This is a genomic window from Desulfotomaculum sp. 1211_IL3151, assembly GCF_036763075.1.
Taxonomy (GTDB): Bacteria; Bacillota; Desulfotomaculia; order Desulfotomaculales; family Desulfotomaculaceae; genus Desulfotomaculum.
This window is the reverse complement of record NZ_JBAIYV010000027.1, coordinates 1-57,671: the sequence shown is the minus strand read 5'-3', so window position 1 is coordinate 57,671 and position 57,671 is coordinate 1. Positions and strand designations below refer to the sequence as shown.

Genomic DNA, 57,671 nt, shown 5'->3' with positions numbered 1-57,671 from the left:
CCATGGTAAAAGGAGTCTTCCTCGGCACTGGCCGTCTCACCCAATACCCCCGGAATCATTCTGGCTAGGGTATCCACAACCACCATAGCTGGTAATTCACCGCCGGTTAGTACATAATCACCGATGGATATTTCGTCGGTTACCAATGCTTCCCGTACCCTTTCATCGATACCCTCATAGTGCCCACAGACAATAACTAAGTTTTCTTCCTTCGCCAGTTCCTTGGCATACGCCTGGCTAAAGGGCTCCCCCTGGGGACACATCATAACCACCCGGCCCACTTGTCCGCCATTCTTTTCCTTTAAAAAATCAAAGCATTCAAATAAGGGCTCCGGTCCCATGACCATGCCGGCACCACCGCCACAGGGTGTATCATCCACTGTATGATGTTTATTGCGCGAAAAATCTCGTATATTGATGGTATTAATCTGAAGAAGTTTTTTTTCCTGCGCCCGTTTAAGAATACTGTGATTAAAGGGGCTCTGAAACATCTCAGGAAAAAGTGTAAGAATATCAATTCTCATGGAACTCACCTTATTTATATTAGTCCATCCGGTAAAACAACTTCCATTTTACCACTATTCATGTCAATGCTCTTAACCACAGACTTGATGGCCGGAATTAATATTTCTTTGCCTTGGTCATTTTTTACCACATACACATCATTGGCTCTGGTTTGTAATACCTGAGTTATATTCCCTAATTCCTGATTACTCTGGTCATATACCCTCATTCCGATAATTTGAAAGATGTAATAATTGCCTTCCGGTAAGGGAATCAATTCCTCGGGGGTAATTTGCAGCAAACCACCCTTGAGTTTTTCAGCTTCTGTCATATCCGAGATTTCCACAAATTTGATAATAATGAATTGTTTATGCTCCCAGGCTCTTTCGATGGTGTAATCCTTTCTCTGATCCCGGAGCAATACAGACACTTTAGAATTTTTCACAAAGCGCTCAGGAAAATCGGTAGTGGGAATAACCCTCACTTCCCCCTTGACACCCTGAGTATTAACAATTTCTCCAACTTTAATATAATCTTGGGACATGGCCTATTCCTCCGGACTTAGAACTCGTATTTCCGCAACTTTACCATCTTGAAGTACAATTTCTGCATTCATTAATTGGTTCCAATCATCTCCCACGCGAACCTGAACAAAACTTTCTACCTTCCCCTGCAGCACTTCCATACCATTTTCTAATTTACCAACTTCTTTTATTTTATCCAAAAGCTTTAGCCTGGTATCCTTTCGCTTTTGCCTTTCCTGCTCTAGCTGAGTCAAAGGAATTTCCACCGCACCGGGGTTTTTCTTTGCTATTTCATTTAATTTCCGGGACTGAAGCTCCAATTGCTGTAATTCTAATTCTAGCTTTACTACCGTTTGTTGAAGTTCCAAAACCAAAGTCCTTTTATACTGGTCTGTGATGCGAACCTTTACCATAACAGGGCGAGTAATGGTTAACAATGAATTGACCCCCTATATGCGAGCAAAGGAGGCTTTGATAAGCCCCCTTTGTTAAACAATCTCAACTACTACTTTTTTACGCTGCTTGGTTGCCGCAGCCTTTACCACCGAACGAATGGCCCGGGCAATGCGTCCTTGTTTACCAATGACCTTCCCCATATCCTCAGGGGCTACCCGTAACTCAATAACCACAGATCTTTCCTTTTCCACCATGGTTACCTCTACCTTGTCCGGCTGATCTACCAGGGCTTTGGCAAGAATTTCTACAAGTTCTTTCACAGTTCTGGACCTCCCCTGGAAACCTTAGGCCTCATTGGACTTGGCCCGACCTGGGATAATACCGGCTTTAACGAACAGTGACTTAGCAGTATCAGAAAGCTGAGCGCCTTTCTTAAGCCAATCTTGGGCTTTTGCTTCGTCGATTTTTACGTCAGCGGGTTTCTTGACGGGATCGTAATACCCAATCTCCTCGATAAAACGGCCATCCCGTGGAGAACGGGAGTCAGCAACCACTATACGGTAAAAGGGGTTTTTCTTAGCCCCCATACGTTTTAGACGAATTTTAACAGCCATCTTGTATTTCACCTCCTTAAATAGGTTTCAATTATTTATTGTAAGAAAGGTAATTTCATTTTTCCCTTCTTGCCACCTTTAGTCATGTTGGATAATTGCTTCATCATTTTTCTGGTTTGTTCAAATTGCTTTAATAATTGGTTGATATCCTGTACCCTGGTGCCACTGCCCCGGGCAATCCGTTTTTTACGGCTGCCATCGATCTTTTCAGGATGTTGACGTTCCCAGGCGGTCATGGAGTAGATAATTGCCTCCACCTGAGCAAGTTCCTTACCATCCAATTGCTGGTCCTTAAGCTGCTTGGTTAATTTGCCCATCCCAGGAATCATACCTAAAACCTGTTCCAATGGTCCAAGCTTTTTAACCTGCTGCATCTGCTCTAAAAAATCCTCCAGGTTGAAATCTGCCTGACGAATCTTTTTATTTAATTTAGCGGCTTGTTCCGCATCAAAATTTGCCTGGGCCTTTTCAATGAGAGTTAATACATCTCCCATCCCCAGAATACGGTCGGCCATACGGTCTGGATGAAAAGGCTCTAAGGCATCTAATTTTTCTCCCATACCAGCAAATTTAATGGGGGTACCTGTTACTTTGCGAACTGAAAGTGCAGCCCCGCCCCTGGCATCACCGTCCAGCTTGGTCATGATGATGCCGTCTAAACCAAGTTTTTCGTTAAAACTGCCAGCTACATTGACGGCTTCCTGCCCGGTCATGGCATCCACAACCAGCATGATTTCATGGGGCTTTACCGAGGATTTAATATTGGCCAGCTCATCCATTAATTCCTCATTAATGTGCAGACGCCCGGCTGTATCGATAATGACTAAATCCCTGCCTGTACTGTTGGCCTGTTCCACCGCAGATTGAGCTATTTTAACAGGATTTTCTTGGCCCATGGAGAATACAGGAATATTTAACTGATCTCCCAATACCTGAAGCTGTTTAATCGCCGCAGGGCGGTAAATATCCCCGGCAACCAGCAGTGGACGACGTCCCTGCTTGCTTAAAAGTTTTGCCAATTTACCCGCTGTAGTGGTTTTACCAGCACCTTGTAAGCCCACCAACATAATAATGGTAGGTGCCTTGGGAGATATATTAATTTTAGCCTGGGTACCACCCAGGAGTTCCGTTAATTCATCTTTAACGATCTTAATAACCTGTTGGGCCGGACTAAGACTATCCAAAACATCCTGACCAATGGCTCTTTCCTTTACCTGGGCAACAAATTCTTTGACAACCTTAAAGTTAACATCTGCCTCCAGAAGAGCCATCCTTACTTCACGCATGGCCTGGTTTACATCATCTTCGGTAAGGCGCCCTTTACCCTTTAACGATTTGAAGATTTCATCCAGACGTTCACCTAAACCTTTAAACACTCAGACGCCTCCTTTACATTAAAGCTCTTGACGGTTATTTAGTATTTCTTGTAATATGCTTTTAGATTTATGCAACCCTTTAATATCCTGACCGGATTCAAATCGATTAATTAAATTTATTGCTTCTGCCAAGGACTGGTCCTCTTGACTGAATTTTTTAACCAGGCTAAGTTTTTCTTCATAATTGGTCAAAGTTTGCTCGGCCCTTTTTAACGTATCGTGAACAGCCTGCCTTGTTACATCAAATTGCTCGGCAATTTCTCCCAGGGATAAATCATCACCATAGTACAATTCAATGAAGTTCTGCTGTCTTTCTGTTAATAAACTACCATAAAAATCATAGAGTAGATTTATCTTATGAAACTTCTTCAAAGCTTAGTCCCCCTTTCACCAAGTGAGTATAAAGGACTTTTACTTTACAGGTATATTTTACTGAAGTGAACCAGCCCTGTCAAGGGAAAAGATTTGACTGCCCCAGTAATTATATAAAGTTGGTATTTGTTAGAGTGGAAAACATAGTTTATTATTAACTAATGGCTAACAACGAATGACGATTAAAGGAGGAGGTGTTCGTCTTGTCCCATCACCACTGCTCCGGTGGTTGTACTACGCAAATTAGCCTTGAAGAAGCCTTAACCATGGGCCGGGATAAGGTTAAAGAATTGCACACCCACTATTTAAATGCCAGCCTGGTGACCCTGTTAAGCCTGATTAACTTTGATACCCCCTTTGTCTCAGCCCAGGGTGTATCCGTATTTGATGAACAAGGTCGGGAGTACTTGGATTTTTTAGGTGCCTATGGTGCCTTAAATCTGGGACATAATCATCCTGAGATTTTAGCGGCCTTGCAACAGGTTCAAACCAGACCAAATTTACTTCAATCCTCTATTAGTGCCGTTTCAGCCGCGCTGGCCCATAATTTATCCCACCTGGCACCTGGCAGCCTACAGCGTAGCTTTTTCTGCAATAGTGGCGCTGAAGCAGTAGAAGGTGCTTTAAAATTAGCTAGAATCGCCACCGGCCGAACTAAGTTTATCTATTGTCATAATTCCTTTCATGGCAAAAGCTTTGGTGCCTTATCGGTAACTGGCAGAGAAAAATACCAGATTCCTTTCCGACCCCTTCTTTCCCCTGCGGAAGGAGTTCCCTTTGGTGATTTAGAGGCATTGCAGGCTAAATTAAAACAGGAGGATGTTGCTGCCTTTATTGTGGAACCAATTCAGGGTGAAGGAGGCATCATTGAACCACCTAAGGGTTATTTAGCCAGTGCTAAGAAGCTGTGCAGCCGCTATGGGTCCCTTTTCATTGCCGATGAAGTTCAAACAGGTATTGGCCGCACTGGCACCTTTTTCGCCTGCACAGCAGAGGATGTGGAACCAGACATTCTATGCTTGGCCAAGTCCCTTGGCGGTGGTGTAATGCCCATGGGTGCCTATTTAACCACAGATAAGATTTGGCGCCAGGCTTACGGAACGATGGAAAAAGCCCTGCTCCATACCTCTACCTTTGGGGGTAATACAGTCGCTTGTGCTGCGGCACTGAAAACGATTGAATTAATTCTCAACCAAAACCTGTGCCAGGAAACCAAGGAAAAGGGGTCATATCTGATTAGCCAATTAAACAACCTCAAGAAAAAATACCCCTTGTTAAAGGATGTTCGCGGTAGAGGTTTAATGGTTGGTTTGGAATTTCAACAACCAGAAAAAAACGCCGGCAAATTCTCACTGAAATTTACCATGAACGTTGTTAATAAATTAGCCCAAGAATATATGGGCAGCCTAGTGGCCGGGGAATTATTTAATAAACACAGGATTATCACTGCCTACACCCTAAACAATCCCAATGTCATTCGTATAGAACCACCTTTAGTCGTAACCTATGAGCAGCTTGATCGTCTGCTTGCTGCCTTAGAAAGTGTTTTAGCAAACCACACAGGCTTTTTAAGCATGGTCGGATCTGGCACCAAAAGTATCATTAGCAGAATGAGCAAAATTAAATAACCGCCAACCTAGCAACGACGTATTTAGCCATCAGCTTTTATGCATGTCTTGTTTTTAAGTCTTGAAACAAAGCATTTGTCATCCTGAGCGATAGCGAAGAATCTTAAACACTTGATTTTCAATGGTACAAGGATCTACCGCTCAGGATAATCAAGACTTATGATATCAACCAACTAATGCCCGTAATAATAGGCACAAAAACGCCCAAGGCATAAAAGGCTGACGTCTGTTTTTTGCCACAAACAGTACAAAAAGTGGTAACCTATTGTCAAAAGGCCAACTGGAGGTACTTATGATTAACCCCTTTGGTAAACCCATTGAACAGTTGGAAGAACAAGACCTCAATAAGTTAATCGAGGCAGAAACTTCCGAGGGACTTTATGTTGAGTATAAAGAAGATTTTCCCACACATCTAGCCAAAATTGTTGCCAGCTTTGCCAATACCTTTGGTGGTTGGATCATTATTGGTGCCGATGCACGTAATCCAAGGAACGTTCCAACCTCTTTTCCCGGTATTGAAATAAACAATGATCCTAAGGATCGCTTTAGAAATATCTGCCGGGATACAATTATGCCAGTTCCTTTATTTGAATCGAAGCTAATACTTAAATCCTCTAATCCTAACAGAGGTATTTTAGTTGTGCGCATTCCAGAGAGTACCTACCCACCCCACATTATCCGGGATGGTCGGATCTATCGTAGAAATATGGAAGGCTCCGACCCGGTGCGGGAAACAGACCGTCATATACTGGATCGCTTGTTTGAAAAGAGCCGACTCAACAAAACCGAAGTTAAAGCATTTATCAACCGTAAACTGCAAAAAAGCAGTGGGCAAGAGGTGTTATTTAAAGTCATGTGCTGCCCTGTCCCTCTTAATTTAAAACTTATCGAACCCTTTTTTGTACCGGAACGGATATCTCGTTTTAAAAAGATGGCCCGCAATATTTGGAAGGGCACCCTGCCCAAGAATATTCGTTTTGAACCGGAGGGCTTTGCCTTTGAGGGAGAACAACAACGTTTAGAAATTCTGCGTTCGGGTGTAGTCTTTTATTACACCCCGATACCGACTCAGGTAAAAAGCATTGACCGGGAATCAGAACCAAGACAGCTAGAGTTTTTAAATTATCAGGCTCTACAGATTGCCCTGCTCAGAACAATTAAATTAACCAGGGAGGTTTACCGCTTTAGCGGCTATATGGGGTTATTTGTCATCAAGGTGGCCATGGAAAATATTGATGGCAAAGGTTTAGACGACCCCAAATTTTTAAGTTTTTATAAAACCTTCCCCGACCCTCGCTGTAATTATACGGATGTCATTTTACCCTACGGCTTCAATCCCAGGGAGGCACGAACCATGGAAAATCCACGCCAGGTGGCCGATCGCCTGTTGGGATATATCTACCGCTGCTTCGGCTTTGAGGCACTGGATACCCATTCCCTTACCCGGTCAGGGTTGGCTCGATAGCTTTGTTTAGGATGTCTAACAGCTAATAGCAAAAAAGGAAGTGAGTGGGTTCTCACTTCCATCCTGTTTGGGGCTGGTCATTCTATTTTCCAGCTAAACGTGCTGCCCTTTCCCTAACTTCGTACATCACCCTATCTTCGTCAATGGTCAAAACAACCATATCCAGCATAACAACTTTACCATCTATTACAACGGTTCTGACATCCGATGCGTTTGCAGCATAGGCAATATTTGCCACAAGATTATGCTGTGGACACATGTGGGGTTCCTGAGTGTCTAATAATATTACGTCGCCCCTCATACCTTCCTTGATTAGACCAACCCGATCTCCCAGGCCCATACACAAGGCACCGTCAATGGTAGCCATTTGAAGAGCCCGATAGGCTGGTATTACTTCTGGATTCATGGTGCTGACCTTTTGCAGATAGGAACCAGCCCTTAATTCCTCCAGCATATCTAGGTTGTTATTACTGGCCGTACCGTCTGTACCAATCCCCACTGTTGCACCCAATTCAAGCAACCTGGCCACAGGTGCTATGCCACTGGCCAGTTTCATATTGCTCTGAGGATTATAAGCTATTCCCATGGCCTTTTGGGCTAAAATACCCATTTCCTCATCATCCAAATGAACACAATGGGCAGCCAGCACGGGAAATTTAAATAGCCCTAGGTGGTCCAGGTGTTTTACCGGTGTCCTACCATACTGCTTTTTAATGTCTGCTACCTCTGTTAAAGTTTCAGCTACATGGATGTTAATACCCAGCTTATACTTGGCAGCTAAATTCATCACTTTTTCCAAATAATCCGGCGGACAGGTATAAGGGGCATGGGGACCCAGCATGACCGTAATGCGGCCGTCTGCTTTACCGTTCCAATTCCTGGCTAACTCCTCTGCATCAAGTAAGGCTTTACCGGCAGTGGGTGTAACACCAATCATGCCGCGAGATAACATGGCTCTCATGCCTGTTTCCTCCACTGCTCTGGCCACATGATGCATACTATCGTACATGTCGCCAAAACAGGTGGTACCGGACTTTATCATTTCCAGACAAGCCAACATGGCCCCCCAGTAAATATCTTCACCGGTCATTTTTGCCTCAAAGGGCCATATCTTTTCCGACAGCCAAGTCATCAAAGGAAGATCATCGGCATAGCCTCTCAGTAAGGTCATGGAAGCGTGGGTATGACAATTAATAAAACCAGGCATCGCTACCTGCCCATCGGCTTCAATAATCTCGTCCATATCAAAGGAGCCGGATGCTGAGCCAGGTAAACCCACGTGGGTGATCCAGCCATCCTCAATTAATATTTCTCCGGTCTCAATAATGGCATCTGGACCTTCCATTGTTAGAATTGTCGCCCCGCGGATAAGTAGTCTACTCACAATTCATCTCTCCTAAAACCGCTCCCCTTAGAGGGGTGCTATCTATTTTTGAGGCTGACCATAAGAGCTACGATACATCCTGCTCAGCATCGATACATCATGTTCAGGTAAAATCACAGGTTTTCCCAGGGCCCTAGCCCAGGCATAGACCCTTGCACACTTTTCAACCACCTGACAGACTGTAAAAGCCTCTTCAACCCTTCGACCAACACCCACCAGGCCATGATTGGCCATCAACACGGCATAGCGGTTTTCTAAGGCTGCGACCACGTGTTGAGCCAATTCAGTTGTTCCCGGCAAAGCATAGTCAGCCACCTGCACAGGACCGCCAACTAACATAGCGGCATCCTCCACCACTGGTTCAATGGGTTCCCTTAAAACACTAAAGGCTGTTGCCACTTCACTGTGGGTATGTACTATCCCCGCTACATCTTCTCTATTTCGGTAAATTGCCAGGTGCAAGGGTGCCTCACTGGATGGCTTGCGGCTTCCCTCGATTACTTGCCCAGTGAGATCCAGCAGCACCATATCAGAGGGTTGCATATTAGCATAGTCCATGCCGCTGGGAGTGATCACCACTAAATCTTCTCCCCCAATGCGGCAGGAGATATTGCCCCAGGTACCGGCAACCAGCCCAGACTCCAACATTTTTTTGCCCAGCCTCGCCACTGTCTGTTTTACTTGCTCAATATCCTTCTTCATCTATCTTCCCGCCTAGGTTGCATGATTCCATTCATTAATATAAGCCTCTTGTTCCGGGGTAAGCATATCAATGGTTACGCCCAGAGATTTTAGTTTTAGATTTGCCACCCGATCATCAATTTCTTTAGGAACAACATATACTTCATTGGACAAATCCTTGGCTTTTTCTAAAACATAGCGGGCACTTAGGGCTTGCAGGGCAAAGGACATATCCATGATCTCTGCTGGGTGTCCATCACCAGCAGCCAGGTTTACCAGACGCCCTTCTGCTAATAGATATATTTTGCGACCATCCGCCATGGTAAACTCTTCAATATCTTTCCTGACAATGCGGCGTGAGGTTGCCAGAGAGATTAAATCGTGTTTATTAACCTCAACATCAAAATGGCCAGCATTACAAAGAATAGCCCCATCTTTCATCAGTTGATAGTGTTTGGCCGTAAAGATATCCTTGCAGCCAGTGACGGTAATAAAAATATCCCCCAGTTTAGCAGCTTCCATACTGTTCATGGGGTGAAAACCATCCATATAAGCCTCAATGGCCTTGACGGGATCTACCTCGGTTACGATGACCTTAGCCCCCATACCTTTGGCCCGCATGGCAATACCCTTGCCACACCAACCATAGCCTGCCACCACCACTGTTTTGCCAGCAATAATAAGGTTTGTGGTCCTCATAATACCAGACCAGACAGACTCCCCGGTGCCATATCGATTGTCAAAAAGATACTTGCAATAAGCATCATTTACCGCAATCATGGGGAATTTTAATTGGCCCTGCTTAGCCAGTGAACGCAGGCGCAATACTCCGGTGGTTGTTTCTTCACAACCGCCAATAATCCGGGCAGCAGCCTCTGTTCTCTTGGTATGAAGCAGTTGAACAACGTCACCACCATCATCAATAACAATGTCCGGCTGGTCATCAATTAAATGCAGCAGATGATCAAAGTATTCCTCTTCCGTGGCATTGTACCAGGAATACACGTTAATTCCAGCCACTGCCAGGGCAGCAGCAACATCATCCTGGGTGGATAAAGGGTTGGAACCGGCAATGGATACCTTGGCTCCACCGGCCTTTAATACCTCGGCCAAATAGGCAGTCTTGGCCTCCAGGTGAATACATACAGCCACCCGATAGCCCTTAAAGGGTTGCTCCCTTTCAAATTGGGAGCGAATTTCATTTAATACCGGCATATGTTGACTAACCCAGTCAATCTTTAACCTTCCCGAAGGAGCTAGGTTAATATCTCTTACGATGTATTCTGGCATACTAAACCTCCTGCCTTTTACATATTTTAGCTAGGTTCTCTTGGTAGGGCGGCAAAATAACACCCTTCTCGGTAATGATCGCTTGCACCAATGGGTTTGGTGTGACATCAAAGGCAGGATTCCATACCTGTACCCCATCCGGGGCCATGGGCTGCCCGCCATGATGGGTAACTTCTTTGGCATCCCTTTCCTCAATGGGAATTTCTTCACCTGAAGCAAGACTCATATCAATGGTTGACAAGGGTGCCGCCACATAAAAGGGTATCTTATGATGATTGGCCAAAACCGCCACACCGTAGGTTCCAATCTTGTTGGCCACGTCTCCATTGGCAGTAATCCTGTCAGCCCCCACCACCACACAGTCAATCATTTTTTTCGACATCAAATAGCCGGCCATATTATCCGTAATAAGGGTAACCGGAATACCTTCCTGTACCATTTCCCAGGAAGTTAGTCTGGCACCTTGCAATAATGGTCTGGTTTCATCAGCATAAACACTGACCTTTTTACCCTTTTCATGGGCAGCTCGGATTACCCCCAGGGCCGTGCCATAGCCGGCCGTTGCTAAAGCACCGGCGTTGCAATGGGTAAGTACCCTGGCTTCTTCGGGCAATAACTCCTGGCCATATGCTCCCATCCTTCGATTGCTTTCCACGTCCTCATTATAGATGGCATGGGCTTCTTCCAACATGATTTTTTTTAGTTCCAAAGTGTCCTGCTCTGGGGCAGTATTTAGCCTCATTAACATCCTATCCAGGGCCCAACGAAGATTTACCGCTGTTGGTCTGGTGGCACCTAGTTCCCCGGCAATGGCTTCCAGCTTTTCTAAAAATGTCTTTCGATCATTCGCTTCAACCTGTTGGGCACCAACCACTAACCCATAGGCCGCCGCAGCCCCAATGGCCGGTGCCCCGCGAACGGATAAACATTTAATGGCCTCTCCCACCGTACGATAATCATTGCATGTAATATACTCCATGGTGCCGGGTAATTTAGTCTGATCCAGTAACTTTAGTTGGTTATTCTGCCAAATAATTGCGTTCATGCAAATCACTCCTTCGTCAGCTTTTCCAATGCCTCCTGGCACAGACAACCCCTTTCGGCATCGATTAAGCTGATTGCTTTCATGGCAAGTTTTCTGAGGTTTCCAGCGTTTTCAGCCATTACATCCAATACTTCTTGATGGGTTAACTTAGTTGGCGAGATCCCTGCGGCATAGTTTGTTACCATCGAAATATTGGCGTAACACATTTCCTTCTCCCGAGCCAAAACAACCTCGGGCACACTGGTCATCCCCACCAGGTCGCCACCTAGAAGTTTAAACATATTTATTTCTGCAGGAGTTTCAAAGCGGGGTCCTTCAGAGGTAACATAGGTCCCATACTGGTGATACGTTAAGCTTAACTCTTCTGCTGCAGCTGATAATACCTTACGTAATTCCGGGCAGTAGGGATCTGTCATATCAATATGAACAACGCCTTGCTTGCCGCCCTCAAAAAAGGTGTTTTGACGCACTTTGGTAAAATCCAGGAACTGATCTGAAAAGACAAAATGGCCCGGTGCCATATTCCGGTTTAAAGAACCCACTGCTGCTGTGGCAAAAATACTCTTAACACCCAGTTCCTTAAGGGCAGCAATGTTAGCCCGATAGTTTACCAAATGTGGAGGTACAGAATGACCTGCTCCATGTCTATTTAAAAAAGCAACGGATTTACCTTGATAGTCCCCTACTTTCAGACCAACTTCCCCGTAGGGGGTGACTACTTTCTCATTTCTAATATTATCTAAAATATTAGGATCGTAAACCCCCGTTCCACCAATTATCGCAATCCGAACGCTCATAATGACTCTCCTTTCACTATATTCTTAATGATTAGAATGGTATATACAAACTTGAAATATTCTCCTTCCTGGATATGCTTTCCTCCAATTCTAATTGATTTTTCAAGTATGGTCAACAAATCGGCCGTCAGCCTTTGGCTAGGGGGTACTTCGTTAGGGCCGGCTATTGGCTCTTAGCCCTTCGATAAGGCCATGGGACTTGGGCTTTAAAGACCACTATGATTTTCATCTTCTGCTGGTGCCGCTGGCGGCATGAGGAACGATAACACAAGTAGAGGGGTTTTAAGCATGACCCCTCTACCTGTGGATACTATCTTATTTTAACTTGATACGGTACGTATTAAAATTATAGTCTCCCTTCCCTTCGGCTTCTTTGGCAACGCCGGTAAAGATAATCTCCTCAGCATTGATCCAAAATAAATTGTAAATCATCCCTATCTCTGAAACTAACTGTTTTTTATCTCCGTTTTTAGGGTTGATAACCCAAATATTACTCCCGTCGCCGAAAAGCAGATACCGACTATCCGGGGACCAAGCCATCTGTGCAAGGCTGTCCTTTACACTGGTCTCAGTCAAAGTGCTGCCTACTTTCAAATTACTATCAATGGCATTTACTTTCATTTTCCATTGGCTATGATCTCCATCATTCACCAGATAAGCTAAACTGCGCTTATCGGGTGATACCTCGAAGTTGGCGCCCGCGACCAATTCCTTGGGCTTGTTGGTGCTGGCTGTCACATCCTGGGCCATGACCTTTAAAGTGTTATTAGCACGATCTACAGCTACATAGAACAATGTATGATTATCAAGAAACTGGGGGCATATGGCGATGCCATCGGGCTGCTGGAAGCTCTGCTTTTCATTGCCCTGGGCATCATACAATACAATCCGACCCTTATTAATCAAGAAATAAGACACTGCAAAGGTCTGGCCATCGGGAGACCAGGAAATGGAGTTGAAGTTTGCTATTTCATCGGACTTGTGGATTAGTTTTTTCGGTGCGTCAGGTTTATTCTCCATCACGTAGGTTTGAAAAAACGTCTTCTCGTTTTCCACAAAGGCAATATTCTTGCCATCGGGTGAGTACCGCGCACTACCTTGGTGGATTTCCGAATGGCTAAGCTTTTTTACTGACCCATCGGCCAGATTCATTGTGTGCAAGAGGGTGGCCGGGGCCATTTTATCACTCGCTGGCTGTCCCATGTCCCAGGAGAACAACAGTGTCTGGCCATCGGGTGAAATATCATGGGCGTGTCCACCATGCAATTTGTCGATGCTTACTACCGATAGCTCTTGTTTAGGGGGCTTTGGTATAACCTTTATCCCATTGTCCTCCTTCTTTTCTTTTTGACCGCTGCAGCCAATTAATCCGACCACTAGGAACAGTGCCATTGTCAAAACAAATAACCTCTTCATATTTTCCTCCTTGTATCTGCTATTTTTGCGGAAGCGCTTTCCTTTCTATGCCATTGTAGCAAGAGGTTATTTCAACGGAACTACAATCATGTTTCAATGTTGTATCGTTCAAAATCGTGGCAATGTCACTGTAACTTTTGTGCCGCCGCCCTGGCGATTAGCCAATTGTATTTTGCCATGATGAGCGGTGATAATTTCTTGGGTAATCGCCAAGCCCAAACCGGTCCCCCCCACTGCCTTTGCGTTGGCTGCCCGGTAAAAACGTTCAAATACTTTATTCAGTTCCTGCGGCGGTATTCCCCTTCCTCGATCCGCTACCGTAACATAAGCACGGTTGCCATCGGCAACAACACCTACTTCCACCTTACCACCGGGAGGCGAATACTTAAGAGCATTATCCAGAAGGTTAAGTATACCCTGCAACAGTTTTTCCCGATCCCCCGACACCGTTACGTCTGGTTCAACTTTTTCCTGGAAGTAAATTTTATACTTAGCTGCCCGAGACTGCAGCTTGTCTAGGGTTTCTTTTACCATTTCGGATACATTTACTCGCTCAAAAAGGAAATCTTCTCGTCCTTCATCTATCCGAGATAACAGTAACAGCTCATTAACCAAGCGGGTAAGCCGGCTTGATTCATTATTCAAATGATCAACTGCCTTTTCCAAGTCCGGCCGGCCCTTCACTTCATCAATTAAATATTCTGAGTAACCCTTAATGGCTGTCAGTGGTGTGCGCAATTCATGGGATACGTTGGCCACAAACTGACGCTGCCGTTGCAGGTAATCCTGCAGTTGGTTGCCCATATCACTGAAACTGCGGCTTAACTGTCCCAACTCATCACTGCGTTCTAAACGTATGGGGGTAAAATCTCGCCCGGCAAAGCGGTTGGTGGCTTCTAGCAACTGCTGAATGGGTTTTACTACTTTGCGAGCAATGGAAATGCTAAGCAGGGTAATCAGCAAGGCAAAGCCAACTGCCCCAGCAGAGAGGATAGTTCTTGCAGAAGCAAGCACCTGGTTCAGAAAATCTAAAGGATAAACAAACTCCAACACACCAATTACTTGTCCCTGCAGTTCAATCGGGGAGGCAAAATAAGCCCTGTTATTTCGGATATGGTAGGCATAGTTTCCTTGTAAGGCCGGGGCGATATTCTGTACATCTGGTGTTCCAAGCATAATCTCCTCTTGCGTTACCCCGTCTACCGAAGCAGTAATCATCTGTAACTGTCGGTCATATATGCGTACCTGCCGTTTACCGGCACTGAGGTTCTTTGCCGCCTGCCCGGCAATTTCATGCAAGCCCGAAGGTCCTAACTTCTCCAACAGGAGAGTCTGCGTAATATATACGGTAGCTGAATCGCTCTGCTCAATTAATTGTTTTTCTACCACCGCCATGCCATAGTACTCGATTCCCTTCAGTATAGCTACACCCACCAAGGCTAGGCAAAACAAGGTAGCAACTAGATAGTAAAGCGTTAACCGGGTAGCGAATTTCACCTAAACACCCCCGAAGCGGTAACCAAACCCATAAACCGTAACAATATATCGCGGTTGACTGCTGTCATCTTCAATCTTTTTGCGCAGTCGCGTGATATGAATGTCCACCGCCCGACTGTCGCCGCTGTAATCATAGCCCCAGGCCAGAGACATTAAATCATCTCGGCTAAAGGTTCTGCGGCGATGGGTGGCCAGTACCTCCAGCAATTGAAACTCCCTGGGGGTTAAAGAGATTAATTCACCGCTTTTATAAACGGTTTTGTTGGCCAGGTTGATCTCTAAGCTTTCATAGGTAATACTTGTCCCGGAGTCCACCTGTTTGTTCAATCTACGGAGCAGTGCCTTAATCCGGGCTAACAGTTCCCTGGCATCAAAGGGTTTGGTGATGTAGTCATCGGCTCCAAACTCTAAACCCAATACCTTGTCCACCACTTCGTGCTTGGCAGTTAGCATGATGATGGGAATCTGATATTGATCGGTTATTTTTTTACATACCTCATGGCCACTCATGTCCGGCAGCATTAAATCCAATATAATCAGGTCCGGCTTGTGGGAACGAACCAGATCCAGAGCAGCTTGCCCATCCGGGGCCACTGTTACCTGGTAGCCCTCACGCGTGAGCACCATCTGCACTAGATCCCGAATGGCTGGTTCATCATCGACAACCAGTATTTTTTTCATTAACTCACCTCTTCTGGTTCACTAATTAAATAAAAATGCCCTACCGATGAGCGGTCGAATACTTAATGCTACCTCCGTTTTGAGAATATTTCTCCTCGTTTCTTATCTTATCCTTTATTCTTTGCAGGTTACATTTTATGATTCCATTTAAAACCCCATTTACATATGTTAATAAAAAGTGTAAAATTACACTAAAATTGAAAATGAGGGTGGTGCTTTTGAATAGAATCGAATTTATTACAATTATTGATAACAAACTTAGGCTGATCCGCAATGAGAAAGACTTCACCCAGGATAAAATGGCCGAAATTATCGGTGTATCAAAAAAGACTTTGGTCCAAATAGAAAAGGGCCGGTCTAGTTTAGGTTGGACTGGTGCGGTGGCAGTGGCTGTATTATTTAAAGATAGTGACATTATCCAAATGGCCTTAGGGGGAAACCCCCACGATTTGGTACTTTCCCTTGCTTTTAATAGCTATGAAGATAATTATGAACCTACTCTGGGCGGTAAAATTTGGTGGAAGCATACCGAGCAAAGAGGTAATTATATCGTTCAGCAAAACATCATCAGCCAACATTATCGAATTTTGGACCAGCAAGACAGACGAGTCTGTTCCTCCTTTGATCTTGCGTACATCCAAAAAAGATTAACAGAATTATGTGAAAGGGAGGGGTAAGATTGATTACCGACTTGTTTCGAAGAATCATCGGAAAGAAAGATAAATTTTTATTCAAAGGCTATCAAGAAAAGATGGTTGATTTTAACACCATCGATCATGAAACGGGCATCTATATTCATATCCCCTTCTGCCAAACCCTTTGTCCTTACTGTCCTTATAATAAGGTACTCTATGATCGGAACAAGGCTCTGGCCTACAAAGAGGCCCTACTCCAAGAACTAATGCTCTATCAAGCGTACATCAGCAATAAAAACATCACCTCCGTCTATATTGGAGGTGGTACGCCAAGCCTTTTGTTATCTGAACTCCGAGAAATTCTTGCATTCATCCGGGATAACTATCATTTTCAAGGGGATATTGGTATAGAGATTCACCCGCAGGATGCCAGTGAGGCATTATTTAGGGAACTCGAAAGGCTGGGAATTAATTTAATCAGCTTGGGTGTTCAAACTTTTAACGATCAAATACTTAAACAGTTGGGGAGAAACTATCGTTCCCACGACATTGACCAGATGCTATCCATGGTTAACCATTTCCATTTTAAATGTGTAGATGTTGATATGATGACAAATCTACCAGGGCAAACCATGGAGGATATTACATACGACTTGCAAAGGGTTTACTCTTATAAAATAGACCAACTTTCCATCTATCCTCTCATCATTTTCCCCCTAACTAACCTGGGCAAACAAATAAAGCAAAAAGGCTTACGCCGGTTTACTGAAATTCAGGAAGGTAAAATACTCAACCTCATCGATACCATCTCGCAAGAGCATGGTTATGAAAGGAGTTCTGTCTGGACTTACTGTAAAGATCAGCATAACCGATATACCTCGGTAACCAGAGAAAGTTTTATCGGTTTGGGGGCTGGGGCTACCTCTCTGTTCGGAGACTATTTTTATCTCAATACCTTCCATGTAGATGAATATATCCGGGCTCTCCAGCAAAAAAGAATGCCCATTAACTTGGTTAATACCATGAACAAGAGAGAAAAAATGATCTTCTGGATCTTTTGGCGCTGCTACGACGGGGTTATCGATACCCAGCGGTTCCATCAGCTATTTGACGAAAATATCGAAAAGGAATTCAGACTTCTTTTGGGCCTGCTCAAATTATTTAGATTATGCAACAAACAAGGTTCTAACTATTTACTAACTGATTGGGGACGGTTTGCCTACCATTATGTAGAAAAACAGTACTCCCTTCATTATTTAAACCACTTATGGGCGGAGTCCATGCAACAACCCTGGATTGAGGAAATAAAGCTATGAGGACAGCCAAATGAAAACCAGACACTTTCTATCCCTTGCTCTCTTTGGGCTTCGTACCATTTTGTTGAAACGGCAGCAGCCGATCTTGGGAACGATCATCTTAACAGACTCCTGCAATTTACATTGCAAGCACTGTGCCGTTAACAACCTTACCGGCCAAATGCTTTCCTATCAAGCAGCGAGGAAAGAAATGATAAATTTTTATCAAGAGGGCCTTCGGATTCTCTTTTTCTGCGGCGGTGAAACGCTTCTTTGGCAGGAGGCGGGAAAAACCGTCCGGGATTTAATTAGGGAAGCAAAGGAAATGGGTTTCTACCTGGTCAATATTGTTACCAACGGGACCATCGACTTAAATATCCCCGAAGCGGATGTTATTTTTCTAAGCCTGGATGGAACACAGCAAGCTCATAATTCGATTCGGGGGGATACCTATGATCTGATTCTGCAGAATTTGCAAAAAACAAATCATTGCAATATCTGCATCTACATGGCCATTAACAAATTAAATTATCACGACATTGAAAACCTATGTAAACTAGCCAAAGAACATCCCAAAATAAATTCTATATCCTTTAACTTTCACACGCCCTATCAAGGTACCGAATTTCTAAGTTTAAGCCATGCAGAAAAACAAATCGCGGTTACTGCCATAAAAAGCATGCTGAAAGATAAGATGCCCATTTTCAATTTACCCAGTGCTCTTGATGCTTATTTAAAAAATGAATGGTCAAGGCCCTGCTACCAGTGTATCGTATCTGAAAACAAGCAAAGATACCTCTGTGGCAGATGTGTGGAAATAGCCGGCCTCTGCCGTGAGTGTGGCTATCTATTTGCAGTAGAATTTTCTCTGCTCTGTAAAGGCAAGATAAGAACCATCTTGGAGATGTTAAAAACATATCTCAAATTTGTTTAGCTCTGGTGCAGCTAAAGCTATTTTATTTTTCTGCATATATTTTACCGTTTATTTCTTAAAATAAATTAAGAAACCGCCTAAAACCTTTTGTTTTAGACGGTTTGCTTGACTATGTTTTCACATAGCCCCCTTTTATTTAGCCATTCGTATTTTTGAAAGTTTGGCAACAGGTATCGTCAACACTGTTGGCAGGTGTGTGGGAAAGACTTTGTAGGTCGGCGTTCGGTTTAATGCCGCCGCCCTGACCGTCATTTTGTACAATAATCTGTTGTGCTGAGCATATGTTTCCTTCTGAGTGATATTTGCAGTTAGAAACAGTGCATGCTACATCTGGCATAGATAATCCCTCCTTTATTATTTCAAGGATAGGATTCTCTCATTATTAATAAATTATTCCTCGTCCTTTGATTTTAATGATGATCGCATCCGGCTCACTTGCCTGTAACCTTTAGGTTGTACCCTTTAAGGGCTTTCTAAACAGGTATCGGAGCAAATTGAAAGTCATAAAGAACTCCATCTGCTGTCTTTAAAATACTCTCCCAATATGCTGCGGAAGATTTGTCATAGACACCATAGACTTTCATTCCCGCTTGCCTTGCACTGCAAACAGCGGGAAAAATATCTTCAAATACAATACAATTTTCAGGCGCAACTTTCATCCTTTCAGCCGCGTAGAGAAAAATATCCGGAAATTCCTTTCCTCGTGCTACCTCCTCGGTTGAACACAGGACATCAAAAAGATCAAGTATTCCGTTGTTTCGCAAAGCAGGGATATAAAGAACCGGAGGAAGACCTGTGGCTACAGCAAGCTTGGTGCCGCGTGCCTTTAACTTACTCAAATACTCTCCTGCATACTGCTTCATTCGTACAGTATGACTATACTTGGATAGGGCCATGTCATTCCATTCGTTAATGATCGCAGCTGGTTCCTCTGAAAGCCCGAACAACTTTATGGTATATTCAGCCGCCTCCTGAAAACTAAGGGCACAAATTTCATTGATATAATCATCCGGAACGGACAACTCTCGTTTTGCTAAAAATTCAACATCAATATCTTCCCAAACACCCATGGAATCAAGGAGAGTACCGTCAAGGTCAAATATAGCCGCTTGAAAATCAATCATTCCTTTTCTCCTATGAGGACAGATTTTTTAGCTCTCTTGCCGCAGCTTTTATGTCCTGTGCCGAAAGAATAGCGGAAACCACAGCCAAGCCATTTATTCCTGTACCAATAAATTTTGGTATGGTCGCTTTATTGATACCGCCAATCACAACAATTGGAATAGATACATCGCTGCGTATCTGTCCAAGCTCAGCCAGCGATACCAGGTGTGCATCTGTTTTTGTCTCTGTTGCAAACATGGCCCCCACGCCGAGATAATCTGCACCGTCAGCCTGTGCCTGTTTCGCTTCCTGCAACGTGGCAGCAGATACACCAAGAATCTTATTCGGTCCGATGATTCGTCGGACTGTTGCTGCGGGAAGGTCGTTCTGTCCAACATGTACACCTGCGGCATCAACAGCAAGGGCAATATCCACTCGGTCATTGATGATAAGTGGAATATTGTAGCGATCGGTTATGCCCTTTACCTTTTGGGCGATCTTAAAAAAGTTAAGGGAAGCTACGGTCTTTTCCCTGAGTTGTACCAATGTGCAGCCGCCCAGGATGGCACTTTCCACTGCTTCCGCCAACGAAGGAGCGTTCATTCGTTCGCGGTCGGTTACTAAATAGAGGGAATAGTCCACATTATGCTTCATGGTATTTCATCTTTTCTTCCAATATATTTGCGTCCATCTTGCTGACGGCATCCAGAATTCCGATATGGAAACTGCCGTTTCCAACCTGACCAGCCTTCTCATAAGCCAGTTCACCTGCAATACCCATGCAAAGCAATGCCGCAACGGTTCCTTCGAAGGCCTGATTCGGCATCGCTCCGCAAAACGAGCCAATCAAGGATGAACACATGCAGCCTGTTCCCGTCACACCGGAAAGGGCGGGATGTCCATTGTGAATATGCATGGTCCTCTCTCCATCGGAAACCGTATCCACCGCACCTGTAATTGCCACTACACAGCCCAGTCTTTGCGCCAAATTCCGGGCAATTTCCGCAGTATCTCCGCCATCCTGTTCAGAGGCATCCACTCCTTTTGTATTGGCCGAAAGCCCTGCAATAAAGCGAACCTCCGAAAGATTGCCGCGCACCACGGCAACTTTTACTTCGTTAAGAATGCGCGCGGCAGCTTCGTTGCGCAGCTTAGATGCGCCAGCTCCTACGGGATCAAATACCACAGGGATGCCATTTTGGTTGGCACTCTTTCCGGCAATCAGCATTGCCTCTATCGTTCGGCTATTGAGCGTTCCGATATTGAGTACCACGGCGGAAGCAATGGCGGCCATATCACCTGCTTCTTCAACGGCGTCAGCCATGATGGGCGATGCACCAATGGACAGCGTAATATTGGCACAGTCATTTACTGTAACATAATTGGTAATATGATGGACAAGTGGCCTTTGACTGCGCACAAGAGTAAGCAGTTGGGCCATTTCCCTTGTATTTGTCATGTTTATTTCCTCCTATAATTAACCATTTTGTTAATGTTGTGATTAGCGCAAACCATTGCGATAAAGGTCATAGAAGTGATGTGTTGGGCCATTTCCCTTGCCAATCGGCAGGGAATGTTCAATGGCAGTTGTTACATACCGCTTGGCATGTTCCATTGCTTCAGGAACGGAAAGTCCAAGAGCAAGGTTGGACGCAATAGCGGAAGAAAAGGTACAACCCGTGCCATGTGTGTTTTTCGTGTTGATGCGATGTGTTTCATAACGATAAATACGTTCACCGTCATATAAAACATCTACTGCATTGCCAACAGCATGTCCGCCTTTGACAATAATATTTTTACAGCCCATTTCATGAATCCTCTTGGCAGCGGTCTCCATGTCCCCTAGATTGCTAATTTCCATGCGTGAGATCTTTTCTGCTTCCGGAATATTGGGAGTGAGAAAATCCGCGCAGGGGATAATGACCCTGATTAACGTGTTAACTGCATCGGGGTTCATCAATGGATAGCCGTTTTTGGCATACATCACAGGATCAACCACAATATTATTCGGTTTGTAATGATGAAGCCTTTCTGCAACTGCCTCCATGCAGGACGGTGTAGAAAGCATACCGATTTTCACAGCATGTACTTCAATATCCTCGAACACGGCATCAATTTGCTTTTTGATCATATCAGGCGTAACATCCTGTATGTCGATGACACGGCTTGTATTTTCTGCTACCACCGATACGATCACGCTCATGCCAAAAACCCCATGGGCAGAAAATGTTTTGAGATCAGCCTGTATGCCAGCACCGCCGCTGCAATCCGATCCCGCAATACTTAATACGTTTTTCAAATATAAATCCTCCTTGTATAAAATTGAATAACAACCCTAAAATGAATTAGGTATCTAAACAAAAATCGGGTGCAATCCAAATTTCGGAAAGCACCCAATTACATAGTATAACGGATTTGCTTCCCTACGCTGGTCTTAACCAACAGGTTCAAAGGGTCAGGTTTTACCTTCTCAACTCCGAAGAGTCCCCCCGCAAAAAGTAGTATTATTCTTTTATCATTTATTACCTTGATTCAACCTAACGTCATAATTATTGATAATTATTGTATAATAATCAATTGAATATGTCACTCAAAACTTTCGGTTTCGTCGCCAGGCGTTTTAAAATAATTTGTTATGATTCGTCTTCCTTCGATTTTCCGTATAGGGCATCGATAAAATCCTTCGGGTTAAAGGGACGCAAATCGTCCATGCGTTCGCCAATGCCAATGAGCTTAACTGGAATGGCCATTTCTGTTACGATGGAGGTTACCACCCCACCCTTAGCTGTACCATCTAATTTGGTTAAAGCAATACCAGTTACATTCACCGCTTCGCTAAAAACTTTAACTTGACTGAGGGCATTTTGGCCCGTGGTGGCATCCAGCACCAACAGTACCTCATGGGGTGCCCCGGGCATTTCCCGTGAAGTTATTTTGTGAACCTTTCTTAATTCCTCCATCAAGTTGCTTTTATTATGCAAACGACCAGCGGTATCAATTAAAAGAATATCTGCTTTACGGGAACGGGCAGCATGCACAGCATCATAGGCCACAGCCCCTGGATCGGAACCCTCCTGATGCTTGATCAGTTCCACCCCTACTCTTTCAGCCCATATCTCAAGTTGGTCAATGGCTGCGGCCCGGAAGGTATCTCCCGCTGCCAGCATGACCTTTTTACCCTGTTCCTTGTAATTATGGGCCATTTTCCCAATGGTAGTGGTTTTGCCTACACCATTTACCCCCACCACCATGATCACCGTGGGGCCGTCCTCACTTAGCTTAATGGGGGTCATTTTCTCACCCATTAAATATTCCAATTCCTCCTGGAATATATCTTTTAAACGAGAAGCCTCCTGAACATTTCTGGCCTTGACACCTTTACGCACTCGTTCTACCAGCATCATGGCTGTATTGACCCCGACATCGGCCTGGATCAAAACCTCTTCTAACTCTTCATATAAATCTTCATCGATACCCTTACGACCAGTAACCACCTGATCAATTTTTTCAATAAAGCTATGGCGGGTTTTGCTTAAGCTTTCTTTTAGCCTGTTAAAAAAGCCCACTGTTAAACCTCCAGTTCAAACCTCAATATTTTGGCCAGAGCCTGTCCCTAATATAATGCCTGCTATCGAACCATGTCAACCTTACCCAGGTCCGTGTATTAGGCTAACTTCTTCTTTCCCTTGGCCTCATCCAAGGACATGGAAAGTAATTTAGTCACTCCCGTTTCGTCCATCGTTACGCCATAAAGAGCATCTGCTTTTTCCATTGTCCCTTTACGGTGGCTAATCACAATAAATTGAACTTCATCCGAGGTACGGCAGAGGTACTCAGCAAACCGATGTACATTGGCTTCATCCAAAGATGCTTCTATCTCATCCAGCACACAAAAGGGACTGGGTTTAAACTTTAATATTGCAAAAAGCAAAGCAATGGCTGTTAAAGCCCTCTCTCCTCCGGATAGCAAGGATAGGCTTTGGTTCTTTTTGCCAGGCGGCTGGGCAGTAATTTCGATGCCACAGGATAGAGTATCCCCTTCGGTAAGATTCATGCTGGCACCACCACCGCCGAATAATTGCTCAAATATCCGTGCAAAATTTTGATTGATTATCTTAAAGGCTGTTTCAAATTGACTGGACATCAACCGATTAAGTTCATCGATTAGCTGATCCAGGGAATTTCTGCTCTCTTCTAAATCAACTCTTTGTTCCTCCAGGAAGTTATATCTTGTTACAACTTCCTGATATTCTGTTTCGGCCCTTTCATTGACCGGACCCATCTCCGCCATACTTGATTTTAGCAGTTGTAATTCACTGCGAACCTGTTTTTTATTTGCTGCAGGCAATACCGTCATTTGAGCTGGATCATCGATAGCATGTTCCTTTAACCTTTCAGATAATAGTTCTAATTCCGTTTGAATCCGAGCCTGCTGCAGTTCAAGGGAGTGAACCTTCTGACTGGTCTGCAGCCATAATTCCTGTTTTGCACGTAGGATTTTTTCCTGTTCCTCAACCATACTAGCCGCGGTCTCCTGGCTAGCCTGGGCTAGCTTAAGATTTGCCTTGGCTTTACGATGCTCCTCTTGTAAACTCTTTTGATCCAAAGTCACTTGTGCTTGCTGTTGTGCCAATTCAGCATTTCTCTTGCATAAACCCTGGAGAAGTTCCTGGGACGCTGTAATTGTCGTCCTTCGCTCGTCCATTTCTTTTTCTAATCGCTTAATAATTTTTTGTATACCAAGCATTTCCTGGTGTAATTCGGCCTGTCTTACCTTTTCCTGATTTACCTTGCTTTCCAGCTCTGCCTTTTGGTTCCTGGCTTTGGCAAGACTCTCTTGGGTTCGGTTAATTTCCCCTTGCAGCTGTGTTAACTCCCCTTCCAAAAGGGATCGTTTTGTGCTGGCTTCCCTTTCAGACTGGGACCAATGTTCCATCTCTTGTTCGATGTTGTGCATTTGATAATGGCTTTCCTGACGGCGTTCATTGGTGCGTGACAACTCTTCCCTGGTTTTGCTTAAATCCATTGCAGCGGCTTGGACATCTAAACCCAAGATTACTAACTTCTGCTGCAAATCCTTATTGCGCTCCAGTCCTTGTTGTTGGAGTTGTTGTTGTTCTGTAAACTCCCTGGCTAAATCATTTACCTTTTGATGCAGTACCTGAACAACCTTTGCCAGCTCGTCCCTTTCCCGACGGGTATGCAGCATCCCACCCGCATTACGGACAGCTCCCCCACCGGTTAAGGATCCCCCGGGATTGAACAACTCTCCGGTAAGGGTTACAATGCGGATTCTTTGCTGCATTTGTCTGGCCACTTCGATGGCATTGCTCAGCGTATCCACCACAACCAGTCGGCCCAATAGCAGTTCAACCACCTGACGATATTTGCCTTCTGTTTTAATTAAATTCGCTGCCAAACCAATAACACCAGGCAAACCCAATGCCCTTTTCTCCCAATCGCCGGCAGGGGTAGGTCGTAAGGAATCCAGGGGTAAAAAGGTTGCCCTGCCTAAATTATGCCTCTTTAAATATTCAATGGCTTCCTTGGCCTGGCGGGAAGATTCTGTTACCAGGTTTTGCAATGCTCCCCCCAGGGCTGCTTCCATGGCAGTCTCAAACCCCTGGGGTACCTTAATCAGGTCTGCCACTGCACCACAGATACCAAGGGAACCGTCGTTTTTCTGATTGGTGGCCTTTAATAACTCCCGCACTGGTTTCATGAAACCACTATGTGAATGAAGGCTTTCTTCCAATACCTTTAAACGTGAGTGCTTGGCAACCATTTCTTCCTTAGCGGTGGCTAGTTTAGCTTGGAGCTGAGATAGCACTTCCTGCAGTCTATGTAGTTCCTCTTCTGATCCATGATGGTCCTGCTCAACCTGCTGCCTTGCCAAATTAAGCTTTTCTGTCTTCTTCCTATAATCTTCTATCAGTAGGCCAAGGGCCTGTTCCTTTTCTTGAGCATCCTCTAACACTTTTTTTAGGTGTTCTAAACGATGGGCTAATTGCCCTCTTCTGTCATTGGCCTGGCTCTGTAAATTACGTTGGTTGGCAACCTTATTTAATTGCTCGATTAAATCTGTATTAAGATTCTGAAATAACTCCTGCTTGCTCAATAGGTTTTGATCGATCTCTTCCAGCAAATAATCATAATCATTCTTTCCCTGAACATGCATACATTCTTTAATCTCTTTAATCTTTACCTTTTCTTCCGTCCATTCTTGATTTAGCCGTTGTAACAAATCGGTTGATTCCTGGACCTCTTTCTCTACCCTTTGTTGTTCAAGCTTATTGTGATTAATTTGTTCAGTTATTAGATCATTTTTGTTATTTAATCGATCAATGCTGCTAACTAAGCCAAGAAACTTCTCTTTTAGAGCATTAATCTCTATTTCTATTTTATGGAGCTCAGACTTGGCCATTTCCAGTTCCTTTTCCATGGCTGGTCTTTCATCCTTATAATCTTCTTTAAGTTTTGTCAGTTGACTTTTTAAATCCTCTGCCTTAGTAGTTAGGTCTTCCCAGTCTCTCCTATATAAAGATAAGGCCAAAGCACTGGCTTGATCGGATAAAACCTTATATTCTCTGGCCTTTGCTGCTTGTTGCGCCAGGGGCTCAAGGCGCCCTGCCAATTCGTTAATGATATCTGAAACCCTGTTTAGATCTTGCTGCGCCACAGCTAATTTTCGTAAGGCTTCTTCTTTTCGATGACGGTATTTTACGATCCCGGCAGCTTCCTCAATAATTGAGCGCCTTTCCTCGGGTCGACTGCTCAAAATCTCATCTACCTTACCTTGCCCAATAAGAGAGTAGGCCCCGCGGCCTAAACCAGTATCCATAAACAGTGCATGGATATCCTTAAGCCTGCAGGGCACCTTATTAATCAAATACTCACTTTCCCCGGAACGATATAAACGTCTTGTAACGGATACTTCCTCATAGGGCAAGGAGAACATTTTGGCAGTGTTGTCCAAGGTTAGGGTTACTTCCGCCATACCAATGGGCTTTCTCTTGTAACTGCCGGCAAAAATAACATCCTCCATGCGGCCGCCCCTTAGTGAAGAGACCCGTTGTTCACCAAGACACCAGCTGATGGCATCGGAGATATTACTTTTGCCACTGCCGTTAGGGCCCACAACCACGGATAAACCTCGGTCAAACTCCAATTTAACACGGTCACCAAAGGACTTAAAGCCCTGAATATCCAATCTTTTTAAACCCAATACGCCTGCCCCCTGTTACCGCTTCTTTATCGGGTGGGTCCAACTAATTTAGCACTCGATTTCTTAATATCATCAATATTTTTAAAAGCATCCCTGGCTGCCCGTTGTTCAGCCTCTTTTTTGGAATGGCCCCTGCCCTTACCAATAACTGCGCCCCGGTAAATAACACCTGCTGTAAAGGTTTTATCGTGATCCGGGCCAGTTTCATCCATAATGGTATAGGTTAGAGGTTCCGGGGATGATTGTTGTAAAATCTCTTGTAGTTCCGTTTTATAATCCCGATCTAACCTTCCCGCCACAACATCATCAATGATCGGACTGAGTTGATTCAAAACAAAGTCCCTGGAGATGTCCAACCCCTGATCCAAGTAGATAGCACCTAGTAACGCCTCAAAGGCATCGGCCAGGATGGATGGCCGCTCCCTGCCGCCGGAACGCTCTTCACCACGCCCCATGCGCAGGCAACGGCCCAGATCCAATCCCCGGGCTACTTTAGCCAGCGAAGGTTCGCAGACCGAAGCAGCCCTCATTTTAGTAAGTTCGCCTTCCGTTCTATCGGGGAATAGTTTATATAAATGCTCACTAATAATTAGTTCTAAAACTGCATCCCCCAAAAATTCTAATCTTTGGTTATGGCATAGCCCATGTCCCCTGCTTTCATGAACACAAGAACTATGGGTCAGTGCTTGTATTAGTAAAGTGGGATTATGCCATTTAAACCCCAATCGTGTTTTCAGGCGATTGGTTTGCTCGTCCTGTTTAGACAATATGAATCACCAACGATCTAAAGATTAAACTTTTTAAAGACCAAGGTAACGTTATGACCCCCGAACCCAAAGGAATTGGAAATTGCAACATCAACATTCATTTCCTTTGCCTTGTTAGGAGCAAAATCCAGGTCAAAGGCAGGGTCAATATTATCTAAGTTAATGGTGGGGGGGACTAGACTATTTTTAACAGCCAATATCGAGGCAATCCCCTCAATGGCCCCAGCAGCTCCCAGCATATGCCCAGTCATCGATTTGGTAGAACTAACCACCAAGTTATAGGCATGTTCACCAAAAACTTTTTTAATCGCTCCCACTTCCGCCACATCCCCCACGGGAGTGGAGGTGCCATGGGCGTTAATGTACTGAACATCCTCCGGTTTTAATCCGGCATCTTCTAGGGCCATGCGCATAGCGGATGATGCACCAGATCCTTCCGGATCCGAAGCAGTAATGTGGTAAGCGTCACAGGAACTGCCATAGCCGACTATTTCAGCATAAATATGGGCACCCCTCTTTTGGGCATGTTCCAGGGTTTCTACTACCAGCATGGCAGCACCTTCCCCCATGACAAAGCCATCCCTGTCGACATCAAAGGGTCTGCTGGCCCGTTCTGGTTCTTCATTGTTGGTAGACATGGCCTTAGCGGCACAGAAACCTGCCACCGCCAGTGGCGTAATGGGTGCTTCCGTTCCTCCGGTAATAACAACCTCCGCATTACCCCTCTGAATCAGCTTAAAGGCATCTCCAATGGCATTACCACTGGAAGCACAAGCTGTCACGGTTGTAATGTTCGTTCCTTTAAGGCCAAATTTTATAGCGATCTGACCGGCTGCCATGTTAGCAATCATCATTGGGATTAAGAAAGGACTGATCCTGCTGGGACCTCGATTGATCAAAACCTTGCATTGCTCCTCAAAGGTTTCCATCCCACCAATACCTGACCCAATAATTACACCGGTACGATCTTTATCCAACTCATTTAGATCAAGACCCGCATCCTCAATGGCCATTGCCGCAGAAACCACTGCATACTGAGAAAACTTGTCCATCCGACGGGCTTCTTTTTTATCTAAATACTGGGAATAATCAAAGTCCTTTACCTCACCGGCAATTTGGGTAGCGTAGTCGGTCGGGTCGAATCTAGTGATTTTAGCAATTCCAGAAACCCCTGCTGTTAGAGCATTCCAGAATTTATCTAATCCGGTGCCTACAGGAGAGATTACTCCCATCCCTGTTACAACAACCCGTTTTAACAAAATAACTTCCTCCTTACATTCTTCTATGAAAAGAATAGGTACTTTATTCTTCAAGCCATTAGCTTTTAGCCTTTAGCTTTTAGCTATCTCGAAAAATGGCCATGGGCCACCTCCTGAGCTAGCGAAGGATCTTCAAACATTGAAAGACTATCTTTAAGATCCTTCGCTAGCTCAGGATGACATTAAATTTTCATTATTTGATGCTGCCGTTAAAGGCATGAAAGTCTTTTAGCTAAGGGCTAATAGCTAAAAGCTAATGGCTAATTGGGTAGTGGAAAAAAGCCCCGGTTTTTCTACCGGGACTTTTACCATATTACTGGCGGTCCTGGATAAATTTCACGGCATCTCCTACAGTGCGAATCTTTTCTGCCTCTTCATCAGGAATTTCCAGACCAAATTCTTCTTCTAAGGCCATGACTAATTCAACAATATCAAGAGAATCAGCACCCAGATCATCCACAAAAGAAGCTTCCATTGTTACATCAGCTTCCTCAACACCCAGTTGATCTACAATAATTGCTTTAATCTTATCAAACACAACTTCACCCCCCTCCGGGAATTAAATCTTGATCACTTAATTTATGAATATCGGGCAAATAGCCGCGATAGTTAGATTGAAATTCCTCCATCAACCCCAATGACTTGCCCTGTTATATAGCTGCAAAAATCGCTGGCCAAGAAGGCAACGATGCTAGCTACATCTTCCGGTTTTCCCAGACGGTTTAAGGCAACGGCTGAGGTTAACTTTTCTTTGGCATCCGGGGTTAAATGCTCTGTCATTTCGGTCATAATAAAGCCCGGTGCCACAGCATTTACCGTAATATTGCGCGGGCCAAGTTCTTTCGCCATTGATTTAGTAAGGCCGATTAAACCTGCCTTGGCCGCAGCATAGTTGGCTTGGCCTGCATTGCCATACCGCCCAACCACTGAAGAAATGTTAATAATGCGACCAGAGCGGGCCTTCACCATCGGTCTGGCCACAGCCTTAATGGTATTATAGGCAGATTTAAGGTTCACAGATAATACGGTGTCCCAATCCTCTTCCTTCATTCTCAGAATTAAATTATCCCTGGTAACTCCGGCATTATTCACCAGAATATCTATTTTACCAAACTCAGTTAGAGCTGCACTGACCATCTCTTGCACTTGTTGTGTATCCGCTACATCAGCCTGATAAACCAATGCCCGACGTCCTAACTGGCGTATGGCAGCAGCGGTTTCTTCCGCAGCCTCCACCCGTCCAGCGTAATTTACAACGATATCTGCCTGGGCTCCGGCCAGAGCCAAAGCAATGGCTTTACCAATACCCCGGGATGCCCCGGTGACAATGGCAACTTTACCGTTCAGAAACATTTTAGCCAACCTCCTTGAACAGTGCAAGGACTTTTTCCAAGCTTGCCAAATCTTCTAAGTTACTGGTGCTTATTCCCTTGTTAATTTTCTTAACCAAACCGCATAATACCTTACCAGGCCCTAATTCAACCACAGCACGAACACCCTCTGTTGCCATCCTTTGGACACTGTCTTCCCAAAGCACAGCTCCGGATATCTGCTTAATCAAAGAATCCTTAACCTCTGCTGCTGTCCTCACATAGTCAGCACTGACATTGGCTATAACTGGTATTTTAGGATCAAGAATTGAAACCTGGGCCAGTACTTCCGCCAAGCTCTCACCGGCCGGAGTCATTAAACTGGAATGAAAGGGACCACTGACTGCCAGCTCCATGGCTCTTTTGGCCCCGGCTCCCCGGCACAGTTCCATTGCCAACTTCAAAGCGGTCTTTTCCCCGGCAATGACTATTTGCCCCGGACAGTTAAAATTCACTGGCTCAACCACTCCGTTGGCTGATGCCTCCTGACAACAGGCAATAACCTTTTCCCTGGCCAAATTTAGAATTGCTGCCATACCACCGAAGCCAACCGGCGCAGCCTCTTGCATAAACTTCCCTCTCTGCCGTACAACCTTGATGGCATCTGAAAACTCTAGGGAACCGGCTGCCACCAGAGCAGAGTATTCACCCAGACTATGACCTGCCACCACGGTGGGCAACAACCCCGATTCCTGCTGTAAAACCCTCAGTGCCGCTACACTCATGGCCAGTAATGCAGGCTGTGTATTTACCGTGCTGTTAAGGTCTTCCACCGGCCCCTCAAAGCATAATTTGGTTACGTTAAAGCCAAGTGCATCGTCCGCCTCTTCAAGGGTTTGACGAACCACCGGAAAATTGTCATACAAATCCCTGCCCATACCCACATATTGGGAACCCTGGCCAGGGAATACAAATGCTGTGTTAGACAATTTCTAAAACTCCCCTCTGGCTAAGCGCCCTATTACTTGCTCAGCACCACCAATTATGTCCTGAATGATATCCGCCGCCGGCTCAATTTTCTTGACCATGGCACAAATTTGCCCGGCCATTACGGACCCCTGCTGAATATCCCCTTCTACCATAGCCATTCTTAGCCGGCCGGCACCCAACTTTTCCAGCTCATCCGGAGAAGCACCCTGACGTTCTCTTTCTTCAAAGTGCCTGGTTAACTTATTACGAACAACCCGCACAGGGTGGCCAGTGGTACGGCCGGTTACAACTGTTTCACGGTCTTTAGCCTTGATAATAACCCCTTTAACATTATCATGGACGGTACATTCCGAAGCACACATAAATCGGGTCCCCATTTGGATACCCTGGGCACCCAGAGCTAAGGCAGCCACCAAGCCTCTACCGTCAAAGAAGCCTCCGGCTGCAATAACCGGGATATCTACTGCATCCACCACCTGGGGTACCAGGGGCATGGTATGCAATTCCCCAATATGTCCCCCGGACTCTCCGCCCTCAGCAATGAGAGCATCCACACCCGCCCTGGCCATACGTTGGCCTAGGGCCACAGAAGCAACAACGGGTATCACTTTGGTGCCAATTCCCTTTAAGGCGGGCACATATTTGCCCGGATTGCCAGCTCCGGTGGTAACCACAGGAACCCTTTCCTGGATGATTAGCTGCATGTTTTGTTCTGTAAAGGGAGACATTAGCATAATATTTACCCCAAAGGGTTTGTTTGTTAACCTTTTAGCCTTACTAATCTGTTCCTCAAGCCATTCAGTTGGTGCATGTCCTGACCCAATGATGCCCAACCCACCAGCTTCAGAAACAGCTGCAGCCAATTCTGCGGTGGAGACCCAAGCCATACCGCCTTGCAAAATGGGGTACTCAACTCCTAATAAAGTACATAGCTTGGTATTTATCCTCATGTACTATCCCTGCCTTTCGCCCCACTTCAATACAACTCCACCAGAAGTTAAACCAGCCCCAAAGGCCACCATAACGATGTTGTCCCCTGCTTTTATGCGGCCAGTTTCCACGGCCTCTGCCAAAGCAATGGGAATAGAAGCGGAAGAGGTATTCCCGTAGCGGTCTAAATTTACAACAACTTTATCCATGGATAAACCCAATCTTTTAGCGGCATGTTCAATGATCCGATTGTTGGCCTGGTGAGGAATTAAGAGGTCAATATCACTTAACTCTAAATTCGCCGCTTTGACCAGATTTAATGATTCTTCTTCCATAACCCTGACTGCATAGCGAAAGACTTCTTTGCCATTCATATGCACATAATGAAGCTTTTTCTCCAAAGTCAAGGGATCAGCAGGCATCTTCGAACCACCTGCCGGTATATAGAGATGTTGCCAGCCAGATCCCTCAGCACTTAACTTAGTGGCCAACACGCCTTCGCCTGCATGAACCTGACCAACCACCACAGCACCGGCCCCATCACCAAACAGGACGCAGGTATTGCGATCCTCCCAGTTAACAACCTTGGATAGGTTCTCTGACCCAATAACAAGAATATGCTTCATTGCTCCGGTGGCTATAAATTGTGTGGCGATGGTTAGACCATAGACAAAGCCAGTACAACCTGCTTCTAAATCAAAGGCACCAGCCCTGGTCGCACCTAGTTCCTGCTGCACCAGGCAGGCCCCTGCCGGTATAATCATATCCTTCGAACAGGTGGTTAAGATAATCAGATCCAATTCCTCTGGTCCTATGCCGGCATTCTCCAGTGCCTTACGGGAGGCCCGCAGGGCTAAATCCGATGTGGACATTTCTGGTTCAGCAATTCTACGTTCCTTGACCCCAGAACGTGACTTTATCCATTCGTCGGTGGTATCGACCATTTTTTCTAATTCTTTATTGGTAAGTATCCGTTCAGGCAGATAACTCCCTACCCCTAGAATACCAGCCTGAATTAGGTGGTTGGGCATACTATTCCTCTACCCCCTTGTCATTTTCCAGACTCTTTCTAATGGCCGGAACCAGTCCCTGTTCAACTGTCTCCTTAGCCACTCTTAAGGCGTTCTTAATCGCCCTGGCCTTCGAACTGCCATGACAAATCACCGAAACCCCGTTAACACCCAGTAGGGGTGCACCGCCATATTCAGCATAATCCATGCGACGCTTAAACCCGCCCATCATATGCATGATACGTTCCGTTCCGATAACATCTTCCAGTCTACCCAATTCTTGTTTAAACATCCCCAATATACTCATGGCCAGCCCTTCAGCTGACTTTAAAATAACGTTTCCCACAAAACCATCACAAACTGCTACATCACTGCTGCCAAGGAAAAGCTCTCTTCCCTCGACATTGCCAACAAAATTAATATTCGTTTCCTTTAACAGCTCATAGGTCGCTAAAGTCAATTCATTGCCTTTGGTTTCTTCAGAACCAATATTCACCAAGCCCACCTTGGGTACAGGTAACCCTAAGACCTTTTCCGCGTAGAGAGAACCCATAATAGCAAACTGTTTAAGATGCTGGGGACGACAGTCCACATTGGCCCCGGCATCCAAAAGCACCAATGCACCCTTGGCAGTTGGCAGCAATGTACTAATGGCAGGGCGATCTACACCGGCAATACGACCCAAAATAAGTAAGGAGGAAGCCATTTGCGCTCCGGTATTGCCCGCTGATACGATGGCATCAGCGGCACCTTCCTTAACCAGTTTGGTTGCCACCACAATGGATGAGTTCTTTTTTTTACGGATGGCACTAACCGGATGTTCGTGCATACCCACTGCTTCTGGTGCATGAACGATGGAAATGAGATTATCTACAAAATTTCCAGATAATTCCCTTTCAATTTTTTCCTGATCCCCCACTAAAATGATCTCAATTCCTAATTCCTGGGCTGCGTCCCTGGCACCTCGAACGATTTCCATCGGTGCATGATCGCCACCCATCGCATCTAACGCAATCTTAATCACTGGTTCTCCTCCTCTTCCAGGACAAAAACTATAAAAATCCCTTCCAAGACCACTGTTTCTCCTACCTGGGAGATAACCCTGACCGTCGTTCTATTCCCTTTTTGGCTGCCGATTTCTGCTCGACAAACCACTAAATCCCCTGACTTAACTTGGTGTTTAAATCTTACCCTGATATCACCGGTTAAGACAATCTCTGCATCAATGATGGCAACGGCCAAAGAGTTTGCCTGGGCAAATAAATGATGTCCCCTTGCCACCTGATTTTTTCGCAGGGTCATTTCCGGTGTTATCTTTAAAAGTGATACGCCAAAACTACCTACTTTAATATCCAGCAGATCACCAACTAATTCGTCACTTCCCAGGGAACGAACCGAATTGTTAGTTTGTAGTGCGGTTTTCATCCGTTCTCTTAACTCAGGAATATTTAATTCAGACCGGTCCAGCCTGATGGTCTGAATACTTACACCAAACATACCTGCCAGTTCTTCGTCCTTAAGCAGGGGATTGTTTTGTAGATACCTGGTCAAGTTTTTTTGCCGAAAAACTTTACCGCTGCCTCTTTTGGTCATAAAACCACCACAATATAATTAGTACCTGGTCCTAATTATAACCATATACTAGGTCAATTGCAAACCATTTCTCCTTGTTTTTTCCTTATAATGTAAATTTTTTCTTTATAATAATAAAGAAAAAACCCCTTCTCCCATGGAGAAAGGGTTCATTTTCACATTATTTATTGGCAGCAATAACTTCACGGTTCTTGTAGTAACCACATTCAGGGCAAAGATGATGTGGCTGGATCAAGGCACGGCACTGCGGGCATGCTACCAAGCTGGGGGCTTCTAACTTCATATTCATAGCCCGGCGCTGTCTTCCCCGGTGCTTAGCAAGTTTCCTATGTGGAACACCCATTTTATTACACCCCCTTCAAGGAATTAAAAATTATTGTTGTAATTTTTTAAGTACAGCCAACCTTGGATCGATGGCTTTGCTTTCGCAGTCACACTGCTTTATATTTAGGTTACACCCACAGCCCTGGCATAAACCAGCACAGTCAGGTGAACAAACCACTCGCATGGGTATCTCCATTAATAGTGACTTAATTACCTCAGGCTCAATATCAAGGTCTTCTCCATCAAACTCAATCATTTCATCGTCTGGGTCATTTAAATCCTTTGTTCTGCCATAGATTTCATCGATCGTCGTATGTAAATTTAATTGAAAAGGTTCTAAACAACTCACACAATTGGTGGAAACTAAGGCCCTGGCCTCTCCCTTAAGCAAAAAGTTATTGTTCCTATTCATAATCTCACCAGAGACTTCTACTGGATCGATAAAGGTAAACTTCTGCCCACTTACCGTGATTTCATCAAGCTTCTTTTTAAATTCAAAGTTAATTCCTTCGCCAGCAGCATTCCTAATTTTTAGGATATTTATCTTCACTTGTTCACAAGTCACCTCGATTAACAAAATTCATTATATAAAGCGGCTAATTATTTGTCAAGGAAAATTACTGTATAATGGCAAACTGTCTGAAGCAAGTGGTCTAAAGTTAAGTATTTCCATTTATATATATGCTAAGGACTTTAATCAAAGGTACGGGGTGATATGGTTTGTCCTTAAAAAACCGCGGTCCTTTTTCTTTATTAAACAAACAAGAATACAAATCCCTGGTCTGGGTGGGTTTAGCCCTCTGTTTTGTATTGGGTATGATTATCCAACCCAAAATTGTCTATGAAGGTTCAGTAAATGGCCTTAAAACATGGTTTAATATTGTCCTTCCGTCCCTGCTTCCCTTTTTTATAGCTTCGGAAATCCTCATGAAGTTAGGTCTTGTGCGCTTTATGGGGGTACTGCTGGAACCCGTTATGCGTCCCCTGTTTAACGTGCCCGGTGCCGGTGCCTTTGTCATAGTTATTGGTTTTACCAGTGGTTATCCGATTGGCAGTATGGTCACTGCCAACCTGCGGCAACAGGGACTGTGTACCAGAATAGAAGCCGAACGATTAATGAGCTTCACAAACAATTCCAGTCCTCTGTTTATGCTTACTGCCGTATCAGTGGGTATGTTTGGGCGCCCTGAATTGGGCGTTGTTATTGCGGGCTCCCATTACCTGGCAAATTTAGTATTAGGGCTGTTACTTCGTTTTCATGGTCGTGAAGATCGTAGTTTTGAGCAAAGCTTCCCTTCCTCCCGAAACATAAAACATGCCATTAGGGCCTTCCTGCATGATGCCTCCCAGGGTCGCCCACCCCTGGGTCAGCTTCTGGGAGAAGCAGTTGCCTCCTCCGTAAATAAACTATTAAACATCGGTGGGTTTATTATCTTGTTTGCAGTGATTATTCGATTGCTGGATTACGTAGGCGTCATAAAATTGCTGGCAGCAGTCCTGGGGGTACTATTAATCCCTCTGGGCTTCTCACCTGAAATATTTCAAGCCTTGGCCAGTGGCATGTTTGAAATGACCATTGGCACAAAACTAGCATCCGAGGCCAATGCAACCGAATTACAAAGACTGATGGCAGTGGCAATGGTTTTAGGTTGGAGTGGCCTTTCTATTCATGCCCAGGTTGCTTCTATGATCGCCAAGACGGATATACGCATGGGGATTTTTGTGTTCACTCGAATTGCCCATGCAGCATTAGCAACCTTTTTTACTTGGCTGCTCTATAAACCACTAGGGATCACCACGGTCTTTACCGTACCAGTTTTCCAACCCATCTATCAACATTTTTCCTACTCTCCCTTTCTTATTTTGACCGGATTACTTTTAATCATGCTTTCTGCTACTTTTGCTTTAATCCTGGTTGGTTTATTTATTCATATCGTGTTCAGTTTTTATAAAAAACTAACAAGATAGTTGCGGAATTTCACTTTCTTAAAGAGGTATTGGGATTTGTTCTGTGGAAACAATAATTTAATATCTGTAAATTATTAGCCGTGAACTGGCTCTTAGCCTTTAGCTCTTAGTATTTAGTTCTTTGCTTAGACTAATGTCCAACAGCTAATAGCTAATAGCGACTGTCTATTCACATGCAAGGGTGGTGAAGTAAATGGCAGAATTAACCCCATTATTGGCCATTCATTCAGTAGCCATAATCGGGGCTTCCAAAAAGACCGGCAAAGTTGGCAATGTTTTGGTAAGGAATGTTATTAATAGTGGTTTTACTGGGGAAATATTTCCGGTTAACCCAACGGAAAAGGAGATTGAGGGTCTTGTTTGTTACCAAGGGATCCGTGATATTCCCAAGCCCATTGATCTAGCCGTTGTTTGCGTTCCTGCACCAAACTGTCCAGATGTAATGGAGGAATGTGGTAAAAAAGGCATTAAGCTTGCCGTGGTTATTTCTTCTTACTTTAGTGAAATCGGCCCAGAGGGACTTAAACTGGAAAAAAGACTTACTCATATTTGCAATAAATACGGTATACGAATGTTTGGTCCTAACTGCGAGGGGATTTTGGATACTCTCATACCGATCAATGCCTCTATCTCCCCATCATTCCCCATGCAAGGTGATATTGGTTTCATATCCCAAAGTGGTGCCATCTTGCTATCCATTATGGACTGGTCCAAAACAGTAGGTTTAGGCTTTAGCCGGGTTTTTAGTCTGGGTAATAAGGCCGATTTATGTGAAACGGGTTTAATTCATTACTTAGCGGATGATCCTTCAACGAAAGTAATCCTTTGTTATCTTGAAGATGTTCGAAAGGGCGAGGAATTTTTAGAGGCAGCCAGTCAGGCAAGCCAAAAAAAGCCGGTTATTGTACTTAAATTCGGTGCCAGTCAGGCCGGTGCCCTGGCAGCTTCCTCTCACACAGGGGTGGTGGGCAGTGACCTAGCCTATGAGACTGCTTTTACCCAGGCAGGTATTTTACGGGCCCGAACAATGACCGAGCTATTTGATTTAGCCAAAAGTTTTTCCTACCAGCCATTACCAAAGGGTGATCGGGTGGCAATCATCACCAATGCAGGTGGACCAGGTATTGTGGCTTCAGACACGGTAGAAAATTTCGGTTTGTCTATGGCACGCTTTGAAAAAGAGACCTTAGACTCCCTGAGAGAAAACCTACCTCTTGAGGCTAATATTTACAACCCTGTGGATATTGTTTTTGATGCCAAAGCGGACCGTTATGGCTTTGCCTTAGAAGCCGTGCTAAAAGATCCGAATGTAGACAGTGTGGTTATTATCGTTTGTCCTACGGCAGCGGCAGATCCTGAAAATATTGCCAGAACGATTATTGGCCTACGTGATCGCTACCCGGACAAACCTATTTTTGCTATTTATATGGGAGGTCTTGCTCTGGCTGAAGGGGCCAAAATGTTGACTAGAGCCAAAATTCCTAGTTTTACCTTCCCAGAACCAGCCATTTCTAGCATTTCAGGTATGGCAAAATATACTCGCCGGGCAGATAAACAGACTGAAGGTGAAGAGATCTCCTTTACCGATATAGACTCCAACCGAGTAAAGGCCATTTTTTATGATGTAATTCGTGATCGACGCAGTGTGCTCCTAGGCAGCGAAGCTGCAGCCGTAGCAACAGCCTATGGAATTTCCGCAGTACCCGTTAAATTAGCAATAACACCCGAGGAGGCCGTAGCAATAGCGGAGACCATGGGCTACCCGGTGATTCTAAAGGTGGCTTCACCAAAGATTTTGCACAAAACGGATGTGAGAGGCGTAAGCGGCGGCCTAAATAATGCCACGGAAGTTCACAACGCATTCCTTGATGTTATCGAAAATGTCCAACGTTATCTGCCGAATGTTATTCCCTATGGCATTGAGGTTAATAAAATGATGCCTAAGGGTACGGAGCTGATTGTTGGCATGACCCGGGATGTCCAGTTTGGCCCCTTAATTGCCTTTGGCTTAGGAGGGGTTTACGTAAATCTCTTAAAGGATGTCTCCTTTCGATTAGCAAAGGGCATCACCTTGGCGGAAATTGCCGCTATGATTTCAGAAACAAAGGCTTCCACCCTATTGCGGGGCTTCCGGGGCGAAAAACCGGCAGACATCATGAGTCTCATTGATATGATTGCACGGGCAGCAAAATTAATCTCAGATTTTGAAGAAATTAGTGAACTGGAAATCAACCCACTTTTTTCTTATCCTAACGGTTATGCCGCCCTCGATATTAAAATCACCATTGAATTGTAACAGTAATATATAAAACAACAGGAGGTGTTACCTGTGAAAAGCCTCTATATTATGGGTTCTGTGGGCAGTGGTAAAACTGCTATGGCAGTGGGACTTGCATTAAAATTTAAGCAAGAGGGATTAAAAGTAGCCTATTTTAAACCCGTTGGCAGTACTACTTTAACTTCCAAGGCCGATGAAGATGCCATCTTGATGAAAGAATTATTAAACATGCCTGAACCCCTGGAAATAATCTCACCTATAATAGCCAGTCCCCTATATCTATCCCGAGGTAATCGATCTACCGAAATGCTACGGGCGATTAAAGAGGCCTTTACTAAGGTATCCACAAACACAGACATCGTTATTATTGACAGTGCCATCTACCCTTACGCCCTAAGCACCATTGGTTTGGATTCACCCTCTTTGGCGGTTGAACTAAATGCCTCAGCCATCTACCTAATCAACGCCAAAAATGATTATACCTTGGATGAATCCGTTTTCCACAATCGATATATACAAAGTCATGGTGTAAATCTTTTAGGCAATATATTTACCCATGTACCTATACCAATTCAAGCAAAAATTGAAGGGGTCTATAAGCCTTTACTGGCTGACATAGGCTTTTCCACTTTGGGTATTATTCCTAAACAAAGGGTACTATCTTCGCCATCCGTGGCCCAGGTACATGAACTATTAGGCGGGGAATTATTAACCGGGGAAGACAATCTTGATCTCCTAACCGAGGATATTATCGTGGGGGCAATGACCATTGAAAGTGCTCTGGTCCATTTACGCCGCGGCAACAACAAAATCTTCCTTATCGGCGGTGACCGCGCAGATATGGCTTTGGCAGCCCTGGAAACAAGCACGTCGGTAATCGTCCTTACCGGAGGCCTCTACCCCGATGTAAAGGTAATTAACCGTGCCATGGAAAAAGGTGTTCCTGTATTATTGGTTCACTATGACACCTATACTGCTATTGAACGCCTGAGTGAACTGGCTGGCCGCATTACACCTAAAAATCAAAACTGCATTCGCAAGGCCATTGAAAACGTAGAACGTTACTGTGATTGGCAAGGAATACTCAGAGAGTGCAAATAAAAAAGGATGGCGTATGCCATCCTTTTTAGCTGTCAGCTTTAATTTACTTTCTCAACTCATCCCTGCCCTGTTGAATCTCCTCCAGCATCTTACCCAGCTTATTCTCCATGGATTGGAGAAGTTCATCGGCATATCCCCTGGCACCATGCCGAATTTGGGCAGCAACCTCTTCGGCCTTTTTAATCGTTTCTTGGCCTAGTAGTTCTGCCTTTTTTACAATTTCATGGTCTTCTGCCTTTTGTTCGATTTCCCTGGAAACATCTTCCAGCATGCGTTGAGCTTCTTTTTTAGACTCAGACAGCACCTTGTCTCTTTCTTTGACAAGCCACTTTGCCTGGCGAACTTCTTCAGGAAGCGAGGTGCGAATACGATCAAGGTAGTCTAAAACCTTATTTTCATCTACCATGACACGTCTAGTCATCGGCACCTTGGGGCTCTCCTCAATGAGTTCTTCCAGCTCATTCAGGATATTAAAGAGCTCCACAGTTTATCCCTCCTTGGTTATTTACCATAGCCGTATTTCTCTTTTATTTTTTGAGCAACCAGCTCCGGAACCATGCCACTCAAGCAACCACTAAAGGAGGCAACTTCCTTCACCGTTGTGGAACTAACGAAAGAATACTCGGCTTTGGTCATTAGGTAAATAGTTTCTATCTTTGGTTCCAATTTTTTATTCGTTAAAGCAAAAACAAATTCATTTTCAAAATCAGTAATGACCCTTAATCCCCGCACAATGGCAACCGCGTTTTTATTTATAGCATAGTGAACGGTAAGCCCATCAAAGGTATCTACACTAACACTCGGGTATTTATCTAAAATCGTTTTTAAAATATCAACCCGTTCTTCCACTGAAAAAAGTGATTTTGATTTTTGAGTATTTTTGGCCACTGTAACAATAAGGTGATCAAAAAGTCCGATGGATCGTTCAATAATATCAATATGACCATTCGTAACAGGATCAAAGCTGCCGGGGTAAATCCCTATACGCATTGATTTTCCTCCTCAAAGCCTATAGAATGACAACATGGTATCTCCATACCGCTCCCGCCGAAATACCCTTAAACCCCCTACCATATCTGGCGGCAGGTCTGCCCTATCACTCTCCACTATCAATATTCCTTCATTTGTTAGTAGATCATATTCTAGAACTTTTTGCAGCGTAGGTATTTCAAAGCCCCTTTTATAGGGAGGGTCAATAAAAATCAACTCAAAGCTTTCTTTTTTTCTACCAAGTACTTGAATGGCCTGACTTACCTCGGTTGTCATTACCTCTGCCTTATCCAGTACATTGCATAATCTCAAATTTTCTCCAATGATTTTACTGGTATTGCGATCTTTTTCCACCAAAACAGCCTTTGCTGCACCTCGACTTAGGGCTTCTATAGCAACGGCACCTGTGCCACTAAACAAATCCAGTATTCGACTACCTGGCACCTCATAGGAAAGAATATTAAAGAGAGCCTCTCTTACCCTATCCGATGTAGGCCGTGTGGACATTCCCTTAGGACTCTTTAAATTTCGTCCCTTGGCGGTTCCGGCAATAATGCGCAATACGAATAATTCCTCCTAAAACGTGGTCTGTGTTATACCTTAACATTCATTATTATAACACACTCGATTAAAAAAAATCGTTTTTTTTACATTGCAGACAAGTTTTGCATAAATTAGCTCTAGGAGGAACAGGATATTTATTAGCCGTCAGCCTTTAGCTTTTAGCACTTAGCAGCCTAAAAAATGGTCCTGGGCCATGAGCCGTTGGCCTTGGATTTTAGGCCATCAGCCGTCAGCCTGAGCTAGCAAAGGATCCTTTTCATCATTGAAAGGCTATCTACAAGGTCCTTCGCTAGCTTAGGATGACAAAAAACATATACCCCAAAGTAACAAGCATACAAGCCCAAGGCCCACGATGCATGGCTCAAGGCCTTCTTCCATTGGCTATTCTAAAGCTGAAGGCTGAAGGCTAATAAAGGAGGTTCCTATGGATACTAATTTCTTTAAAAACAACAACATAAGTCTAGATCTGGCGGTGGAGGCCAGGGAGGTAGTGCGAGGTCAAACGGGACAGGAAATACCTGGTTGTATTATGGAGAAGGAAAGCTATGACCATGCCACGGTAACAATTGTGCGAGTGGTAGAAAAATATGCAGAAGAAATAATGGGCAAACCACAGGGTAATTATATTACCATTGAGGCTCCTTCAATTCGTGAAAACAGTAAACAGTCCCATCAGGAGATTGCTGAAATCTTAGCCAAGCAGTTATCTTCCTTATTTAGTTTGCCAGAACACGCCAATGTATTAGTGGTTGGTCTAGGAAATTGGAACGCCACGCCGGATGCCCTCGGCCCCAAGGTAGTGGGAATGACCCTCGTGACCAGACATATGTACAACTATGCCCCAGAGGAAATCCGGGGTGGCATGCGTTCGGTAAGTGCCCTCTCTCCTGGGGTGTTAGGTCTGACCGGCATTGAAACTGCAGAAATCATTAAGGGTGTAGTCGAAAAAATCAAACCTGAACTAGTAATCGCAGTAGACGCTTTAGCTTCTAGGTCAATTGAGAGAATTGGTACAACCATTCAACTTGCAGATACAGGCATAGCACCCGGTTCAGGAGTAGGAAATAAACGCAAAGGGCTAAATATCGAAACACTTGGTGTAAAAACAATTGCCATCGGTGTACCCACTGTTGTCCCAGCAGCGGTTATTGCCGGGGAAACATTGGATCGCTTAGTTGAACAAGCTAAAGATAAACCAGAGTTACAGGGCATCTATCAAAATATGAACTCGGAAAGCTTCCAGCCCATCATCAATGCTATCTTACAGCCCTATACTTCCGGTCAATTAATGGTAACCCCCAAGGAAATAGACACCCTCATTGAAAGCACCGCCAAAATCATTGCCGGTGGCATTTCCCTTGCCCTTCACCCAGCCATTAGTGCTGAGGAGTATAGTCAGTATTTGCATTAAACTCGGCATCGTTACCATGATCGGTTTTTGTTAAATAATCAGCACCGGTGGTTGGCTGAGTTAGACCGATCTTATTGCTTTCATCCGTGTGACCAATTTCCTGTCCTACCTCAAAACGGCTGGTATCATTGGCCCTTTGCTTTAGCCGAGATTTTTTATTATTTGCTGGCATCGTCATCACCTCTGGTATTATTATTTGACCAAGCAAATTGAACATACTTAGGAAAACATAACAAGGCGTGGAACATTTTCCACGCCTAACTTACGTCGCTATATTTAACAAAGTCAGGAAACCGCCGGGCAAATTGTGCGAAAAGCTGTTTATGCATGGGTGATTTTAAATTTGGGTTCGCACTTAACAGTGCTTCCGCTTCTTTTTTTGCCTGTTCGATTTCTTTGCCATCTCTAACTAAATTGGCAATTTTAAATTCTGGTAAACCAGATTGACGGGTACCAAAAAACTCTCCCGGTCCACGCAGTTTCAAATCTTCTTCCGCTAAAACAAAACCATCCTGGGTACGACACATAGCAGCTATTCGTTCCTTCGCCTCATGGGTGGTTGGGTCCCCCACCAAAAGGCAGTAGGATTGCTGACTACTTCGCCCCACCCTGCCCCTAAGTTGATGAAGCTGCGCCAGTCCAAAACGCTGGGCATCCCAAATAACCATCGCCGTAGCGTTGGCTACATCTACACCTACCTCAATTACCGTGGTGGAAACTAAAAGGTCAAGGGTACCCTGGCGAAAATCATTCATAGTCGTTTCTTTTTCCGCAGCCTTCAGGCGACCATGGAGTAATCCCACCGAACAGCCAACAAGGGCTTTTTTTAGCCTCTCATACAAATCAACTGCTGCTTGGGTGTCTATTTTTTCGGATTCTTCAACTAAGGGACAGACAACATAGGCCTGTCTGCCTTCTAATATCTGTTGTTTAATCAAGCCCACGGCTTTACCTGCTTGGGCTAGGCTAAGATGATGGGTTTTTATTTTCTGCCTGCCTGGGGGTAATTGGTCAATCACCGAAACATCAAGATCTCCATATAGGGTTAAGGCTAACGTGCGGGGTATCGGGGTTGCTGTCATGACCAGCACGTCCGGTACCGACCCTTTGTCCTGCAGGGCAGCCCGTTGGCGAACGCCAAACCTATGCTGCTCATCTACCACCACTAGACCTAAGTTTTGATAGTTCACCCCTTCAGAAATCAAGGCGTGGGTACCGATTACCACTTGGATTTTGCCATTTGCCACTGACGCCAATATTTCTTTCCTGCCCCTGCGGTTGCTGCCTGTTAATAAAGCCACCTTCACTCCCAAAGGTTCAAGTAGTTCTTGAATACTCCTAGCATGTTGCTCTGCTAAAAGCTCTGTGGGTGCCATTAGGGCCCCCTGCAGCCCGGCCCCTGCGGCCTTGCATAAGGCTAACGCAGCGATTATGGTTTTACCAGCCCCTACATCACCCTGCAACAAACGATTCATGGGATAAGGGCTTTTTAAATCTGCTGCAATTTCCTGCCACACCCTCTTCTGGGCCTCGGTTAAGGTAAAGGGTAAGCTGTTGCTTAGACGCTCCGTAAGGACATCATCCTGATAGCTATGGGTTTTTGTTTTTTTATGAATGCGCCCCTTTTGCAGAGACAGCCCCAACTCAAACAAAAATAGTTCTTCCAAAATAAACCTACGCCTGGCTCGCTGACAAGATTCCTGACTCTCAGGAAAATGTATCTCCCGCAGGGCCTCGGGCAGACAAGGTAAATTATACTTATCCAGCAGGGAGTCAGGTAAAAATTCCTCTGCCAAGGATCCTACCTGATCAAGGGTTGTTTTTATTAAAGAACGGAAAAAGCGTTGATTGAGCTGCTCCGTCAGGGGATAGATCGGCACAATTCTACCACTGTGCAGCCCCTCATCTTCTCCTAATACTTCATGATCGGTAACTTGTATTTGCGGTATGCCATATTTTCTATCTATTTTTCCAGTTAGCAGAAGTTTTTTACCCGGGGGATATTGTTTTTTTATGTAGGGCTGATTGAACCATACTGCATAAAAGGTACCAGCCCCCTCCTGCAAAGCTAACTTCGTTATCGTCAGGCCCCTTCTGGGTTTGCTCTCCTGGGCTGCAATGACCATACCCTTAACGGTGGCAACATCCCCCTGGGCAAAGGAATGGGCTGGCCGGATGCTGCTCCGATCCTGATGTTCCCTGGGAAAATGGTATAGTAAATCCCAAATTGTATAAATACCCAACCGTTCCAACTGAATGGCCCTCTGGGGTCCCACTCCCTTAACGTATTGAATTGATTGGTATAAATCCAGCATAATATCACCATTTTATAAAAACATATGTTCTATTATAACATGGGGGGAAATTCCATGGTAGTAAGATTTATTATTTTTTATTTGATTTTAGCTTTATTTATGGTATACTATCCTAGTGAACATTGGCAAGTTATCCTAAGTTATGTGGTTATTGTGTCATTAAAGGAGGTGTAACAATGGCCAAGTGCGCAATTTGTGACAAAGGTGTAACCGTTGGCATTAAGTTAAGCCACTCTCATATTCGTACCAAGCGGACCTGGAAACCCAACCTGCAACGTGTTAAAGCTGTCGTTGATGGTTCCCCCAAGCGTATCATGGTATGCACCCGTTGTCTACGGAGTGGAAAAGTGCAGCGCGCTATCTAGTTGCACCTAAATCATATAGGTTTTTCAAAAACGGCCCTTTGGCCGTTTTTTATTTCTATAACAACCGACCATTCTTTTATTCGTTCTTAATCCGTTTTTATTGCATAACAAAAGGGAGCTCGCATACTAAAAAATTATGCAAACTCCCTTTCCTTCTATTAGATGGTTTTCAACAAATTCGCCATTTCAATGGCTGTGTTGGCAGCTTCCCAACCTTTGTTGCCAGCTTTACTGCCAGCTCTTTCAATGGCTTGCTCAATGGTATCTACGGTCAGTATGCCAAAGATAACCGGCAGGTTACTATCAAGACTAACCTTAGCTATTCCTTTGGATACTTCGGCAGATACATAATCAAAGTGAGGAGTTGCTCCTCTGATTACAGCCCCTAGACAAATAACCCCGTCGTAACGCTGGGTATCAGCCATTTTCTTAGCCACTAGGGGAATTTCAAAGGCACCTGGTACATAGGCAATTTCAACATTCTCATCTTCCACCCCATGACGTTTGAGCGCATCCAGCGCACCACTTAGCAATTTGTTCGTAATAAAGTCATTGAAACGTCCTACAACTATACCAAATTTTAAACCTTGTCCCAGTAAATGCCCTTCAAAAATTTTCTGCATGGTTTTCTCCTCCTGTTATAATGGATAATCTTTATTCATTCACCGTTTTTTTATTGGCTTCTTCTAGATTTAAAAGATGTCCCAATTTGCACTTCTTCGTACTGAGGTATTTTTCATTTGACTTTCCTGCTATGATTTCGATGGGTACACGGTCTACAACCTCTAAGCCATAACCCTCTAAGCCAGCAATTTTACGTGGATTATTGGTCAGTAGTCTTATTTTTCTCAGTCCCAGATCAGCCAATATTTGAGCCCCAATGCCATAGTCCCGCAGGTCTGCAGGGAAGCCTAAGGCTAGGTTGGCCTCTACGGTATCTGCCCCCATATCTTGAAGTTTATAGGCCTTAATCTTATTCATCAGGCCGATACCCCGGCCTTCTTGTCTCATGTAAAGAAGTACGCCAACCCCTTCATTTTCGATGGCTTGCATAGCCCTTGCCAATTGATCCCCACAATCACAGCGCACTGAGCCAAAAACATCCCCGGTTAAACATTCAGAGTGAACCCGCACTAAAGGTGCCTCCACACTGGATAGGTCCCCTTTGACCAAGGCAATATGTCCCTTGCCATCGATTAGGCTCTCATAGCCAACTGCTGTAAATTCGCCGTATTGGGTAGGCATTTGGGCCGACTCAATTTTCTTAATAAATTTTTCGTGGTGTCTGCGGTATTTGATTAATTCTGCAATGGTGACTAGCTTTAAATCATGGGTTTTACAAAATTCCACCAATTCGGGAACCCTGGCCATGGTCCCATCATCCTTCATAATTTCACAAATAACCCCAGCTGATCTTAGACCTGCCAATCTAGCTAGATCCACCGCAGCCTCGGTATGACCAGTCCTTACCAAAACCCCACCTTCCTGGGACCGCAGGGGAAATATATGACCTGGACGACGTAAATCCTCGGGTTTTGTATTGGGATCTAGCATTTTTTTAATGGTTAGGGCACGCTCAACGGCCGAAATACCTGTGCTGCATTCCTTTGCATCAACGGATACGGTAAAGGCCGTTCCATTGGGATCCGTGTTATTGGATACCATTGCCGGCAGATCCAATTCATCAAGACGCTGACCATATATGGGCATACAGATCAAACCACGCCCGTAGGTGGCCATAAAGTTCACAGCCTCTGTTGTGGCTAATTCTGCAGCCATGACCAGGTCACCTTCATTTTCGCGATCTTCATCATCAACGACCACAATCATTTTTCCTGCACGGATATCTTCAATGGCCTCTTCAATTGTATTAAATTTGTATGTCATGACTTTTCCCCCTTATAAAAATCCGTTGGCTGCTAAAAATTCCAGATTAATTTTACTATCAGCGGCTTTGTCTTCCTGCTGCCCCTGTAATAACCGTTCAATATATTTGCCAATAATATCCGATTCAAGGTTCACAGAATTACCAATCTTCTTGTCTCCCAGGACAGTGGCCTGGGCTGTATGAGGAATTAATGATACCTGAAATTTATCCCCAGCAAAATCAACCACCGTAAGACTGGTACCATCGATGGCTATGGAACCTTTTTTAATAATATATTTCATCACCTGGGGTGGAGCCTGAATCGTAACGATGGTGGCAATATCATATCTTTCCTTACCAACAATGGTACCTATCCCATCCACGTGACCTGATACCATATGTCCCCCCATGCGGTCACCAAGCCGCAAAGCCCTTTCAAGGTTAACCGGACTGCCAGGCTTAAGATCCCTGAGGTTTGTTTTCACCAGTGTCTCCGCCATTACATCGGCGGTAAAGGTCCCTTTGTCCATTGTAGTAACGGTTAGACAAACACCATTGACAGCGATACTATCACCAATTTTTGTATCTTGCAGAACCTTGGAGCCTAAAATATGTAGTCCAGCTGAATCCGGTCCCTTTGATATACCCCTAATGGTGCCAATCTCTTCTACAATTCCGGTAAAGATATGCCATTCCCCCCTTTCGAGGTATAACCAGTCACGAGATAGTCTGTTCCCAACGGTTGCACTGACATCTGATAAATTTGGGTGGCATCCTGTAAACTTGTTATCCCTTCACCCCGGACAGGACCAGGGGCAAGGTCACCCCCGATAATTTTGGGTGCTATAAACCAAGCAATCTTATCAACGATACCAGCATTTAAGGCAGAACCACTGATTTTCCCGCCACCTTCGATTAATACACTGGATATTTGTTTTTCTCCCAGTAGTTCCATTAGTTTAGCCAGATCTACTCCTGGCCCTGCCCCAGGAACTACAATAATCTCTGCTCCGGCTGCCATTAGGCTTGCCTTACGTTCTACCGGTGCTGACTCATTTGTGGCAATAATCGTATGGGCCGCCGACTCCTGAATAAGCACTTGGCTAGCAGTAGGAGTTCGGGCCATGCTATCTACGATGATGCGGATGGGGTCTTTTCCTCTGACCTCAGGCAATCTCGCCGTAAGTGACGGATTATCTGCCAATACGGTATTTACTCCCACTAAAATGGCATCATATTGATCCCTTAATCGGTGGCCATATTCTCTGGCTTCATTACCGGTAATCCACTTTGATTCCCCACTGGCAGTTGCTATTTTGCCATCCAGACTGGTGGCAGCCTTTAATACCACAAAGGGCTTTTTGGTTGTAATGTATTTTATAAAAACCTCATTTAATTCTCTGGCCTCCTCTTCCAGCAGGCCGGATATTGCTTCTATACCAGCATCCTTTAAAATATTTAGCCCCTTGCCAGCAACCAAGGGATTAGGGTCCAGCATGGCTGCCACAACCCTTTTCACTCCTGCCTTGATCAAAGCCTCTGTACAGGGGCCCGTTCTGCCATGATGACAACAGGGTTCCAAAGTAACATACACAGTGGCATCCTTAGCCCTTGCCTTGGCGTCGGCCAAGGCAGCCACCTCGGCGTGGGCACCACCTGCTTTAGCGTGATAGCCTTTGCCAACCACTTCGCCATCCTTTACCAAAACAGCTCCCACCATGGGGTTAGGGCTAGTACGACCCCTTGCTTTGGCTGCCAGTTCAAGGGCCATTTGCATATAGCACCTGTCCTGATCCATTTTTTCATCCCCTTAGAAAAACTCTTTGTGCCTAATAAACAAAATAAAACCCTGAAAGGATCAGGGTTTTTTGGCAAAGGCAAGTAGGCCATGCAAAAGAATGTTTTTTGCAGGCTCAACTATAACCTTCTTCCATCCAGACTTTAACTGTCGGCTCTGGCATCTCACCAGATCATGCCCCAAGGGGCTCGCGGGCTTGGCCCTTTGGCCATACCGCCGGTAAGGAATTACACCTAACCCTGAAGGTTTTGTTTATTAATTTAACTCCATTATATTCCTGAGTTTGTTCGTATGTCAATCTTTAAATAACCCACTCCGGTTTTCACCTATATTTTGACCAGTTTGTTTCAAATCATGCAGTGATAATGGGACAACAAACCTGTTCCTTTTGCACCTATAAAAAAGTGTCGCTTGACTACTAAGGGGTAGTTTCGCGACACTTCTTTACTTTATATAAATAAACGATCTACTGAACCAGTTCTTTGGTTTCCCGGGCAATCATTAATTCTTCATTGGTGGGAACAACCATTGCTGTAAAGGGAGCACCGGGCTTACTGATGATAACTTCTTTACCCCGGGATTTGTTTTTCTCTTCATCAATTTGTAAACCAGTGTAGGCAAGTCCTTTTAAGACCCTTGCTCTCATGTCAACGGAGTTTTCACCAATGCCACCGGTAAAGGCTACTACATCCAAACCACCCAGGGCTGCTGTGTAAGCTCCAATATATTTAATAATACCATAGGCAAACATACTCAAAGCTAATTCAGCTCTTTCGTTGCCTTTGTTGGCAGCATCTTCTAGGTCACGGAAATCACTGCTGATACCGGAAACACCCAATACGCCACTCTTCTTATTTAAGACATTACTAATATCTGCAAGACTTATTTGCTCCTTCTCCATCAGGAAAGAAACAATGGCTGGGTCCATATCCCCGGTTCTCGTACCCATCGGCAGACCTGGCAGAGGAGTAAAGCCCATGGAAGTATCCTGTGATACCCCATTGCCTACTGCAGAAATACTAGAACCATTGCCCAAATGGCAAACAATAATCTTTAACTCCTCAACTGGTTTGCCTAATATTTCCGCTGCCCGATAAGAAACAAACTTGTGAGAAGTGCCGTGGAAACCGTAACGGCGAATTTTATACTTCTCATAATATTCGTAGGGAATAGCATAAGTATATGCTTGCTTGCTCATGGCTGAATGGAAAGCAGTATCAAACACAGCCACATGTGCTACATGAGGCATCAGTTCTTGACAAGTTTTAATACCCACAATATTGGGGGGATTGTGGAGAGGTGCCAATTCTGACATTTCCTCTAACACCTTCATCAGTTCAGCATCAACTACCACAGATGTATTAAATTTTTCACCGCCGTGTACCACACGGTGTCCTACAGCCTTAATTTCCGCGGTGTCCTTAATGGCACCATATTTTTCATCGGTAATGCATTTTAAAATGGTCTCAAGGGCAACTTTGTGGTTTGGCAGGTCTTGCTCCAATACCAATTCTTCACCCTTACTATTTTCCTGCTTAATTCTGGAACCAGCGATCCCAATTCTTTCAGATAAGCCAGAAAGCAATACGGATTCTTGGGTCATGTCCATTAATTTATATTTAATAGATGAACTACCACAGTTAACAACTAAAACTAACAAGGGGGGTCCCTCCTCTAACGCGATTACTTATTTATCTATTTTACAAGCTCGGAAATATGTCCATGGATCTTATAGGCATATACGACATCACCGTTTCTTAAACCAACAGCATTTCCTTCGTCAGTATCCACATGCATTTCTAATTTGTACTTGTCACTTACACGAACCAATACATCCCCAAAGATAATTCCTCTGGGTCCCTTGGCTCTTACATAAATTCTATCGCCATCTTCTAAACCGTATTTTTCAGCATCAGAAGTATGCATGTGAATATGACGAGCAGCAATGATAGCACCTTCATCTACAGTTACTGAGCCAGCAGGTCCAACGATTGTTACAGAGGCAGATCCTGCTAAATCCCCGGAGTCTCTAAGGGGAGCCTTAATGCCAATTTTGAAGCAGTCAGAAATAGAAAGTTCTACTTGACTTTTCTTGCGTTCAGGTCCAAGTACGCGAACCTTTTCAATAACACCCTTGGGTCCAACAACGGTTACCATTTCTTCACAGGCAAATTGGTCTGGTTGAGAAAGATCTTTGAATCTTGTTAATACATGACCAGGTCCAAATAATATTTCCACGTGTTCTTTGGTCAGATGCACGTGACGGGCAGAAATCCCTACGGTGATAGTAATTGGAGTGATTTCATCTGGATTTACCTGAGTTGGCAGTTGAGCATTAGTTGCCATTGTACAACACTTCCTTTGTGAATTTTTTATTAGTTTTAACCCTGATGATATATAATTATGGGCAAAAATTATTTACATATTGCTATAGGCTTTGTGTTCTTAGACAAAAAAATGCAATTTTTTATTCTGTCGCAGCTAGATCTATTATCATTATATCAACGATGTAATAAAAATGTAATTTTTTGTCGTCACAAAATTGATTTTATTTACTAAACCCCTTTTAAAGTTTGTGCACAATTTCTCATTTCTGATTTTATCTAGTTTTGACTTATATTTCAAGTCTATTTCATAACTCATTTTTCAGAATTTTTAATAAGGGCATACAATTTTGAAAACTCCTTCATATGAAATTATTTTAAAAGGCTAAGGGTCTCTGAAATTTTAGGAATAACCTGTTTTTTTCTAGACACCAGGCCAGCAACAAACACCCCTTGTTCAGCAGTTACCTGAAAGGCTGTTGGAATAAGCGAATTGTTCCTTGCCTGATAAAGTAAATAGGAACCCTCGTTGATGATATCTGTAATGACCAGCATCGTCAAAATATAATTTTTGTGCTGATGGGTCTGGTCTACAAATTCTATAAACTGTTGTTTTCGATTAAATAAATCTTCCGTATCCAGCGTGAAAACCTGCGCCACTCCGATTGTACAACCCTCTAGCTCAAATTCCTTAAAGTCTTTATAAAAGATTTCTTGAATACTATAACCTTCCAAAGAACTCCCTAGCTTAAACATTTCCATGGCAAAGTGTTCCATGTCAATTTTTACAATATTATTTAACTCTAAAGCTGACTCTTTATCTAAATCGGTAGTAGTAGGTGATTTAAAGAGTAAGGTATCCGATAGAATACCAGCCAATAAAACCCCTGCGATTTGTTGCGTTATTTTAACATTGAATTCCCTAAACATTTGATAAACGATGGTACAGGTACTTCCTACGGGCATGTTACGGAAAGCAATGGGCTTCGTTGTACAGATATCGCCAATTTTATGGTGATCTACAATTTCTAGGATTTCAGCTTCATTTAACCCCTCGGCACTTTGGGAATATTCATTATGATCAACTAGGATCACCTTTTTCCTCCCTGGATTAATAATATGCCTCTTGTTGATAAAGCCATGAAAAATATTTTCGTTATTCACTACAGGGTAATTTCTATAATTATTGTGTAAGACTTCTTCTTTTACCTCGTCAAGATAATCGTTTTCCTTAAACTTTACAATGCCACTGCTTTTCATAATGGAAGATACATAATTGCACTGGTTAATTAATTTTGATGTAGTATAGGTATCTAAAGGAACAGAAATCATGGCCACGTTATTTAATTGAGCCATTTGCAAATAGACCTCTGGAATTTCCCCTGATCCAGTAATAATAACTAATTTCACCTGGGAACGAATGACACACTCCAGAATATCATAGCGATCCCCAACAATGATTATATCCTCGGGCCCCAAAGAACCTTGGATATTCTTATAGTAATAGGCAATTACAGAGATTTTGCCCGTTACGTTAAAATCTTGACCCGTGAGAATCTTACCATTCAGGTCTTTAACAATATTGTTCAAGGAAGTATCCAGCCTATAAAAATCACCCTTGATTAACTCCATGGCAATATCCTTTATAGTTAATATGCCTTGTAATTGGTTTTTATCATTGACCACCGGCAGGGTTCTCATATTATTTTGTTCCATTCGTTTATAGGCTGATAGGATTGATGTACTCAGGGTAATGCCATCTACCCTGTCATACTCCAAATCTTTAACCTGCGTTTTAACATTTTCCAAAATAATCGGAGCAGCAATACCAAAGTGGTTTAAAACAAACTCAGTTTCTCTGTTGATTTTCCCCAAAGAACAGGATACGGTCTTCAATCCTAAACAATTTTTAAGATACGAAAGGCCAATGGCCGAAGCCACAGAGTCTGTATCAGGATTTTTGTGTCCAATAACAAAAGAAATCATTTTCGTCCTCCAAAAATACCAGAAAATTGTATTGTTTTATTAATATTTCGAATTCTAATTAATAAAACACAAATGTCCGTAAATCCAACAAAAATTGAATTTCCGGACAACAAATGGCGGAGTGAAATTATAGGGTTTGGGCATTCTGATGAAAAACCAGCCTGCGGTATAGCCTTTGGGCCATGCCGCCCGCAGCTTTGGTATTGTTTTATCGGGAGCGTCTCCACAGATGCACCTATTTGCAGAGAAAGAACCCTCGTTTAGATGGTGGTCCAGCCACCATCAATCGTCAGAAGCTGACCAGTGGTATAGCTGGAAGCATCCGAAGCAAAATAAACCAGCGCGCCGTCCAACTCGCCCTCACGACCTGCACGCTTCATGGGGCAGTATGTGTCGAGCACCTGCTGGAACGAAGGGTCTGCGAACACCGCTTCGGTCAGCTCGGAGGGGAAGTAGGCCGGTCCGATGGCGTTGACGGTAATGTTGTACTGCGCCCACTCGTTGGCCATCTCCTTGGTCATCATATGCACCGCGCCCTTGGCGGTGCAGTAGGCACTCAGGCCGGCGCCCGGCATCGCCACGCTGCTGTGAATCGAGCCGATGTTGATGATCTTGCCGTATTTGCGGGCGATCATACCTTTGCCGAACTCTCTGCTGGCAAAGTAAACGCCGTTGATGTTGACATCCATGACCCATTTCCAAGTCTCATCGCTCTGATCCTCGGCGGAAATGATTGTGCCGACACCCGCATTGTTCACGAGAATGTCCACCTTGCCAAATGCTTCTTCAATTACCTGAACGGCTTTTTTCAGTGCCTCGGTATCGGTCACGTCGCAGGGAACCGAGATGCAATGCACGCCCAGCTTCGAAATTTCCGCTTTTACCGCTTCCAGTTTGTCAACTCTGCGCGCCAGCAACGCAACATCGGCGCCCTGACGGGCAAGTGCTTTGGCAAACTGTACGCCTAGTCCAGAGGATGCTCCGGTGACGACTGCGGATTTTCCTGTCAGATCAAATAAGCCCATGGATTTTTCCACCTTTTCTAATTTTTGCATGACCAGGGCCACGCTGTTAATTTCGAGTATTATACCGTGATATCCTTGTGAATGCAAACCGACATGCTCACAGCAGTGCAAATTCCTGTTTGTCCGTATGTTTAAACAAGTCTTACGTTCACAATATCACGCTTTACTCCATAGAAAAGATATATCTTCCCGTAACGGAAAAATATGTAATGACAGGACTTGAACCAATTTGCCCAAATTGGCATATACACTGCATTATAACACTTTTATCAAACCGTTGGAACCATTTATGACTTTTTTCTTCTTGTCATAGGCTGCTGTGGCTGGAGCAAGAACCTCAATCATCAGATCCGGTGCACCCTGGATGTTCCGTTCTCCGATATGGTAGATTGTATTTATTGTCCTATTATTTATCACACAAAATTTGCAGACGAATTATGTTTCCAGTAGTTGTTTCAAAAAATGATTAAAAGAAATGAAAAATCTCAATATATATATGAGTCCTTATATTTCCACGCCCCAATATTAATAACGCTTCATCCCCTATATTGCTCGGTGGTTCTGTCATAATTTCCTGTCCGCACGAATAAATTATACGGTATAACCATGCGGAAAGGGGAATGGCATGAGCGGTAATCAAATCAGCGAGTGCAACTACAAGGTAGACGCGCCGTACCCGCAGGTGCGGGTGGACGGTCAAAACCCCATTTATGCCCATGAGATGCTCAGCGACATGGCCGATGTTGTTTCCGAGATGAGCGACGTCTCTCGGTATTTCTATATCGCAGTCGTGACGCAGCAAAAGTATAGTTCGATTTCAACATGCTTTCATAATATCAGTATCGTTGAAATGCACCACCTCAACATGTTCGCTGAGCTTGCACGGCTACTGGGCGCAGACCCGCGGCTTTGGAGCGGCCGGGCACGCAAGCGCTGGTGGTCACCATCGTTTATCCGTTACCCGCGCGAGTTGTGTGCACTGATAGCCGAATCAATCAAAGCAGAGACGGCAGCCATCCGCAAGTATTCCAGCCAGGCGAATACCATCCGCGATCCGAATATCGTAGCGATATTAAATCGCATCATCCTCGACGAAGAACGTCACCTTCAGATTTTCAGCGAGATGTATCAGCAGATATAAGGGCGGTATCAGAAGAACCGAAGTTAAAGCTACCCGATAAACTCCTGTTTTATCTGCGTTCATATCCGTGACATTATAAGGGATTGAGAGGAAATAGGACGTCATAAAAACAGGCTGACACATTATCAGCCTGTTTTTGTTTTTATGACCATTCGAGGGTCATTCGACATGAAATAATAGTGCGACAAAGATTTATTCTTTCAGGCGCAAATTTACTACTAAATTTAAACAACAAAATTTAAATTTATCATACCACATTGTTCCAACTATACGGTGTAACCATGTATCCATGTTTTTCGATACCCTCTAGTACACCCGTTTCACCAGCCAAATGCGCTGCACCGATTATCACCAGTAGACTTTGTTTGCATAGTAGAGCAGCTAACCTGTTCACCATGGCTTCATTTCGCTTCACCATCATCGGGGCGGTCATGTCTTCGTCACGCAATAATCGTAAATCCTCCGAAGCGTAACGAGCATACATATCGGGCGTGGTAGGGTCATCGTAGGCATCAATAATTTTCTTTAGCGTCGCAACATCGTCATCTGTAACCGCTTCTGGGATTGCTGTCAGCCATTCGGTTTGTTCAGCGACTGTTTCTAAGGTAAAAATCGGGTATTTTTGCTCTTTTGCCAATCGGGTAAAATGCTTTTCTATCTCGAATACATTGTCTAGTGAAAAAAATTCGGACGATTGCTGCTGGACTACCGTTATCATGAGGGCGACGAGCGAAAGTAACACATTATCGAGTAGCGGTACGATATCTTTGCTGGTTGCTGAGGAGTTCAATATATCGAGTAGACGTACGTAATGCTTCTCGCCAAGCAGACTTGCCACATCATGTAGCTTGTCGCTGCCGCCAAATAACGACTGGCTTGTGGTGTCTATTTCGGCTTCGTCAAGCTCGGCTTCGATACAGAGCGCTTTTGTTTCGCTGAGTAATCCCTCTAATTTCGCAAGAGGCAGGGGGATTTTATCGAGGTTCATCTGGTGAACAGAGCCGAAGATATACGATGGCTTATCGCCGGTCTTTTCGATTTTCCAACAGAGAGAGTGGTTGTATTTTGGCTCGGTCATGTTCTTATTTTACCTCCTGGTATATTCCATGCGCTGCGTGCAACCAAAGAAAAAAGTCGCCCATTCGATGACAGGTTTCGTTCTTTTGCAATTTGTAAACACCGTGGAAAAAAGATTTCTTTGTTTAGCCCATGATTCTCTATATCTTTTCAAAATTTGAGAGATTCTCAAATTGGAAATCGAAAACGGTATGTTTACGGACAATTGTCCCCACCAAAGAGCATCGGCTTTCGCAATTGTTATGTTTCAGTTTCCAGATGGGACTACTTGCGGGTACCCACCGATGGTGGTCTTCTGTCAAGATATCGGACAAGTTAAAAGTAGAAATATCCCTAGTTTATTGTTTTAACATGCTAAAGCACTTTCGAAATCATAAGGTGATATCATGCCACAATGTTCATGAATTCTAACAGT

At 44.3% G+C, this 57,671-nt stretch carries 58 protein-coding genes, 1 pseudogene and 2 riboswitches (1 of these 61 running past the window's edge); of the genes and pseudogenes, 11 read left to right on the top strand and 48 right to left on the bottom strand.

Annotated features, from left to right (window positions below):
• The 7 genes in view from trmD to ylxM are tightly spaced (at most 51 nt apart) and all read right to left on the bottom strand, a layout consistent with a single transcriptional unit that may run on beyond the window.
• Positions 1-524 carry the 5' portion of a tRNA (guanosine(37)-N1)-methyltransferase TrmD gene (trmD, locus tag V6C11_RS06605; protein WP_333530337.1) on the bottom strand. 241 nt of this gene lie to the left of the window's left edge, so only the first 524 of its 765 coding nucleotides appear in the window; the start codon lies at positions 522-524; its stop codon lies off the left edge, out of view.
• 14 nt (positions 525-538) lie between these two features.
• Positions 539-1,048 carry a ribosome maturation factor RimM gene (gene rimM, locus V6C11_RS06600; protein ID WP_333530336.1) on the bottom strand — a complete coding sequence of 170 codons (510 nt, stop codon included), beginning with the start codon at positions 1,046-1,048 and terminating at the stop codon, positions 539-541.
• Positions 1,049-1,051: 3 nt separating this feature from the next.
• Entirely contained in the window at positions 1,052-1,465 is a 414-nt protein-coding gene (locus V6C11_RS06595; protein WP_333530335.1) for a YlqD family protein, read from the bottom strand.
• Positions 1,466-1,516: 51 nt separating this feature from the next.
• On the bottom strand, positions 1,517-1,744 hold the full coding sequence (locus tag V6C11_RS06590) for a KH domain-containing protein (protein WP_011878377.1): 228 nt from the start codon (positions 1,742-1,744) through the stop codon (positions 1,517-1,519).
• A gap of 24 nt (positions 1,745-1,768) precedes the next feature.
• Complete coding sequence (gene rpsP, locus V6C11_RS06585; RefSeq protein ID WP_333530334.1) at positions 1,769-2,038, bottom strand: 30S ribosomal protein S16; 270 nt, start codon at positions 2,036-2,038, stop codon at positions 1,769-1,771.
• Between the two features lie 35 nt (positions 2,039-2,073).
• On the bottom strand, positions 2,074-3,414 hold the full coding sequence (ffh, locus tag V6C11_RS06580) for a signal recognition particle protein (RefSeq protein WP_333530333.1): 1,341 nt from the start codon (positions 3,412-3,414) through the stop codon (positions 2,074-2,076).
• An 18-nt stretch (positions 3,415-3,432) separates the two neighbouring features.
• Entirely contained in the window at positions 3,433-3,786 is a 354-nt protein-coding gene (gene ylxM / locus V6C11_RS06575; protein WP_333530332.1) for a YlxM family DNA-binding protein, read from the bottom strand.
• 203 nt (positions 3,787-3,989) lie between these two features.
• Here ylxM and V6C11_RS06570 point away from each other — a divergent pair, with 203 nt between their 5' ends.
• Together V6C11_RS06570 and V6C11_RS06565 are read left to right on the top strand one after the other, a co-directional pair.
• Positions 3,990-5,414 (top strand): aspartate aminotransferase family protein, encoded by a 1,425-nt coding sequence (locus tag V6C11_RS06570; protein WP_333530331.1) that lies wholly within the window; start codon positions 3,990-3,992, stop codon positions 5,412-5,414.
• A gap of 265 nt (positions 5,415-5,679) precedes the next feature.
• The gene (locus V6C11_RS06565; protein WP_333530330.1) at positions 5,680-6,879 is read left to right on the top strand and encodes an AlbA family DNA-binding domain-containing protein; all 1,200 of its coding nucleotides are present in this window, start codon (positions 5,680-5,682) and stop codon (positions 6,877-6,879) included.
• Between the two features lie 82 nt (positions 6,880-6,961).
• On the opposite strand, the gene V6C11_RS06560 is transcribed toward V6C11_RS06565, so the two are convergent.
• The 8 genes from V6C11_RS06560 to V6C11_RS06525 form a co-directional block, all read right to left on the bottom strand.
• On the bottom strand, positions 6,962-8,263 hold the full coding sequence (locus V6C11_RS06560) for an amidohydrolase (RefSeq protein ID WP_333530329.1): 1,302 nt from the start codon (positions 8,261-8,263) through the stop codon (positions 6,962-6,964).
• Between the two features lie 42 nt (positions 8,264-8,305).
• A complete protein-coding gene (locus V6C11_RS06555) occupies positions 8,306-8,965 on the bottom strand; it encodes a class II aldolase/adducin family protein (RefSeq protein WP_333530328.1) in 660 nt (219 codons plus the stop codon).
• Between the two features lie 12 nt (positions 8,966-8,977).
• On the bottom strand, positions 8,978-10,234 hold the full coding sequence (locus V6C11_RS06550) for an adenosylhomocysteinase (protein ID WP_333530327.1): 1,257 nt from the start codon (positions 10,232-10,234) through the stop codon (positions 8,978-8,980).
• A gap of 1 nt (position 10,235) precedes the next feature.
• Positions 10,236-11,279, bottom strand: coding sequence for an S-methyl-5-thioribose-1-phosphate isomerase (mtnA, locus tag V6C11_RS06545; RefSeq protein ID WP_333530326.1), 1,044 nt, complete (start codon positions 11,277-11,279; stop codon positions 10,236-10,238).
• A 5-nt stretch (positions 11,280-11,284) separates the two neighbouring features.
• Positions 11,285-12,076 carry an S-methyl-5'-thioadenosine phosphorylase gene (gene mtnP / locus V6C11_RS06540; protein ID WP_333530325.1) on the bottom strand — a complete coding sequence of 264 codons (792 nt, stop codon included), beginning with the start codon at positions 12,074-12,076 and terminating at the stop codon, positions 11,285-11,287.
• A 315-nt stretch (positions 12,077-12,391) separates the two neighbouring features.
• Positions 12,392-13,492 carry a hypothetical protein gene (locus V6C11_RS06535; protein WP_333530324.1) on the bottom strand — a complete coding sequence of 367 codons (1,101 nt, stop codon included), beginning with the start codon at positions 13,490-13,492 and terminating at the stop codon, positions 12,392-12,394.
• Between the two features lie 108 nt (positions 13,493-13,600).
• Entirely contained in the window at positions 13,601-14,989 is a 1,389-nt protein-coding gene (locus V6C11_RS06530; protein WP_333530323.1) for a sensor histidine kinase, read from the bottom strand.
• Positions 14,990-15,670, bottom strand: a complete 681-nt coding sequence (locus V6C11_RS06525) for a response regulator transcription factor (RefSeq protein ID WP_333530322.1) — start codon at positions 15,668-15,670, stop codon at positions 14,990-14,992.
• A 218-nt stretch (positions 15,671-15,888) separates the two neighbouring features.
• On the opposite strand from V6C11_RS06525, the gene V6C11_RS06520 reads away from it, so the two are divergent.
• The 3 genes from V6C11_RS06520 to V6C11_RS06510 are packed head-to-tail and all read left to right on the top strand — an operon-like array spanning position 15,889 to position 18,534.
• Complete coding sequence (locus V6C11_RS06520) at positions 15,889-16,347, top strand: helix-turn-helix transcriptional regulator (protein WP_333530321.1); 459 nt, start codon at positions 15,889-15,891, stop codon at positions 16,345-16,347.
• A 2-nt stretch (positions 16,348-16,349) separates the two neighbouring features.
• A complete protein-coding gene (locus V6C11_RS06515) occupies positions 16,350-17,621 on the top strand; it encodes a coproporphyrinogen-III oxidase family protein (RefSeq protein ID WP_333530320.1) in 1,272 nt (423 codons plus the stop codon).
• Between the two features lie 10 nt (positions 17,622-17,631).
• The gene (locus tag V6C11_RS06510; protein ID WP_333530319.1) at positions 17,632-18,534 is read left to right on the top strand and encodes a radical SAM protein; all 903 of its coding nucleotides are present in this window, start codon (positions 17,632-17,634) and stop codon (positions 18,532-18,534) included.
• A 136-nt stretch (positions 18,535-18,670) separates the two neighbouring features.
• On the opposite strand, the gene V6C11_RS06505 is transcribed toward V6C11_RS06510, so the two are convergent.
• The 18 genes from V6C11_RS06505 to V6C11_RS06420 all read right to left on the bottom strand — a co-directional run bounded on the left by V6C11_RS06505 (position 18,671) and on the right by V6C11_RS06420 (position 35,596).
• Positions 18,671-18,871: a DUF1540 domain-containing protein gene (locus tag V6C11_RS06505; RefSeq protein WP_333530318.1), complete on the bottom strand. Its 201-nt coding sequence runs from the start codon at positions 18,869-18,871 to the stop codon at positions 18,671-18,673.
• 136 nt (positions 18,872-19,007) lie between these two features.
• Positions 19,008-19,658 (bottom strand): HAD family hydrolase, encoded by a 651-nt coding sequence (locus V6C11_RS06500; protein ID WP_333530317.1) that lies wholly within the window; start codon positions 19,656-19,658, stop codon positions 19,008-19,010.
• Between the two features lie 10 nt (positions 19,659-19,668).
• Positions 19,669-20,292 carry a thiamine phosphate synthase gene (gene thiE / locus V6C11_RS06495; RefSeq protein ID WP_333530316.1) on the bottom strand — a complete coding sequence of 208 codons (624 nt, stop codon included), beginning with the start codon at positions 20,290-20,292 and terminating at the stop codon, positions 19,669-19,671.
• Complete coding sequence (thiM, locus tag V6C11_RS06490; RefSeq protein ID WP_333530315.1) at positions 20,282-21,097, bottom strand: hydroxyethylthiazole kinase; 816 nt, start codon at positions 21,095-21,097, stop codon at positions 20,282-20,284. Before thiM ends, thiE begins: the two co-directional genes overlap by 11 nt.
• 42 nt (positions 21,098-21,139) lie before the next feature.
• Positions 21,140-21,937: a bifunctional hydroxymethylpyrimidine kinase/phosphomethylpyrimidine kinase gene (gene thiD / locus V6C11_RS06485; RefSeq protein WP_333530314.1), complete on the bottom strand. Its 798-nt coding sequence runs from the start codon at positions 21,935-21,937 to the stop codon at positions 21,140-21,142.
• A 103-nt stretch (positions 21,938-22,040) separates the two neighbouring features.
• Positions 22,041-22,139: riboswitch (TPP riboswitch) on the bottom strand.
• A gap of 132 nt (positions 22,140-22,271) precedes the next feature.
• Positions 22,272-23,204: a signal recognition particle-docking protein FtsY gene (gene ftsY / locus V6C11_RS06480; protein WP_333530313.1), complete on the bottom strand. Its 933-nt coding sequence runs from the start codon at positions 23,202-23,204 to the stop codon at positions 22,272-22,274.
• A 98-nt stretch (positions 23,205-23,302) separates the two neighbouring features.
• A complete protein-coding gene (gene smc, locus V6C11_RS06475; RefSeq protein WP_333530312.1) occupies positions 23,303-26,863 on the bottom strand; it encodes a chromosome segregation protein SMC in 3,561 nt (1,186 codons plus the stop codon).
• A 26-nt stretch (positions 26,864-26,889) separates the two neighbouring features.
• Complete coding sequence (rnc, locus tag V6C11_RS06470) at positions 26,890-27,630, bottom strand: ribonuclease III (protein ID WP_333530311.1); 741 nt, start codon at positions 27,628-27,630, stop codon at positions 26,890-26,892.
• A gap of 17 nt (positions 27,631-27,647) precedes the next feature.
• On the bottom strand, positions 27,648-28,889 hold the full coding sequence (gene fabF / locus V6C11_RS06465) for a beta-ketoacyl-ACP synthase II (protein WP_333530310.1): 1,242 nt from the start codon (positions 28,887-28,889) through the stop codon (positions 27,648-27,650).
• 313 nt (positions 28,890-29,202) lie between these two features.
• Complete coding sequence (gene acpP / locus V6C11_RS06460; protein WP_333530309.1) at positions 29,203-29,427, bottom strand: acyl carrier protein; 225 nt, start codon at positions 29,425-29,427, stop codon at positions 29,203-29,205.
• 71 nt (positions 29,428-29,498) lie between these two features.
• Positions 29,499-30,242 (bottom strand): 3-oxoacyl-[acyl-carrier-protein] reductase, encoded by a 744-nt coding sequence (gene fabG / locus V6C11_RS06455; protein ID WP_333530308.1) that lies wholly within the window; start codon positions 30,240-30,242, stop codon positions 29,499-29,501.
• 1 nt (position 30,243) lies between these two features.
• Positions 30,244-31,188 carry an ACP S-malonyltransferase gene (gene fabD, locus V6C11_RS06450; protein WP_333530307.1) on the bottom strand — a complete coding sequence of 315 codons (945 nt, stop codon included), beginning with the start codon at positions 31,186-31,188 and terminating at the stop codon, positions 30,244-30,246.
• A 3-nt stretch (positions 31,189-31,191) separates the two neighbouring features.
• On the bottom strand, positions 31,192-32,139 hold the full coding sequence (gene fabK / locus V6C11_RS06445) for an enoyl-[acyl-carrier-protein] reductase FabK (RefSeq protein WP_333530306.1): 948 nt from the start codon (positions 32,137-32,139) through the stop codon (positions 31,192-31,194).
• Between the two features lie 3 nt (positions 32,140-32,142).
• A complete protein-coding gene (locus V6C11_RS06440) occupies positions 32,143-33,150 on the bottom strand; it encodes a beta-ketoacyl-ACP synthase III (protein WP_333530305.1) in 1,008 nt (335 codons plus the stop codon).
• 1 nt (position 33,151) lies between these two features.
• Positions 33,152-34,150 carry a phosphate acyltransferase PlsX gene (plsX, locus tag V6C11_RS06435; RefSeq protein WP_333530465.1) on the bottom strand — a complete coding sequence of 333 codons (999 nt, stop codon included), beginning with the start codon at positions 34,148-34,150 and terminating at the stop codon, positions 33,152-33,154.
• Complete coding sequence (gene fapR, locus V6C11_RS06430; RefSeq protein ID WP_333530304.1) at positions 34,150-34,722, bottom strand: transcription factor FapR; 573 nt, start codon at positions 34,720-34,722, stop codon at positions 34,150-34,152. The genes plsX and fapR overlap by 1 nt, the downstream gene beginning before the upstream one ends.
• 160 nt (positions 34,723-34,882) lie before the next feature.
• Entirely contained in the window at positions 34,883-35,065 is a 183-nt protein-coding gene (gene rpmF / locus V6C11_RS06425) for a 50S ribosomal protein L32 (protein ID WP_333530303.1), read from the bottom strand.
• 30 nt (positions 35,066-35,095) lie between these two features.
• Positions 35,096-35,596, bottom strand: a complete 501-nt coding sequence (locus V6C11_RS06420; RefSeq protein ID WP_333530302.1) for a YceD family protein — start codon at positions 35,594-35,596, stop codon at positions 35,096-35,098.
• 170 nt (positions 35,597-35,766) lie between these two features.
• Between V6C11_RS06420 and ylbJ the strand changes: the two genes are divergently transcribed.
• The 3 genes from ylbJ (at position 35,767) to V6C11_RS06405 (ending at position 40,393) form a co-directional block, all read left to right on the top strand.
• The gene (gene ylbJ, locus V6C11_RS06415; RefSeq protein ID WP_333530301.1) at positions 35,767-37,014 is read left to right on the top strand and encodes a sporulation integral membrane protein YlbJ; all 1,248 of its coding nucleotides are present in this window, start codon (positions 35,767-35,769) and stop codon (positions 37,012-37,014) included.
• A 193-nt stretch (positions 37,015-37,207) separates the two neighbouring features.
• On the top strand, positions 37,208-39,310 hold the full coding sequence (locus V6C11_RS06410) for an acetate--CoA ligase family protein (RefSeq protein ID WP_333530300.1): 2,103 nt from the start codon (positions 37,208-37,210) through the stop codon (positions 39,308-39,310).
• A gap of 33 nt (positions 39,311-39,343) precedes the next feature.
• Positions 39,344-40,393, top strand: coding sequence for a phosphotransacetylase family protein (locus V6C11_RS06405; protein WP_333530299.1), 1,050 nt, complete (start codon positions 39,344-39,346; stop codon positions 40,391-40,393).
• A 43-nt stretch (positions 40,394-40,436) separates the two neighbouring features.
• Here the strand turns inward: V6C11_RS06405 and V6C11_RS06400 are convergent, their stop codons facing one another.
• The 3 genes from V6C11_RS06400 to rsmD are packed head-to-tail and all read right to left on the bottom strand — an operon-like array spanning position 40,437 to position 41,944.
• Positions 40,437-40,877, bottom strand: coding sequence for an ATPase (locus tag V6C11_RS06400; protein WP_333530297.1), 441 nt, complete (start codon positions 40,875-40,877; stop codon positions 40,437-40,439).
• A gap of 17 nt (positions 40,878-40,894) precedes the next feature.
• Positions 40,895-41,383 (bottom strand): pantetheine-phosphate adenylyltransferase, encoded by a 489-nt coding sequence (gene coaD / locus V6C11_RS06395; protein WP_333530296.1) that lies wholly within the window; start codon positions 41,381-41,383, stop codon positions 40,895-40,897.
• Between the two features lie 12 nt (positions 41,384-41,395).
• A complete protein-coding gene (gene rsmD, locus V6C11_RS06390; protein WP_333530295.1) occupies positions 41,396-41,944 on the bottom strand; it encodes a 16S rRNA (guanine(966)-N(2))-methyltransferase RsmD in 549 nt (182 codons plus the stop codon).
• Between the two features lie 427 nt (positions 41,945-42,371).
• Between rsmD and gpr the strand changes: the two genes are divergently transcribed.
• Entirely contained in the window at positions 42,372-43,358 is a 987-nt protein-coding gene (gene gpr, locus V6C11_RS06385) for a GPR endopeptidase (RefSeq protein ID WP_333530294.1), read from the top strand.
• Here gpr and V6C11_RS06380 read toward each other — a convergent pair.
• Both V6C11_RS06380 and recG read right to left on the bottom strand, forming a co-directional pair.
• The gene (locus V6C11_RS06380) at positions 43,324-43,530 is read right to left on the bottom strand and encodes a hypothetical protein (RefSeq protein ID WP_333530293.1); all 207 of its coding nucleotides are present in this window, start codon (positions 43,528-43,530) and stop codon (positions 43,324-43,326) included. The two genes, gpr and V6C11_RS06380, sit on opposite strands and share 35 nt — an antisense overlap.
• Before the next feature lie 85 nt (positions 43,531-43,615).
• The gene (gene recG, locus V6C11_RS06375; protein ID WP_333530292.1) at positions 43,616-45,673 is read right to left on the bottom strand and encodes an ATP-dependent DNA helicase RecG; all 2,058 of its coding nucleotides are present in this window, start codon (positions 45,671-45,673) and stop codon (positions 43,616-43,618) included.
• 176 nt (positions 45,674-45,849) lie between these two features.
• Between recG and rpmB the strand changes: the two genes are divergently transcribed.
• Complete coding sequence (rpmB, locus tag V6C11_RS06370) at positions 45,850-46,038, top strand: 50S ribosomal protein L28 (protein ID WP_333530291.1); 189 nt, start codon at positions 45,850-45,852, stop codon at positions 46,036-46,038.
• A 158-nt stretch (positions 46,039-46,196) separates the two neighbouring features.
• Here rpmB and ribH read toward each other — a convergent pair whose 3' ends face one another.
• The 9 genes and pseudogenes from ribH to V6C11_RS06325 all read right to left on the bottom strand — a co-directional run.
• Complete coding sequence (gene ribH, locus V6C11_RS06365) at positions 46,197-46,661, bottom strand: 6,7-dimethyl-8-ribityllumazine synthase (protein ID WP_333530290.1); 465 nt, start codon at positions 46,659-46,661, stop codon at positions 46,197-46,199.
• Positions 46,662-46,692: 31 nt separating this feature from the next.
• The gene (locus V6C11_RS06360; RefSeq protein ID WP_333530289.1) at positions 46,693-47,925 is read right to left on the bottom strand and encodes a bifunctional 3,4-dihydroxy-2-butanone-4-phosphate synthase/GTP cyclohydrolase II; all 1,233 of its coding nucleotides are present in this window, start codon (positions 47,923-47,925) and stop codon (positions 46,693-46,695) included.
• A gap of 12 nt (positions 47,926-47,937) precedes the next feature.
• Positions 47,938-48,591 carry a riboflavin synthase gene (locus V6C11_RS06355; RefSeq protein ID WP_333530464.1) on the bottom strand — a complete coding sequence of 218 codons (654 nt, stop codon included), beginning with the start codon at positions 48,589-48,591 and terminating at the stop codon, positions 47,938-47,940.
• Positions 48,573-49,703, bottom strand: a complete 1,131-nt coding sequence (gene ribD, locus V6C11_RS06350) for a bifunctional diaminohydroxyphosphoribosylaminopyrimidine deaminase/5-amino-6-(5-phosphoribosylamino)uracil reductase RibD (protein WP_333530288.1) — start codon at positions 49,701-49,703, stop codon at positions 48,573-48,575. Before ribD ends, V6C11_RS06355 begins: the two co-directional genes overlap by 19 nt.
• A 120-nt stretch (positions 49,704-49,823) precedes the next feature.
• Positions 49,824-49,954, bottom strand: a riboswitch (FMN riboswitch).
• Positions 49,955-50,169: 215 nt separating this feature from the next.
• Positions 50,170-51,363: an acetate/propionate family kinase gene (locus V6C11_RS06345; RefSeq protein ID WP_333530287.1), complete on the bottom strand. Its 1,194-nt coding sequence runs from the start codon at positions 51,361-51,363 to the stop codon at positions 50,170-50,172.
• A gap of 35 nt (positions 51,364-51,398) precedes the next feature.
• On the bottom strand, positions 51,399-52,049 hold the full coding sequence (gene pduL / locus V6C11_RS06340) for a phosphate propanoyltransferase (protein WP_333530286.1): 651 nt from the start codon (positions 52,047-52,049) through the stop codon (positions 51,399-51,401).
• Positions 52,050-52,399: 350 nt separating this feature from the next.
• Positions 52,400-54,013 carry a putative manganese-dependent inorganic diphosphatase gene (locus V6C11_RS06335; protein ID WP_333530285.1) on the bottom strand — a complete coding sequence of 538 codons (1,614 nt, stop codon included), beginning with the start codon at positions 54,011-54,013 and terminating at the stop codon, positions 52,400-52,402.
• 260 nt (positions 54,014-54,273) lie between these two features.
• Complete coding sequence (locus V6C11_RS06330) at positions 54,274-55,068, bottom strand: SDR family oxidoreductase (protein ID WP_333530284.1); 795 nt, start codon at positions 55,066-55,068, stop codon at positions 54,274-54,276.
• Positions 55,069-55,332: 264 nt separating this feature from the next.
• Positions 55,333-55,419: pseudogene (locus V6C11_RS06325) on the bottom strand (Uma2 family endonuclease); the annotation flags it as partial.
• A gap of 244 nt (positions 55,420-55,663) precedes the next feature.
• On the opposite strand from V6C11_RS06325, the gene V6C11_RS06320 reads away from it, so the two are divergent.
• Positions 55,664-56,179: a ferritin-like domain-containing protein gene (locus V6C11_RS06320; RefSeq protein ID WP_333530283.1), complete on the top strand. Its 516-nt coding sequence runs from the start codon at positions 55,664-55,666 to the stop codon at positions 56,177-56,179.
• Between the two features lie 247 nt (positions 56,180-56,426).
• Here the strand turns inward: V6C11_RS06320 and V6C11_RS06315 are convergent, their stop codons facing one another.
• Positions 56,427-57,257, bottom strand: a complete 831-nt coding sequence (locus V6C11_RS06315) for a TraB/GumN family protein (RefSeq protein WP_333530282.1) — start codon at positions 57,255-57,257, stop codon at positions 56,427-56,429.
• Positions 57,258-57,671 lie beyond the last annotated feature (414 nt).

What these genes read in the sequence shown, in the direction of transcription:
- rimM (WP_333530336.1), bottom strand. Translation starts at nt 1,048, where the DNA reads ATGTCCCAAGATTATATTAAAGTTGGAGAAATTGTTAATACTCAGGGT.
- rpsP (WP_333530334.1), bottom strand. Translation starts at nt 2,038, where the DNA reads ATGGCTGTTAAAATTCGTCTAAAACGTATGGGGGCTAAGAAAAACCCC.
- V6C11_RS06555 (WP_333530328.1), bottom strand. Translation starts at nt 8,965, where the DNA reads ATGAAGAAGGATATTGAGCAAGTAAAACAGACAGTGGCGAGGCTGGGC.
- V6C11_RS06550 (WP_333530327.1), bottom strand. Translation starts at nt 10,234, where the DNA reads ATGCCAGAATACATCGTAAGAGATATTAACCTAGCTCCTTCGGGAAGG.
- mtnA (WP_333530326.1), bottom strand. Translation starts at nt 11,279, where the DNA reads ATGAACGCAATTATTTGGCAGAATAACCAACTAAAGTTACTGGATCAG.
- mtnP (WP_333530325.1), bottom strand. Translation starts at nt 12,076, where the DNA reads ATGAGCGTTCGGATTGCGATAATTGGTGGAACGGGGGTTTACGATCCT.
- V6C11_RS06535 (WP_333530324.1), bottom strand. Translation starts at nt 13,492, where the DNA reads ATGAAGAGGTTATTTGTTTTGACAATGGCACTGTTCCTAGTGGTCGGA.
- V6C11_RS06525 (WP_333530322.1), bottom strand. Translation starts at nt 15,670, where the DNA reads ATGAAAAAAATACTGGTTGTCGATGATGAACCAGCCATTCGGGATCTA.
- V6C11_RS06510 (WP_333530319.1), top strand. Translation starts at nt 17,632, where the DNA reads ATGAAAACCAGACACTTTCTATCCCTTGCTCTCTTTGGGCTTCGTACC.
- V6C11_RS06505 (WP_333530318.1), bottom strand. Translation starts at nt 18,871, where the DNA reads ATGCCAGATGTAGCATGCACTGTTTCTAACTGCAAATATCACTCAGAA.
- V6C11_RS06500 (WP_333530317.1), bottom strand. Translation starts at nt 19,658, where the DNA reads ATGATTGATTTTCAAGCGGCTATATTTGACCTTGACGGTACTCTCCTT.
- thiE (WP_333530316.1), bottom strand. Translation starts at nt 20,292, where the DNA reads ATGAAGCATAATGTGGACTATTCCCTCTATTTAGTAACCGACCGCGAA.
- thiM (WP_333530315.1), bottom strand. Translation starts at nt 21,097, where the DNA reads ATGACAAATACAAGGGAAATGGCCCAACTGCTTACTCTTGTGCGCAGT.
- fabG (WP_333530308.1), bottom strand. Translation starts at nt 30,242, where the DNA reads ATGTTTCTGAACGGTAAAGTTGCCATTGTCACCGGGGCATCCCGGGGT.
- fabK (WP_333530306.1), bottom strand. Translation starts at nt 32,139, where the DNA reads ATGAGGATAAATACCAAGCTATGTACTTTATTAGGAGTTGAGTACCCC.
- V6C11_RS06440 (WP_333530305.1), bottom strand. Translation starts at nt 33,150, where the DNA reads ATGCCCAACCACCTAATTCAGGCTGGTATTCTAGGGGTAGGGAGTTAT.
- fapR (WP_333530304.1), bottom strand. Translation starts at nt 34,722, where the DNA reads ATGACCAAAAGAGGCAGCGGTAAAGTTTTTCGGCAAAAAAACTTGACC.
- rpmF (WP_333530303.1), bottom strand. Translation starts at nt 35,065, where the DNA reads ATGGGTGTTCCACATAGGAAACTTGCTAAGCACCGGGGAAGACAGCGC.
- V6C11_RS06410 (WP_333530300.1), top strand. Translation starts at nt 37,208, where the DNA reads ATGGCAGAATTAACCCCATTATTGGCCATTCATTCAGTAGCCATAATC.
- coaD (WP_333530296.1), bottom strand. Translation starts at nt 41,383, where the DNA reads ATGCGTATAGGGATTTACCCCGGCAGCTTTGATCCTGTTACGAATGGT.
- gpr (WP_333530294.1), top strand. Translation starts at nt 42,372, where the DNA reads ATGGATACTAATTTCTTTAAAAACAACAACATAAGTCTAGATCTGGCG.
- V6C11_RS06380 (WP_333530293.1), bottom strand. Translation starts at nt 43,530, where the DNA reads ATGCCAGCAAATAATAAAAAATCTCGGCTAAAGCAAAGGGCCAATGAT.
- recG (WP_333530292.1), bottom strand. Translation starts at nt 45,673, where the DNA reads ATGCTGGATTTATACCAATCAATTCAATACGTTAAGGGAGTGGGACCC.
- rpmB (WP_333530291.1), top strand. Translation starts at nt 45,850, where the DNA reads ATGGCCAAGTGCGCAATTTGTGACAAAGGTGTAACCGTTGGCATTAAG.
- ribH (WP_333530290.1), bottom strand. Translation starts at nt 46,661, where the DNA reads ATGCAGAAAATTTTTGAAGGGCATTTACTGGGACAAGGTTTAAAATTT.
- V6C11_RS06360 (WP_333530289.1), bottom strand. Translation starts at nt 47,925, where the DNA reads ATGACATACAAATTTAATACAATTGAAGAGGCCATTGAAGATATCCGT.
- ribD (WP_333530288.1), bottom strand. Translation starts at nt 49,703, where the DNA reads ATGGATCAGGACAGGTGCTATATGCAAATGGCCCTTGAACTGGCAGCC.
- pduL (WP_333530286.1), bottom strand. Translation starts at nt 52,049, where the DNA reads ATGGCAACTAATGCTCAACTGCCAACTCAGGTAAATCCAGATGAAATC.
- V6C11_RS06335 (WP_333530285.1), bottom strand. Translation starts at nt 54,013, where the DNA reads ATGATTTCTTTTGTTATTGGACACAAAAATCCTGATACAGACTCTGTG.
- V6C11_RS06330 (WP_333530284.1), bottom strand. Translation starts at nt 55,068, where the DNA reads ATGCAAAAATTAGAAAAGGTGGAAAAATCCATGGGCTTATTTGATCTG.
- V6C11_RS06320 (WP_333530283.1), top strand. Translation starts at nt 55,664, where the DNA reads ATGAGCGGTAATCAAATCAGCGAGTGCAACTACAAGGTAGACGCGCCG.
- V6C11_RS06315 (WP_333530282.1), bottom strand. Translation starts at nt 57,257, where the DNA reads ATGACCGAGCCAAAATACAACCACTCTCTCTGTTGGAAAATCGAAAAG.